Annotated in this window: 61 protein-coding genes (2 of these 61 running past the window's edge); 19 read left to right on the forward strand and 42 right to left on the reverse strand. The window is 65.8% G+C overall.

Going from position 1 to position 53,175, the window contains the following annotated elements:
* The 7 genes from rpsG to AC1RDS_RS08375 all read right to left on the reverse strand — a co-directional run.
* Window positions 1–254, reverse strand: partial view of a 30S ribosomal protein S7 gene (rpsG, locus tag AC1RDS_RS08345; protein WP_092700195.1) — the 5' portion only. 220 nt of this gene lie to the left of the window's left edge; 254 of the gene's 474 nt are visible here — the first part of the coding sequence; it begins with the start codon at window positions 252–254; its stop codon lies off the left edge, out of view.
* 164 nt (window positions 255–418) lie between these two features.
* Entirely contained in the window at window positions 419–796 is a 378-nt protein-coding gene (gene rpsL, locus AC1RDS_RS08350; protein ID WP_024813771.1) for a 30S ribosomal protein S12, read from the reverse strand.
* Between the two features lie 237 nt (window positions 797–1,033).
* Entirely contained in the window at window positions 1,034–2,203 is a 1,170-nt protein-coding gene (locus AC1RDS_RS08355) for a D-alanyl-D-alanine carboxypeptidase family protein (RefSeq protein WP_303837640.1), read from the reverse strand.
* Between the two features lie 93 nt (window positions 2,204–2,296).
* Window positions 2,297–2,935 carry an alpha/beta hydrolase gene (locus AC1RDS_RS08360; RefSeq protein WP_303837638.1) on the reverse strand — a complete coding sequence of 213 codons (639 nt, stop codon included), beginning with the start codon at window positions 2,933–2,935 and terminating at the stop codon, window positions 2,297–2,299.
* 84 nt (window positions 2,936–3,019) lie between these two features.
* Window positions 3,020–3,379 carry a (2Fe-2S) ferredoxin domain-containing protein gene (locus AC1RDS_RS08365; protein ID WP_026435011.1) on the reverse strand — a complete coding sequence of 120 codons (360 nt, stop codon included), beginning with the start codon at window positions 3,377–3,379 and terminating at the stop codon, window positions 3,020–3,022.
* A gap of 9 nt (window positions 3,380–3,388) precedes the next feature.
* Window positions 3,389–4,486 (reverse strand): VanZ family protein, encoded by a 1,098-nt coding sequence (locus tag AC1RDS_RS08370; protein ID WP_492226763.1) that lies wholly within the window; start codon window positions 4,484–4,486, stop codon window positions 3,389–3,391.
* A gap of 18 nt (window positions 4,487–4,504) precedes the next feature.
* Window positions 4,505–4,933 (reverse strand): CopD family protein, encoded by a 429-nt coding sequence (locus AC1RDS_RS08375; protein WP_303837633.1) that lies wholly within the window; start codon window positions 4,931–4,933, stop codon window positions 4,505–4,507.
* Between the two features lie 186 nt (window positions 4,934–5,119).
* On the opposite strand from AC1RDS_RS08375, the gene hemB reads away from it, so the two are divergent.
* Both hemB and AC1RDS_RS08385 read left to right on the forward strand, forming a co-directional pair.
* Window positions 5,120–6,127 (forward strand): porphobilinogen synthase, encoded by a 1,008-nt coding sequence (gene hemB / locus AC1RDS_RS08380; protein WP_492226764.1) that lies wholly within the window; start codon window positions 5,120–5,122, stop codon window positions 6,125–6,127.
* A 59-nt stretch (window positions 6,128–6,186) separates the two neighbouring features.
* A complete protein-coding gene (locus AC1RDS_RS08385; protein ID WP_422205670.1) occupies window positions 6,187–7,323 on the forward strand; it encodes a magnesium transporter CorA family protein in 1,137 nt (378 codons plus the stop codon).
* Between the two features lie 36 nt (window positions 7,324–7,359).
* Here AC1RDS_RS08385 and AC1RDS_RS08390 read toward each other — a convergent pair whose 3' ends face one another.
* Window positions 7,360–8,049 (reverse strand): dienelactone hydrolase family protein, encoded by a 690-nt coding sequence (locus tag AC1RDS_RS08390; RefSeq protein WP_492226765.1) that lies wholly within the window; start codon window positions 8,047–8,049, stop codon window positions 7,360–7,362.
* 190 nt (window positions 8,050–8,239) lie between these two features.
* Between AC1RDS_RS08390 and AC1RDS_RS08395 the strand changes: the two genes are divergently transcribed.
* Window positions 8,240–8,875 (forward strand): MarC family protein, encoded by a 636-nt coding sequence (locus tag AC1RDS_RS08395; protein ID WP_492226766.1) that lies wholly within the window; start codon window positions 8,240–8,242, stop codon window positions 8,873–8,875.
* Window position 8,876: 1 nt separating this feature from the next.
* On the opposite strand, the gene trhA is transcribed toward AC1RDS_RS08395, so the two are convergent.
* From trhA to AC1RDS_RS08410, 3 genes are read right to left on the reverse strand one after another with little or no spacing between them, the layout of a single operon-like run.
* Window positions 8,877–9,527 carry a PAQR family membrane homeostasis protein TrhA gene (gene trhA / locus AC1RDS_RS08400; protein ID WP_492226767.1) on the reverse strand — a complete coding sequence of 217 codons (651 nt, stop codon included), beginning with the start codon at window positions 9,525–9,527 and terminating at the stop codon, window positions 8,877–8,879.
* Window positions 9,528–9,537: 10 nt separating this feature from the next.
* Window positions 9,538–9,666, reverse strand: coding sequence for a hypothetical protein (locus AC1RDS_RS08405; protein ID WP_255346453.1), 129 nt, complete (start codon window positions 9,664–9,666; stop codon window positions 9,538–9,540).
* 4 nt (window positions 9,667–9,670) lie between these two features.
* Complete coding sequence (locus AC1RDS_RS08410) at window positions 9,671–9,805, reverse strand: hypothetical protein (protein ID WP_255346452.1); 135 nt, start codon at window positions 9,803–9,805, stop codon at window positions 9,671–9,673.
* A 166-nt stretch (window positions 9,806–9,971) separates the two neighbouring features.
* On the opposite strand from AC1RDS_RS08410, the gene AC1RDS_RS08415 reads away from it, so the two are divergent.
* Window positions 9,972–10,985: a M14 family zinc carboxypeptidase gene (locus AC1RDS_RS08415; protein ID WP_303835450.1), complete on the forward strand. Its 1,014-nt coding sequence runs from the start codon at window positions 9,972–9,974 to the stop codon at window positions 10,983–10,985.
* A 2-nt stretch (window positions 10,986–10,987) separates the two neighbouring features.
* Window positions 10,988–11,746, forward strand: a complete 759-nt coding sequence (locus AC1RDS_RS08420) for an alpha/beta fold hydrolase (protein WP_422205661.1) — start codon at window positions 10,988–10,990, stop codon at window positions 11,744–11,746.
* 130 nt (window positions 11,747–11,876) lie between these two features.
* Here the strand turns inward: AC1RDS_RS08420 and AC1RDS_RS08425 are convergent, their stop codons facing one another.
* The 7 genes from AC1RDS_RS08425 to AC1RDS_RS08455 all read right to left on the reverse strand — a co-directional run bounded on the left by AC1RDS_RS08425 (window position 11,877) and on the right by AC1RDS_RS08455 (window position 17,308).
* Window positions 11,877–12,392, reverse strand: coding sequence for a hemerythrin domain-containing protein (locus AC1RDS_RS08425; protein WP_492226768.1), 516 nt, complete (start codon window positions 12,390–12,392; stop codon window positions 11,877–11,879).
* 172 nt (window positions 12,393–12,564) lie between these two features.
* Window positions 12,565–13,143: a hypothetical protein gene (locus AC1RDS_RS08430; protein WP_303835457.1), complete on the reverse strand. Its 579-nt coding sequence runs from the start codon at window positions 13,141–13,143 to the stop codon at window positions 12,565–12,567.
* 97 nt (window positions 13,144–13,240) lie between these two features.
* Window positions 13,241–13,459 carry a CsbD family protein gene (locus AC1RDS_RS08435; RefSeq protein ID WP_026434999.1) on the reverse strand — a complete coding sequence of 73 codons (219 nt, stop codon included), beginning with the start codon at window positions 13,457–13,459 and terminating at the stop codon, window positions 13,241–13,243.
* A gap of 245 nt (window positions 13,460–13,704) precedes the next feature.
* Window positions 13,705–14,373 carry an ABC-type transport auxiliary lipoprotein family protein gene (locus AC1RDS_RS08440; RefSeq protein WP_492226769.1) on the reverse strand — a complete coding sequence of 223 codons (669 nt, stop codon included), beginning with the start codon at window positions 14,371–14,373 and terminating at the stop codon, window positions 13,705–13,707.
* 11 nt (window positions 14,374–14,384) lie between these two features.
* On the reverse strand, window positions 14,385–15,362 hold the full coding sequence (locus tag AC1RDS_RS08445; protein WP_492226770.1) for an MlaD family protein: 978 nt from the start codon (window positions 15,360–15,362) through the stop codon (window positions 14,385–14,387).
* A complete protein-coding gene (locus tag AC1RDS_RS08450; RefSeq protein WP_492226771.1) occupies window positions 15,362–16,183 on the reverse strand; it encodes an ABC transporter ATP-binding protein in 822 nt (273 codons plus the stop codon). The genes AC1RDS_RS08445 and AC1RDS_RS08450 overlap by 1 nt, the downstream gene beginning before the upstream one ends.
* Window positions 16,184–16,186: 3 nt before the next feature.
* Window positions 16,187–17,308 carry an MlaE family ABC transporter permease gene (locus AC1RDS_RS08455; RefSeq protein WP_492226772.1) on the reverse strand — a complete coding sequence of 374 codons (1,122 nt, stop codon included), beginning with the start codon at window positions 17,306–17,308 and terminating at the stop codon, window positions 16,187–16,189.
* A 279-nt stretch (window positions 17,309–17,587) separates the two neighbouring features.
* On the opposite strand from AC1RDS_RS08455, the gene AC1RDS_RS08460 reads away from it, so the two are divergent.
* The 6 genes from AC1RDS_RS08460 (at window position 17,588) to AC1RDS_RS08485 (ending at window position 23,976) form a co-directional block, all read left to right on the forward strand.
* Window positions 17,588–19,264, forward strand: a complete 1,677-nt coding sequence (locus AC1RDS_RS08460; protein ID WP_303835467.1) for a GMC family oxidoreductase — start codon at window positions 17,588–17,590, stop codon at window positions 19,262–19,264.
* Between the two features lie 394 nt (window positions 19,265–19,658).
* A complete protein-coding gene (locus AC1RDS_RS08465; RefSeq protein ID WP_303835469.1) occupies window positions 19,659–20,417 on the forward strand; it encodes a sulfite exporter TauE/SafE family protein in 759 nt (252 codons plus the stop codon).
* A gap of 206 nt (window positions 20,418–20,623) precedes the next feature.
* The gene (locus AC1RDS_RS08470; RefSeq protein WP_348682523.1) at window positions 20,624–21,385 is read left to right on the forward strand and encodes an ABC transporter substrate-binding protein; all 762 of its coding nucleotides are present in this window, start codon (window positions 20,624–20,626) and stop codon (window positions 21,383–21,385) included.
* 28 nt (window positions 21,386–21,413) lie between these two features.
* A complete protein-coding gene (locus tag AC1RDS_RS08475) occupies window positions 21,414–22,196 on the forward strand; it encodes an amino acid ABC transporter permease (protein WP_303835472.1) in 783 nt (260 codons plus the stop codon).
* Window positions 22,193–22,936, forward strand: a complete 744-nt coding sequence (locus AC1RDS_RS08480) for an amino acid ABC transporter ATP-binding protein (RefSeq protein WP_492226773.1) — start codon at window positions 22,193–22,195, stop codon at window positions 22,934–22,936. Before AC1RDS_RS08475 ends, AC1RDS_RS08480 begins: the two co-directional genes overlap by 4 nt.
* A 143-nt stretch (window positions 22,937–23,079) precedes the next feature.
* Window positions 23,080–23,976, forward strand: coding sequence for a DMT family transporter (locus AC1RDS_RS08485; RefSeq protein ID WP_492226774.1), 897 nt, complete (start codon window positions 23,080–23,082; stop codon window positions 23,974–23,976).
* A gap of 81 nt (window positions 23,977–24,057) precedes the next feature.
* Here AC1RDS_RS08485 and mrdA read toward each other — a convergent pair whose 3' ends face one another.
* The 4 genes from mrdA to AC1RDS_RS08505 all read right to left on the reverse strand — a co-directional run bounded on the left by mrdA (window position 24,058) and on the right by AC1RDS_RS08505 (window position 28,760).
* The gene (gene mrdA, locus AC1RDS_RS08490) at window positions 24,058–25,998 is read right to left on the reverse strand and encodes a penicillin-binding protein 2 (RefSeq protein ID WP_492226861.1); all 1,941 of its coding nucleotides are present in this window, start codon (window positions 25,996–25,998) and stop codon (window positions 24,058–24,060) included.
* 100 nt (window positions 25,999–26,098) lie between these two features.
* Window positions 26,099–26,617, reverse strand: a complete 519-nt coding sequence (mreD, locus tag AC1RDS_RS08495; RefSeq protein ID WP_303835480.1) for a rod shape-determining protein MreD — start codon at window positions 26,615–26,617, stop codon at window positions 26,099–26,101.
* Window positions 26,618–26,654: 37 nt separating this feature from the next.
* Entirely contained in the window at window positions 26,655–27,575 is a 921-nt protein-coding gene (gene mreC, locus AC1RDS_RS08500; protein WP_303835481.1) for a rod shape-determining protein MreC, read from the reverse strand.
* Between the two features lie 141 nt (window positions 27,576–27,716).
* Window positions 27,717–28,760, reverse strand: a complete 1,044-nt coding sequence (locus AC1RDS_RS08505) for a rod shape-determining protein (RefSeq protein ID WP_005798130.1) — start codon at window positions 28,758–28,760, stop codon at window positions 27,717–27,719.
* A 217-nt stretch (window positions 28,761–28,977) separates the two neighbouring features.
* Between AC1RDS_RS08505 and gatC the strand changes: the two genes are divergently transcribed.
* From gatC to gatB, 3 genes are read left to right on the forward strand one after another with little or no spacing between them, the layout of a single operon-like run.
* The gene (gatC, locus tag AC1RDS_RS08510) at window positions 28,978–29,277 is read left to right on the forward strand and encodes an Asp-tRNA(Asn)/Glu-tRNA(Gln) amidotransferase subunit GatC (RefSeq protein WP_303835508.1); all 300 of its coding nucleotides are present in this window, start codon (window positions 28,978–28,980) and stop codon (window positions 29,275–29,277) included.
* Window positions 29,278–29,289: 12 nt separating this feature from the next.
* The gene (gatA, locus tag AC1RDS_RS08515; RefSeq protein WP_492226775.1) at window positions 29,290–30,783 is read left to right on the forward strand and encodes an Asp-tRNA(Asn)/Glu-tRNA(Gln) amidotransferase subunit GatA; all 1,494 of its coding nucleotides are present in this window, start codon (window positions 29,290–29,292) and stop codon (window positions 30,781–30,783) included.
* Between the two features lies 1 nt (window position 30,784).
* Complete coding sequence (gene gatB, locus AC1RDS_RS08520) at window positions 30,785–32,233, forward strand: Asp-tRNA(Asn)/Glu-tRNA(Gln) amidotransferase subunit GatB (protein ID WP_492226776.1); 1,449 nt, start codon at window positions 30,785–30,787, stop codon at window positions 32,231–32,233.
* A 39-nt stretch (window positions 32,234–32,272) separates the two neighbouring features.
* Here gatB and AC1RDS_RS08525 read toward each other — a convergent pair whose 3' ends face one another.
* Both AC1RDS_RS08525 and pyrE read right to left on the reverse strand, forming a co-directional pair.
* Entirely contained in the window at window positions 32,273–32,938 is a 666-nt protein-coding gene (locus tag AC1RDS_RS08525; RefSeq protein WP_492226777.1) for a DUF4124 domain-containing protein, read from the reverse strand.
* Between the two features lie 17 nt (window positions 32,939–32,955).
* Complete coding sequence (gene pyrE, locus AC1RDS_RS08530; protein ID WP_492226778.1) at window positions 32,956–33,663, reverse strand: orotate phosphoribosyltransferase; 708 nt, start codon at window positions 33,661–33,663, stop codon at window positions 32,956–32,958.
* A gap of 9 nt (window positions 33,664–33,672) precedes the next feature.
* On the opposite strand from pyrE, the gene AC1RDS_RS08535 reads away from it, so the two are divergent.
* Window positions 33,673–34,476: an exodeoxyribonuclease III gene (locus AC1RDS_RS08535; RefSeq protein WP_303835494.1), complete on the forward strand. Its 804-nt coding sequence runs from the start codon at window positions 33,673–33,675 to the stop codon at window positions 34,474–34,476.
* Between the two features lie 221 nt (window positions 34,477–34,697).
* Window positions 34,698–34,925 carry a hypothetical protein gene (locus AC1RDS_RS08540; protein ID WP_303835495.1) on the forward strand — a complete coding sequence of 76 codons (228 nt, stop codon included), beginning with the start codon at window positions 34,698–34,700 and terminating at the stop codon, window positions 34,923–34,925.
* A gap of 96 nt (window positions 34,926–35,021) precedes the next feature.
* Here the strand turns inward: AC1RDS_RS08540 and AC1RDS_RS08545 are convergent, their stop codons facing one another.
* Window positions 35,022–36,506, reverse strand: coding sequence for an ArnT family glycosyltransferase (locus tag AC1RDS_RS08545; protein WP_492226779.1), 1,485 nt, complete (start codon window positions 36,504–36,506; stop codon window positions 35,022–35,024).
* Between the two features lie 152 nt (window positions 36,507–36,658).
* Between AC1RDS_RS08545 and AC1RDS_RS08550 the strand changes: the two genes are divergently transcribed.
* Both AC1RDS_RS08550 and AC1RDS_RS08555 read left to right on the forward strand, forming a co-directional pair.
* Complete coding sequence (locus tag AC1RDS_RS08550; protein WP_303835498.1) at window positions 36,659–37,678, forward strand: glycosyltransferase family 2 protein; 1,020 nt, start codon at window positions 36,659–36,661, stop codon at window positions 37,676–37,678.
* Window positions 37,675–38,640, forward strand: a complete 966-nt coding sequence (locus tag AC1RDS_RS08555) for a lysylphosphatidylglycerol synthase transmembrane domain-containing protein (RefSeq protein WP_422205633.1) — start codon at window positions 37,675–37,677, stop codon at window positions 38,638–38,640. Before AC1RDS_RS08550 ends, AC1RDS_RS08555 begins: the two co-directional genes overlap by 4 nt.
* A gap of 15 nt (window positions 38,641–38,655) precedes the next feature.
* On the opposite strand, the gene thmT is transcribed toward AC1RDS_RS08555, so the two are convergent.
* The 8 genes from thmT to AC1RDS_RS08595 all read right to left on the reverse strand — a co-directional run bounded on the left by thmT (window position 38,656) and on the right by AC1RDS_RS08595 (window position 45,882).
* Window positions 38,656–38,847: a 2-hydroxymuconate tautomerase gene (gene thmT / locus AC1RDS_RS08560; RefSeq protein ID WP_026434975.1), complete on the reverse strand. Its 192-nt coding sequence runs from the start codon at window positions 38,845–38,847 to the stop codon at window positions 38,656–38,658.
* Between the two features lie 54 nt (window positions 38,848–38,901).
* The gene (locus AC1RDS_RS08565) at window positions 38,902–39,894 is read right to left on the reverse strand and encodes a Bug family tripartite tricarboxylate transporter substrate binding protein (RefSeq protein ID WP_303835504.1); all 993 of its coding nucleotides are present in this window, start codon (window positions 39,892–39,894) and stop codon (window positions 38,902–38,904) included.
* A gap of 18 nt (window positions 39,895–39,912) precedes the next feature.
* On the reverse strand, window positions 39,913–40,701 hold the full coding sequence (gene dmpH, locus AC1RDS_RS08570) for a 2-oxo-3-hexenedioate decarboxylase (RefSeq protein WP_303835506.1): 789 nt from the start codon (window positions 40,699–40,701) through the stop codon (window positions 39,913–39,915).
* A gap of 11 nt (window positions 40,702–40,712) precedes the next feature.
* Entirely contained in the window at window positions 40,713–41,753 is a 1,041-nt protein-coding gene (gene dmpG, locus AC1RDS_RS08575) for a 4-hydroxy-2-oxovalerate aldolase (protein WP_492226780.1), read from the reverse strand.
* Between the two features lie 13 nt (window positions 41,754–41,766).
* Window positions 41,767–42,681, reverse strand: coding sequence for an acetaldehyde dehydrogenase (acetylating) (locus AC1RDS_RS08580; RefSeq protein ID WP_492226781.1), 915 nt, complete (start codon window positions 42,679–42,681; stop codon window positions 41,767–41,769).
* A 14-nt stretch (window positions 42,682–42,695) separates the two neighbouring features.
* Window positions 42,696–43,478, reverse strand: coding sequence for a 2-oxopent-4-enoate hydratase (gene dmpE, locus AC1RDS_RS08585; protein WP_492226782.1), 783 nt, complete (start codon window positions 43,476–43,478; stop codon window positions 42,696–42,698).
* A 13-nt stretch (window positions 43,479–43,491) separates the two neighbouring features.
* Complete coding sequence (locus AC1RDS_RS08590; RefSeq protein WP_492226783.1) at window positions 43,492–44,349, reverse strand: alpha/beta fold hydrolase; 858 nt, start codon at window positions 44,347–44,349, stop codon at window positions 43,492–43,494.
* 72 nt (window positions 44,350–44,421) lie between these two features.
* Window positions 44,422–45,882: a 2-hydroxymuconic semialdehyde dehydrogenase gene (locus AC1RDS_RS08595; RefSeq protein ID WP_492226784.1), complete on the reverse strand. Its 1,461-nt coding sequence runs from the start codon at window positions 45,880–45,882 to the stop codon at window positions 44,422–44,424.
* A gap of 121 nt (window positions 45,883–46,003) precedes the next feature.
* Here AC1RDS_RS08595 and AC1RDS_RS08600 point away from each other — a divergent pair, with 121 nt between their 5' ends.
* Window positions 46,004–46,927 (forward strand): LysR family transcriptional regulator, encoded by a 924-nt coding sequence (locus tag AC1RDS_RS08600; RefSeq protein ID WP_303832940.1) that lies wholly within the window; start codon window positions 46,004–46,006, stop codon window positions 46,925–46,927.
* Between the two features lie 43 nt (window positions 46,928–46,970).
* Here AC1RDS_RS08600 and AC1RDS_RS08605 read toward each other — a convergent pair whose 3' ends face one another.
* The 9 genes from AC1RDS_RS08605 to AC1RDS_RS08645 all read right to left on the reverse strand — a co-directional run.
* Window positions 46,971–47,441 carry a GlcG/HbpS family heme-binding protein gene (locus AC1RDS_RS08605; RefSeq protein WP_422205618.1) on the reverse strand — a complete coding sequence of 157 codons (471 nt, stop codon included), beginning with the start codon at window positions 47,439–47,441 and terminating at the stop codon, window positions 46,971–46,973.
* Between the two features lie 11 nt (window positions 47,442–47,452).
* The gene (locus tag AC1RDS_RS08610; RefSeq protein WP_492226785.1) at window positions 47,453–48,346 is read right to left on the reverse strand and encodes a SphA family protein; all 894 of its coding nucleotides are present in this window, start codon (window positions 48,344–48,346) and stop codon (window positions 47,453–47,455) included.
* 53 nt (window positions 48,347–48,399) lie between these two features.
* A complete protein-coding gene (locus AC1RDS_RS08615) occupies window positions 48,400–49,344 on the reverse strand; it encodes a catechol 2,3-dioxygenase (protein ID WP_026434964.1) in 945 nt (314 codons plus the stop codon).
* A gap of 35 nt (window positions 49,345–49,379) precedes the next feature.
* The gene (locus AC1RDS_RS08620) at window positions 49,380–49,736 is read right to left on the reverse strand and encodes a 2Fe-2S iron-sulfur cluster-binding protein (protein ID WP_492226786.1); all 357 of its coding nucleotides are present in this window, start codon (window positions 49,734–49,736) and stop codon (window positions 49,380–49,382) included.
* An 8-nt stretch (window positions 49,737–49,744) separates the two neighbouring features.
* Complete coding sequence (locus tag AC1RDS_RS08625; protein ID WP_026434963.1) at window positions 49,745–50,809, reverse strand: NADH:ubiquinone reductase (Na(+)-transporting) subunit F; 1,065 nt, start codon at window positions 50,807–50,809, stop codon at window positions 49,745–49,747.
* Between the two features lie 63 nt (window positions 50,810–50,872).
* The gene (locus AC1RDS_RS08630; protein ID WP_026434962.1) at window positions 50,873–51,229 is read right to left on the reverse strand and encodes a phenol hydroxylase subunit P4; all 357 of its coding nucleotides are present in this window, start codon (window positions 51,227–51,229) and stop codon (window positions 50,873–50,875) included.
* Window positions 51,226–52,809 (reverse strand): aromatic/alkene/methane monooxygenase hydroxylase/oxygenase subunit alpha, encoded by a 1,584-nt coding sequence (locus AC1RDS_RS08635; RefSeq protein WP_026434961.1) that lies wholly within the window; start codon window positions 52,807–52,809, stop codon window positions 51,226–51,228. Before AC1RDS_RS08635 ends, AC1RDS_RS08630 begins: the two co-directional genes overlap by 4 nt.
* 39 nt (window positions 52,810–52,848) lie before the next feature.
* Window positions 52,849–53,142 (reverse strand): MmoB/DmpM family protein, encoded by a 294-nt coding sequence (locus AC1RDS_RS08640; RefSeq protein WP_026434960.1) that lies wholly within the window; start codon window positions 53,140–53,142, stop codon window positions 52,849–52,851.
* Between the two features lie 14 nt (window positions 53,143–53,156).
* Window positions 53,157–53,175, reverse strand: partial view of an aromatic/alkene monooxygenase hydroxylase subunit beta gene (locus tag AC1RDS_RS08645; RefSeq protein ID WP_026434959.1) — the end only. Its footprint extends 974 nt past the window's final position; 19 of the gene's 993 nt are visible here — the last part of the coding sequence; the start codon falls outside the window, past its right edge; its stop codon occupies window positions 53,157–53,159.

The following is a 53,175-nucleotide window of genomic DNA, read 5'->3' on the forward strand; positions in this document are numbered from 1 at the left end:
TTGGCACCACCCACACGGCGGGACTTGACTTCGACCATGGGCTTGACGTTGTTGATGGCAACAACGAAAGCTTCCAGCGGGTCCTTGTCGGGGTGCTTCTTCTCGATCAGCTCCAGGGCACCGTAAATGATGCGCTCTGCAACTGCCTTCTTGCCGCCTTCCATGATCACGTTCATGAATTTGGACAGCTCTACATTGCCGAACTTGGGATCCGGCAGGATTTCACGTTTGGGGACTTCGCGACGACGTGGCATTTTTCACCTCATTCTTGCTTCAGTTGGCATCTTTTCAGACACCGCGAGAGCCATTCAGGACTCCCACTTACTCGACCCACGCAAGACATTTGCGCTTGGGGTCACTACGCTGCATCACCGCGCCACGCGGGAAACAGCACCTTTTATCTTGGTCAACCGCAGGCTTATTTGGCCTTTGGCTTCTTCGCACCGTACTTGGAGCGCGACTGCTTGCGGTCTTTCACGCCCTGCAAGTCGAGCGAACCGCGCACGATGTGGTAACGCACACCGGGCAAGTCCTTGACACGACCGCCGCGAACCAGCACGACGCTGTGTTCCTGCAGGTTGTGGCCTTCACCGCCGATGTAGGAAATGACTTCGAAACCGTTGGTCAGGCGCACCTTGGCGACCTTCCGCAGAGCGGAGTTAGGCTTCTTTGGCGTCGTGGTGTACACACGGGTGCACACGCCACGGCGCTGTGGAGAGTTTTGCATCGCGGGGCTCTTGGAGTTGGTCGTTTCGACCTGACGCCCCTGACGCACGAGCTGGTTAATGGTTGGCATGAATACGTCCCTAAACGTGAAATGCTTCGTGAAAGCGAAAACGTGAATCCCTTCGGAAATTCCGAAAAGCCTTCTAATGTATCAGCTTGGCCCAAGATAGGCAACTGACCATCGATTTGGCGGTTCCCCGGCCAGGGCAGCCATGCAAGGGCCGCCCCGCCGCACCGGCTGCCCCCCCCTTCCCGCGCTCAGCGCGAGAGAAGGGGGAAGGCGCACAGCGCCTCCGGAGGTGGCTCCTTATTTAATCCACAACCGGATGGCATCCCAGGCACGGCCCAGAATGCCGGCCTGCTCGACGCCGTCCAGCGCCACCAGCGGCACCTCGACCAGCGGTTGCTCACCCAGCACCACCTTGAGCGAGCCAATCGCCTGGCCCTTGGTGAACGGGGCCACCAGGGGATCCTGGCGCACGATCTGCGTCGTGACCTTGCCGGCGCTGCCCGAGGGCACAGCCACGACGATGGCCTCGGAGCGACCGATCCGGATGGTGCTTTCCGTGCCTTTCCATACGGCGGGCGTGGCAACGGGCTGGCCGGCATCGAACAGCTTGACGGCATCAAAGGCGGTGTAGCCCCAGTTCAGCAGCTTCTGGCTCTCGTTGGCGCGGGCATTCTCGCTGGCGGCACCCAGCACGATGGACAGCAAGCGGCGCTGGCCCACATTGGGAAACTCGCGCTTGGAAGTGGCCACCAGGCAGTAACCGGCGGCTGCGGTGTGCCCGGTCTTGAGGCCGTCCACGGTGGGGTCTCGGAACAGCAGCGAATTGCGGTTGTTGCCATTGGAGGCGGGCGTGCCGGGGTAGCTGTACTGCTTGGTGGCGTAATAGTGCATGTACTCCGGGAAGTCCTTCATGAGCCGGGTGGCCAGGGTGGCCAGGTCGCGCGCCGTGGTGGTGTGGCCGGGCTCCGTCAGCCCCTCGGGGTTTTTGTAGGCCGTGCCCTTCATGCCCAGGGCCTGGGCCTGGTCGTTCATGAGCTTGACGAAATTTTCAGCGGTTCCGCCCACGCCCTCGGCCAGCGCCATGGTGGCGTCGTTGCCCGACTGCACGATCATGCCCTTGAGCAAATCGTCCACTGGCACCTGCATCTTGGGGTCGATGAACATGCGCGAACCGGGCATCTTCCAGGCACGCACGCTCACGGGCAGCTTTTGCTCCAGCGTGATCTTCTTGGCGCGCAGGGCGTCAAATACCAGGTAGCCCGTCATGAGCTTGGTGAGAGAGGCCTGCTCCACCGGCGCATCGATGTCTTTGGCCGCCAGCACCTGGTTGGCCGTCACGTCCACCAGCATGTAGGTGCGAGCGGCGATCTCGGGGGGCTGGGGCGCCTGGGCGTGGACGCCGAAGGCGGCAGGGGCAAGCACAGCAAGGACGGCCAGGGATCGCAACGCGGACAGGATTCGTTTCATGGGGCAACAAAGGGCTGGAAAGGCTCGAAAAAGGGTTGAAAAAAGACCAGGAGGGAGGACGGTGACCAGCCGGGGCCGGCTCGGACGCGCCTCTCAGGCGCCCGATTGAAGGTGGCGGGCCACCAGATTCTTCAAAAGCGTCAATTGTCCGTGAAAGAAATGGCCGCCACCGGGAACGACTGTGACAGGCAGTATCTGCGGCCGCGCCCAGTCGAGCACGGCCGACAGCGGCACGGTGTCATCGCGTTCGCCATGCAGCACCAGCGTACGCAGATGGGCCTCGGGCGGCACAGGCGCCACCGTGAAGCGGCTCGCGGCGGTGCCGACCAGCACCGCCTGCGCGACCTCGCGCTCGCTCCACAGGGCGGCCAGGGCATGGCTGGTGACGAAGGCGCCAAACGAGAAACCGGCCAGCGCAATGGGCCCCTCGGGCGCCACCTGCTGGACCACGGCCAGCAGATCCTGCAGCTCGCCGCGCCCTTCGTCATAGGCTCCGGCACTGGCGCCCACGCCCCGGAAATTGAAGCGCACCGTGGTCCAGCCGCATTGGGTGAACGCGCGCGCCAGGGTCTGTACCACCTTGTTGTCCATGGTGCCGCCAAACAGCGGATGGGGATGGGCAATGACGGCCACACCGCGCGAGACCGCGCCATCGTGCAGAGCCACATCGCGCGCCGCCTCGATGGCACCGGCAGCGCCGTTCAGCGCCAAGCGTTCGGTTTGTGCATTCACAGATTGCTACCTATTCAATAGCATCTAGCGTTTACCAAACAAGCGCCAGATGCCAAAAACACTCAAGGATTAGTTGAGCGGCGCTCAGCGCCCAAGTTCCGGCGGCGTGAGCAGGCGTTCGACGATCTGGCCGTTTTTCAGGTGCGACTCCACGATTTCGTCCACATCGCTGGCGTCCACATACGAATACCAGGTGCCCTCGGGGTACACCACGGCCACGGGGCCGGCGGCGCAGCGGTCCATGCAGCCCGCCTTGTTCACCCGCACCTTGCCGGGGCCCGCCAGGCCTGCCGCCTTGACCTGCGCCTTGCACCGGTCGAAGGCCTCCTGGGCGCCATGGTGGGCACAGCTGTTTTCGCCATTGGCCCGGTCGTTCAGGCAAAAGAAGATGTGGCGGGCGAAATAGCCGGTCGCTGCGGCGGGGGTGGAGGGGGTGTCGCTCATCGGAGCATTCTAGTTTTTCGACTCCCGGCGCGACACCCGAATGAGCACATAGGCCAGTGCGGCATAGGGCCACAGCCAGCCCAGCCACTGCCCCAGGCCAAAAAAGCGGATGAAACGCCCCTGCTCCCAGGTTTGCAGCGTATGGGCAAAATAGGCACTGGCGGGGGCCTGGTTGAGCAGCCCCAGATACCAGGCCAGCGCCAGCAGCAACACCGCCGCGCTGGCGCGTCGCGGCAAGGCCAGAAGCAGCGCCGCCAGCCCCAGCGCCGCCCCCACCCCGACGCGCGTGGGCAGCTCCAGCCAGCTCCAGGCGTGCGATGGCCCCCAGCTCAGCGCCGCCGACAGGGCCGTGACCCCGATCCCCACCACCGCCACTGCGATGGCAAACAGGACGCGGCGCCCCACATGGCGGATGACGCAATAGCCCAGCAGACACGGGATCAGCAGCCCCAGCGTGACGCACAGCAGCTCGCCGCCGGGGGACAGGGGCTCCAGCGGCGCATCGCGCACCGGCAGCCATTCAAGGAAGGGCGTGTCGGCCAGCAGGTCTTCGAGGCCCTGCTCCAGCCGCTCCAGCACCTGGCCCAGGCCAAAAGGCACGGCTGCCGGAAACAGCAGCGCCGCAGGCCACAGCGCCAGCAGCACCAGCGCACCGCGCGCATCGCGCACGAACCAGCGGGCGCGGAAATCGCTCCAGCGATCGATGGCCCCCCAGCGCTCCAGCAGCGCCGCCGTGAACGCCCCCGCCAGCGTTCCAAGGGCGTTGAGCAACAGGTCCAGGTTGGAAGGCACGCGCCGGGGCAGGTAGATCTGCAGATACTCCATCAGCAGCGACAGCAGCGAACCCGCCAGCGTGGCCAGCAGCACCGCCCCGCGCTCGCGGCCCGAACGCAGCAGCGCCAGCACCAGCAAAAAGCCAAGGGGGGCATAACCCGCCATGTTGATGGCGACATCAAACCCCGTCCAGTACGGCGGCGGCAACGGTGCCGACAGGAACACCCAGGGATCGATCCCCTGATCGCGCCAGCCATCAAACGGGAACAGGCTGGCAAAGACAATCAGCGCTGCATGGATCAGCGCCAGCGGCCAGGCAGAGGTCTTGTGCACCGGCGCAGGCCCCGTGTGTCAGAACGGCTTGACCACCACCAGCACCACGGCCATCAGCAGCAGCAGCACGGGCACTTCATTGAACCAGCGGAACCAGACATGGCTCTTGCGGCTGGTTTCGGCGATGAGCTTGCGCAGCAGCACGGCGCAGGCGTGGTGGTAGCCGATCACCAGCACCACCACGACCAGCTTGGCGTGCATCCAGCCATTGCCCGGACCGCGTCCGATGCCATAGCCCAGCCAGAGCCACAGGCCCAGCGCCACGGCAGGCACGGCCAAGATGGTGGTGAAGCGCAGCAGCTTGCGCGCCATCAGCACCAGGCGCTCGCGCTCGGCCACCGAGCCGGGCGCCACCATCGCCAGATTGACGAAGATGCGCGGCAGATAGAACAGGCCAGCAAACCAGCTGGCCACGAAGACAATGTGAAGGGCTTTGATCCAGAGCATGGCTGCAGTTTAAGGGCCGGCGGGTTCGACGGCCGCCCCTGGTTCAGTACCGCACTCCAGCGCGCGGTCTGTGCACAAGCGCAGCCAGCCAGCAGGCGCCGGGAAACCGGCTTTGCCGGGCCCCTGGCGGCGTCCCCTCGGGGGGAAGGCGCCGAAGGCAACTCCGGGAGCTTCATAATCACTTTCATGCACCTCTCCAGCCCCACCCCCTTCCCGCAAAGCCGCCCACGCCGCCTGCGCCGTGACAGCTTCACCCGCGACCTGGTGCGCGAGCATGCCGTCACGCCCCACGACCTGATCTACCCCGTGTTCGTGCACGAGGGCCAGAACCAGCGCGAGACCGTGCCCTCCATGCCCGGCGTGGACCGTCTGAGCCTGGACCTGCTGCTGCCGGTGGCCGAAGACTGCGTGAAGCTCGGCATCCCCGTGCTGGCGCTGTTTCCGGCCATCGATCCAGCCCTCAAGGCGCCCGACGGCAAAGAAGCGCTGAACCCCGAGGGCCTGATCCCGCGCGTGGTCCGCGCCCTGAAGAAAGAGTTTCCCGACCTGGGCGTGATGACCGACGTGGCGCTGGACCCCTACACCAGCCACGGCCAGGACGGTGTGCTCGACGACACCGGCTACATCATCAATGACGAAACGGTGGAGATCCTCACCGGCCAGGCCCTCACCCATGCCGAAGCCGGCGTGGACATCGTGGCGCCCAGCGACATGATGGACGGGCGCATCGGCGCCATCCGCGAGGCCTTCGAGGTGCAGGGCCACATCCACACCCGCATCATGGCCTACAGCGCCAAATACGCCAGCGCCTTCTATGGCCCCTTCCGCGATGCCGTGGGCACGCGCGGTGCCCTGGGCAAGAGCAACAAGTTCGTCTACCAGATGGACCCGGGCAACAGCGACGAGGCGCTGCGCGAAGTGGCGCTGGACATCGCCGAGGGTGCCGACATGGTGATGGTCAAGCCTGGCATGCCCTACCTGGACATCGTGCGGCGGGTGAAGGACGAGTTCCACGTGCCCACCTTTGCCTACCAGGTCAGCGGCGAATACGCCATGATCAAGGCCGCCGCCGCCAATGGCTGGCTTGACCACGATGCCGTGATGATGGAGAGCCTGCTGGCCTTCAAGCGCGCGGGCGCCGACGGCGTGCTGACCTACTTCGCGCGCGATGCGGCCCGTTTGCTTCAGAAATAATAGCTGTTCGCACTTATTGGAAAAGCACCAGCGGCCATTTTCATACCAAGCGGTACGGCATGCGCATCTTCCACATCCACTCCGGCGGCGCGATCGAACTGTCCGCTCTGCCGAGCCAGCCGCCCAGCCAGGGCTTTTTCTGGGTGGCCTGCGCACGCACGACCTTTGGCGCGCAGCTCGGGCAGATCCAGGCCGCGCTGCAGGCCAGCACCGGCCAGCAGCTGGTGGATCTGCATGTCTCGGACCTGCTGAATGCGCAACTGCCCTCGCGCTACGACTACACCTCGCAATACGATCTGATGGTGTTTCGCCGCCTGGCCACCTTGCACAGCGACGCGCCGGGCCCTGCGGCGCAAAGCGACGCCCCCACCAATGCAGCGCGCAAACGCAGTGGCCCGCCGGTGCTGCGCCGCATCGACACCAGCCCCGTGGGCTTTGCCCTGTTTGACCAGGTGCTGCTGTCGGTGCACCCCACCGACTGCGCCGTGCGCGACGCCTATGCCGCGCGCCTGATGGCCGCCGCCCCCAGCGACCCGCGCGAAGGCCGCGCCAGCCCAGCGCCCGGCGCGCGCCAGCCGTCCAGCCCGCCAGACCTGATGCTGCGCGTGGTCAACCTGATGGTGGACGGCTACCTGGATCTGCGCCGCGAACTCACGCGCCAGCTCGACCACTGGCAGACCGAGCTGCTCAAACCCCGGTCGCGCTATGTGAACTGGAACTCGCTGCTTGAAGCGCGCCTGTCGCTGCACCAGCTGGACGACATCTGCGAGGACCAGCGCACCGCCGTGCAGAACTGGATCGACGCCCTGGAAACCTGGGCCGTGCCCGAAAGCAGCGCCGGCCAGCGCGACCTGGACCTGCTCAAGGTGCGCAGCCGCGACGTGCTCGAACACATCGAACGCGTGGTGCACCATGTGCGCCGACTGGAGCAGAGCACCGAAACCGCCGTGCAGATGCACTTTTCGGTGCAAAGCAACCGCACCAACGACATCATGCGCACGCTCACCGCGCTGACTGCGGTGTTCCTGCCGCTGAACCTGATCGCAGGCATCTTCGGCATGAACTTCGAATTCATTCCGCTGGTGCACAAGGCCGACGGCTTCTGGTGGGCCATGGGCTCGATGGTGTTCATTGCCGTGGCGCTGGTAGCGCTGTTCTGGCGCAAACGCTACCTGGCGCGCACCAGCGGGCAGTGAACGGCGCCACGCCCGCGCCCTCTGGAAGACGCCGGCCTACCCGATGTGCCTGGCAAAAAAAGCCAGGGTGCGGTCGCGTGCCACCAGGGCTGCGGCTTCGTCATACGAGCCGCGCTGGTCGCAGTTGAAGCCATGGTCGGCTTCGTACACATGCACCTGCACTTCGGGATGCGCGCCTGCAAAGGCCTGCACGCTGTCCACCGAAATCCAGTGGTCGCGCTGGCCAAAATGCGCCAGCACCGGCACCAGGGGCTGGCGCGCCACTTCGTCGGGCGTGGTCATGCCGCCGCCGTAGTAGCACACCGCCGCGGTCAGGCCCTGGAGGCTGCAGGCCGCGCGCCAGGTCAGCAGGCCGCCCCAGCAAAAGCCCACGATGCCCACCTTGCCGCCACCGTGCTGGGCGGCGTAGTCGATGGCGGCTTGGATGTCAGGCATGACACCGTCGCCGGGCAGCGCATCCACCGCCGTCTTGTAGCCAAAGCCCACGCCCATGTCGGCTTCGCTGTAGCCCAGGTCCACCTGCGGCTGCACGCGCGCAAAGGTGGCGGGTGCCACCGCCAGATAGCCGCGCGCAGCCAGGCGGTCGGTCACTGCCCGGATGTGCGAATTGACCCCGAAGATCTCCTGCAACACCACGATGGCGCCGCGCGGTGCCCCGTCGGGCTGCGCCACCCAGGCGGGCACCACAAAACCATCCTGCGACGTCAGATTGACAAACTGGCCCATGCAATTGCTCCTTGAGAAGAAAAAGGGCTGTGGCACAAAGGCACCACCGCCGCCCACCAAAGCATTCCGGCCCCGTGCCGGGATGCTGTAATGCACTGCATTCTTGCAGGAGACCGGTTTTGGACCAAGTGCAAACCACCGCCTGCACCGACCGCACCACCACCGCTTTGTGCCTTTCAGGAAACCGCCGATGGATCTGAAACCCCTCATCACCTTGCTGGCCATCGTGAACCCACTGGCCATCGTGCCGTTTTTCATCCACTACACGCAGGGGTTTTCGAGCGAACAGCGCCGGCGCACCATCCGCACGGCGGCCCTGGCGTCGTTTTGCGTGATTGCCGCCTGCGCCCTGCTGGGCCTGCAGATCCTGGAGTTCTTCAATATCTCGCTGCAGAGCTTTCAGGTGGGCGGCGGCATGCTGCTGCTGATCAGCGCCATGAACATGCTCAACGCCCAGCCGGCAGAGGCCAAGCCCCACACGCATGAACTGGAGGAAGGCGCCGAGAAGGCGGCGGCGGGCAGCAGCATTGCCGTGGTGCCCCTCACCATTCCCCTGCTCACCGGACCTGCCAGCATGTCCACCGTGGTGATCTATGCCGACCGTGCGCAGACCTTCTGGCAGCACGCGGCGCTGGTGGGCTACGGCGTGGTGATCGGGCTGGCCACGGCCCTGTGCTTTTCGCTGGCCGATCCGATTGCCCGCGTGCTGGGCAAGACCGGCATCAACGTGATGACGCGGCTGATGGGCCTGATCCTGGCGGCCCTGGCCGTGGAAGTGATGGCCGACGGCCTGGGCAAGATGTTCCCCATTCTCGGGGCGCGATAGCTCAACCAAGCACCGCCCAGGTGTGGCACGCGGTGCCCGCCGCAACGAAGCCATGCCATACCGCATGGGCGTAGCGGATGCGGGCGTCCAGCACAAAAAAGACCACGCCCAGGGTATAGGAGCAGCCCCCGGCCACCAGCCATTGCGCCCCGGCCGTCGACGCACGCTCCAGGATGGGCACTGCCGCCAGCAGCACCAGCCACCCCATGGCGAGATACCCGCCCGTGGACAACCAGGGCGATGACAGCCGGCCCATGGCCTTGAGCGCCGTGCCTGCAGCAGCTACCAGCCACACCAGGGCCAGAATGAAGCGACCCCCAGGTTCCCCCAGATGCCCCGCCGCAAAAGCCGTGTAGCTGCCCGCAATGAACAGGAACACCGCACCGTGGTCCAGCCTCAGGAAAACACGCTTGGCCCGGCCATCCGGCAAGGCGTGGTACACGGTGGACGCCAGGTACAGCCACACCATCGTTGCCACAAAAACGCAGATGCCGGCAAAGCCCTCGGCGCTCAGGCTGCGCCCCCACGACACCAGCCAGCAACCGGCGCCCAGGGCGGCGATCAACGCCACGGCGTGGCTGGCCGCATTGGCGGTTTCCTCGTCCCGGCTTTGCGCACGCCCGGCGCTGCCCGTGAGGAGAGACCGGCCCATCGCCGCGCACCTAGTGCGGCAGCGCGGTCTGCTGGCGATCGCGCCAGGCGTGGTAGCGCGCCCGCTGCAGGGCAAAAAGCTCCACCACGCCCCACGCCATGCCGCAGCCCACCAGGCCGCACAGCATCAGCCAGCGCAAGGCGTCAATCCTGTGCGGGCGATGGGGTGGTGAATTCTTCATAAGAGAAGCAGTCGTTGCCCGGCAAATCCAGCCAACGCCAGCGTTCGTCGAACAGGTCGTCGAAGAGTCTCTGCAATCCGAGCAGTTTCCACAGCATGCGAGGCCTTTGAAAGAGGTGGTTGGCTGTTGCAAGTTACCTGCGCTGTGTGACAGTTTGGCGTCCGTCGGCACATTTGCCACACCCACCCCCTGGATTCACACGGCAGGCCAAGCGAGCGGTATGCTGCGGCGTCTTCCCCCCTGCCACACCGCCCTCCACCACCGTGCCCGAAAACGTTCTGCCCGAACTGCTGGCCCTGGAAAAGATCATCGAGCAGGGCGGCCCCGACCTGCAGGTGCGCGTGGTGCGCGAGGTCAGCGTGGCATCGGGCCAGCGCTTTCCCATCTATTCGATCGGCATTGGCAACACCAGCCCGCACATCCCTGCCGTGGGATTTTTTGGGGGAGTGCATGGCCTGGAACGCATCGGCGCCGAGGTGGTGCTGGCCTATCTGCAGAACATCGCCATGCGACTGCGCTGGGACACCACGCTGCACCAGCAGCTCGAACAGGTGCGCCTGGTGTTCATGCCCATCGTCAACCCCGGCGGCATGTGGGCGGCCACCCGCGCCAACCCGAACGGGGTGGATCTGATGCGCAATGCGCCGGTGCAGGCCCTGGACCGCGTGCCTTTTCTGATGGGTGGACAGCGGCTGAGCGCCGGCCTGCCCTGGTACCGGGGCCACCCGGGCGCGCCCATGGAAGTCGAAAGCCAGGCCTTGTGCGAGGTGGTGGGCGCCGAGCTGCTGCCCCGCCCCTTCAGCCTTGCGCTGGACTGCCATTCGGGCTTCGGGGTGCGCGACCGCCTGTGGTTTCCGTTTGCCCACACCCGCAAGCCCATTGCGCACCTGAACGAACTGCATGCACTGAAGGACATCTTCCTGCAGGCCCACAGCAACCACCAGTACATCATCGAACCCCAGAGCGCGCAGTACCTGGCCCATGGTGACCTGTGGGACTACCTGTACCTGCAGTCCTGCGAGCAAGCGGGGCGCATCTTCCTGCCGCTGACGCTGGAGATGGGCTCGTGGATCTGGATCAAGAAGAACCCGCGCCAGCTGTTCTCCCGCCTGGGCATCTTCAATCCGCTGATCGACCACCGCCAGCAGCGGGTGCTGCGCCGGCATCTGGCGCTGCTCGATTTTCTGTCGCGCGCAGCCTGCAGCCACCAGCGGTGGGTGCCCGGCGCCGAACATTACGCGCAACGCCGCGTCAACGCGCTGGCCGAGTGGTATTGAACATGGACACCTGGGTTCTGCTGCGCGGCCTGACCCGCGAGACCGCCCACTGGGGCCGCTTTGCTGGCGATTTCCAGAGCGCATGGCCCGGGACCCGTGTCGTGTCGATCGACCTGCCGGGCAACGGCCTGTTCCATGCACGGCAAAGCCCGGCCACCGTGCAGGGCATGGTGGCGGCCTGCCGCGCCGAGCTGGCAAGGCAAGGGGTGCACCCGCCGTTGCATCTGTTTGCGATGTCGCTGGGCGCCATGGTGGCCACCGAATGGGCCCGCACGATACCGCAAGAAATCAGCGGCTGCGTGCTGGTGAACACCAGCTTTCGCCCGTTCAGCCCCTTTTTTCACCGGCTGCGCCCCCGCAACTATGCGGCGTTGCTGGAACTGGCGCTGCTTCCCCGCTCGGCCGCAGCCATCGAACGCACGGTGTGGCGGCTCACGAGCAACGCGCCCGATCCGCGCAGCGCCGTCATCGGTGACTGGGTGGCCGCCCGCACCCTGCGCCCGGTGTCGGCCGCCAACGCCCTGCGCCAGCTGGTGGCGGCGGCCCGCTACCGCGCGCCCGCCTTGGCGCCCACCCCCCGCATCCTGCTGCTGGCCAGCCAGAACGACCAGCTGGTGGACAGCCGCTGCTCGCAAGCCATTGCCCATGGCTGGCACTGCGCCCTGGCGCTGCATGCCGATGCGGGGCACGATCTGCCGCTGGATGCGCCCCAGTGGGTGATAGAACAGGTGCAGCAATGGCGGGCGGCCACGGCCCCATGACCCGGGCAGGTCGAACGGGAATCGAGACAAAAAGCACAGAGAGCGCCCCTCCATAAAGCGCCAGTAGCCATCAAAACAGCGCAAACATCAGAAGTGCCCGGCCGCAGCCCAGGCACCCAGCCACCGCCGTTCAGGCCACGGCTGCGGCCACAGCGGTAGGCGCGGCGCCCTCGTCCGAGCAGCTGGCGCCACCGCAGCCATGGAGCAAACCATCTGGCAGCGCATCGGGCGCATGCACCACCCCCGTGGTCGCATCAAAGCCCACCCGGCGCAGATGCAGGGCGAGAGCGGCGTCCATGCTCTGCGCATGCTGGGGAAACCACAGCGCCAGCTCGGCCGCCATGGCACGCACCACATGCAGCTCGCCCTTGTCCACCGCACGCGCGGCGCCGTCGCGCATGACCTGCAACACCACCTTGTGCTGCATGGCATGGCAGTTGCCCGCGGCAAAGCCGGTGGAAGCCATCCAGGCATCCTCCTGGCCAAAATGCTGCTCGGTGTGCTCCACCAGTGCCTGCCACGTGGCTACCAGGGTGGCGTTGTCGGCGGCTTCCACCGCCGCCAGCAGATCGACAAACTCGCGGTGGGTGTCATCCATGGGCGGCAGGTCCAGCGCCAGCGCCTCCGACCATTGCAGTGCAGCCATCTTTGCTTCCTTGCGTTCAAAAAAAGCGCCAGCTTAGGGGGGCAGGCTGACCGGAGTATTGACGCAAGTCATGTGCGCGGCGCATGGCCGCCCGCATGCAAAAACCCCGCGCAGGGCGGGGCTCGTGGGCATCGCCAGCAGGGGCATCCGCCAGGATGTTCCCTGCTGCCGTTCATTGGCCGTACATGCGCTTGGCCTCGTCCACGCATTTGGACTTCACATCGCCCTGCAGGGTGTCGCAACGCTCTTTGGCGGCCTTGTAGTTGGCCTCGTTCTTCTCGGCGGCGGCGTCCTTGCGCGCCTCGGCCACGGCAGCACCCTTGGCGGCGGGTGTGTCGGCGGGCTGGGCCCGCGCTTCGCTCACCTTGGCGTTTTCCTTGGCGGTCACATGGGCGGCCTTGGCGTCCTTCATGCAGACGTCCTTGGCGTTGCCGCTGAGGTCGTCGCATTTTTCCTTGGCGACGGCGTAGTCGGCGTCGGCACGGGCCACGCGGGCCTTGTACTCCGCCTTGGCGCTGGGCTTGTACCTGGCATCCAGTTCGGCCATGGCAACGTCTTCGTGGCCCTTGGCTTCCTTGGCACAAATGTCCTTGGCATTGCCCGTCAGGGCATTGCACTTGTCTTTGCTGGCCTTGTATTCGGCCGAGATGGTGTCCTTCGCCGCCTTGTACTCCGGCTGGGTCATTGCGAAGGCGCTCGTGGCCAGCAGGCCGGCGGTGATGGTGGCAATCAGGGTGCGTGCGATTTTCATGGCTTGGTCCTCAGGGTAGTCTGCTGCGCAGTTGCCGCGGCACCTGTGCGCAGACAAAAGTGGTTCAACGGTTTTGGGGGCTGGTGCGCAAGAAGCGTCAGTCCCTGAAGCGGAATTCAGGATGGCGTCCCTGCCATTCCTTGAGCTGCTTTTCCGCCACATCGCGGGCGATGCCATGGCGTTCCTGCAGCTTGCCCAGCAACTGATCGCGACGGCCTGCGATCACATCGAAATCGTCATCGGTGAGCTTGCCCCACTGTTCGACCAGCTGGCCTTTGAACTGCTTCCAGTTGCCTTGAAGGGTGTCTTCGTTCATGGTGCGCTTCCTCGGAAATTTCGCCTCTGCCATCCACCCGGAATGCGTGGAACATCTGCGTGATGCGATGGAGTCCACTGTAGAAACGATGCCCGTCGCACCGCGTAGGCCACGCCGCGAAACACGCGTCAGCGCAGGCCTACGGACATGGCAGGCAAGGACGCGGGTTGCAGCTTTGCACGGACGGCGCCACACCCCACACAGCGCCGCCCTCTCCCCGGGGGCACACCCGGTTCAGGGGCTGATCAGCGCCCCAGCTGCTCCAGCCACTGCACCAGTTCCTGGGCCAGCTGGTCGGTGGCTTCTACCAGGGCCCGCGTGCCGCCGGCGGCATCCGCGCTGGTGGCCGGTCGCTGCACGATGAACACGCGCTGACCCAGCAGCGTTTCACCAGTCGCAGCGGGTTCTGCCAGCGTGGCACGCAGGCGCACCAGACCGGCGCTTTCGGTGGCGCTGGTGAAGACCTGGCTGAACTCCTCCAGCTCCACCCGCAACACGGTGGGCAGCTTCCCAGCGGAGCGCGCCTGGGCCGCACCGCTCTCGGCCGTGAGCACGGCGCGGCGCTGGCCCAGCTGATCGCGCAGGCGCTGCTGCACCAGTTGCGCGGGCGGCTGGCTCCAGCGGGCCTGGCGGTAGGGGCGCAGCTGCCGGGCGTCGGCGTAGGCCAGGCGGTACAGCACGGCGGTGCTGCCTTCGACCAGGCCCGGTGCCTCCAGATCGGCCAGCGCCAGGGGCGGCAGGGGCGCGCGCCGGTCGGCGGGCACGGGTGCCATGGCGCCCGGGCCAAAGTCGTAGTGCACGGGGCGTGACGGCGGTGAAGGCAAGGCCGAGCATCCCGCCAGAAAAGCAGCAGCAAATACGGCTGCAGCGCTTTTTTTACAAGCGCCAGCAGCTATGGTTTTGGTAGTTTTCATGGCGAATTGCATCAGGGTTGGACCACGGGCGCCTCGAAACCGGGCTCGCCCGGGCCGGCGCCGGCTCGGCCGGGGCCGTAAATGAAAACCTGCGGGTTTTCGTTGACTCCCCCGGCCGTGCGTCCCAACTGGCGCGCCGCACGCGAGGTGTCGTCTGCAGCGCGGTTGATGCGCGGCAGGGTGCTGTTGCCAAACTGGTCGGCCACCCGCGCCAGGGCCCGGGTGCCCTGGGTGAGCTGGTCCAGGGCGCCCCCCTCGGCGCTCAGGCGCTTGGTGGTCTGACCGATGTCGGCGGCCAGCGTGGACACCTGGGTGCCGGCCTGCTGCAAGGCCTGCAGGGTCTGGCGTGCGTCGCCCGCCAGCGGCGGCAAGGCCGCCAGGGTAGGGTCCAGGCGTTCTTTCACAGTGGTGTCCAGCCGCTGGCTCAGAGCCGCCACGCTGCTGGCCGCCTGCCCCATGCTGTCGAGCACCGTGCTGAAACGTTTCTGGTTGTCGTCCCCCAGCAGCTGGTTGATGCGGTGCGTGGCTTCCTCCACCTGCCCCAGGATGGCGGGGCCCTGATCGGCCAGGCGCGACAGGGGCGAGCTGCGCAGCGGCAACCGGGGCAGGCCGCTCGGGCCGGGGGGCTCGACCGGCTGCGCCACCCCTTCATCATCGAGCTGCACATGGGCCAGGCCGGTGACCCCCTGGTAGCCCAGCACGGCGAAGGTACTGGGGGTGATGGGCGCCTGGTCGTTGACCGCGATGCGGATCAGCACATTGCCCGGCACCTGCGGATCGAAGCCGATGCGCGTGACCTTGCCGACCGCCACGCCCTTGTAGCGCACGGCGGCCTGGGGCTGCAGGCCGGTGACGCCGTCCTTGCTGGTCAGCTCGAATTGCTGGTAACTGGTGTTGTCGCGGGTGAGCCAGATGGCCAGGCCCGCCAGCATGGCGGCCACCACCAGCACGAAAACTCCGGCGGCGAGGGCGTGGGATTTGTTTTCCATCAGGATTCCTTGGCAGTGACGGCGGTGTGCACAGGCGCCATGGCGCGCTGGCCGCGTTCACCCAGAAAAAAGTGCTCGATGAACGGATGAGGGTAGCGCGCCACCTCGGCGGGCGCGCCGGTGACGATCACTTTCTTGTCGGCCAGCACGGCCACACGGGTGCTCAGGGCAAACAGCGTATCGAGGTCGTGCGTGACCATCACCACGGTCAGGCACAGCGCCGCGTGCAGCTCGCGCAGCAGGTCCACGAAATCGTCCGAGGCGCTGGGGTCCAGCCCCGCCGTCGGCTCATCGAGCAGCAGCAGCGGGGGGTCCATGATGAGCGCCCGCGCCAGCGCCACGCGCTTGACCATGCCGCCCGACAGATCGGCCGGCATGCGGCTGGCGTGCTCGGGCTTCAGGCCCACCATCTGCAGCTTGACCAGCGCCGCGTCACGCACCACATCCGGCGGCAAGGTGCCCTGCTCGCGCAGCGCAAACGCCACGTTGTCGAGCACATTGAAGGCCGAAAACAGCGCGCCGTGCTGGAACAGCATGCCCACCCGGCTGGCCGCACCCTCGCGGCCCATTTCCGAGGCCGGCTGGCCCAGCACCGTGACGCGCCCGCGCGTGGGCCGGGCCAGGCCCAGCATCTGGCGCAGCAGCACGGTCTTGCCGGTGCCCGAGCCCCCCACCAGGGCCAGGATCTCGCCACGCCGCACCGACAGCTGCAGATCCTGGTGCACGGTGAAGGCCGCGTCACCCTTGCCGAAGACGGTACACAGCCCGGAAATGTCCACCACCGGTTCGGCTGGATGGGACTGGGGGGATGGCGCAGCCATGGGTCAGATACCGATGTTCTTGAACGCCACCGCAAACAGCGCGTCCACGATGATGACCATGGTGATGGAGGTGACCACCGAGGCCGTGGTGCCCTCGCCCAGGCTCTGCGTGTTGGGCTTGACGCGCAGACCCCAGTGGCAACCGATCAGGGCAATCAGGGCGCCAAACACCACCGACTTGGCCATCGCCAGCCCGAGGTTGCCAATCTTCACCGCCGCCGGCAGCGCCTGGGCAAAGTAGGCCGGCGAAATGCCCATGGCGACATCGGCCGCCAGCATGCCGCCGGCCAGCGCCGCCAGCGTGGTCCAGACGCTGATCAGCGGCATGGCCAGCGCCAGCGCCAGCGTGCGCGGCAACACCAGGCGAAAGCCGTGGGGAATGCCCATCACGCGCATGGCATCGAGTTCTTCGGTCACGCGCATCACACCGATCTGCGCCGTGATGGCAGAACCCGACCGGCCCGCCACCAAAATGGCCGCCAGCATGGGACCGAGCTCGCGGATCAGCGAAATGCCCAGAATATTGACGATGAACGACTCGGCCCCGAACTGGCGCAGCTGCAGGCTCATCAGGTAGGCCAGCACCACGCCAATCAGAAAACCCACCAGCGCCGTGATGGGCAGCGCCGTGGCGCCCATGCGGTACACATGGCCCGACATGTCGCGCCAAGGCCCACGGTGCGGGGCCCGTGCCAGCCGCACCAGGTCGAGCGACAGCTGGCCCACCAGTTGCACCAGGTGCCTGGCGTGGTCCACGCCGTGCAGCACCAGCACACCGAGGTGATCGACCTGCTCGGACAGGCGCCAGGGCTCTGGCGGCGGCGGCGCCACCGTCAGGCCCGCCACGCGTTCGAGCATGGCGCGCTGGAGGTCGCTCAGCAGCACGCGCTCGGGCCACTGCTGGCCCCAGTGGTTCCAGAGCAATTGCGCGCCCACATGGTCCAGCCACTGCAGGCTGAGCAGATCCCAGCCGCCCGCGGGCGCGGTATGCTCGCGCAACTGCGCCGCCAGCGCCCGCCAGCTGGCGCGCTGGCCCAGCTCGGCCGCACCCCAGCGCCCCAGCAGCTGCGCCTGGGGTCCCTGGGGCGATTCGACACGGACGATATGGGGCGAAAGGTCGCTCATGGAGGGGGCGGCATGGGCCGCCATGGTTGAATAAATTCGGGGCGCGGCGCCGGCGGAGCGCGCCAGGACCGGACTGCACACGCAAGCACAGCCGTCGGCCCCGTGCATGCAATTATTATCAAATTGACTTCCGGCGCAATATCAACAAGCACCATTAGCTACAAATAGCGTAGCAATCCGCATTTCCCCCCTCGACAGCGGGCCGCCCCACCGCACAATGGCACCCAGCCTCTCAGCCCCTTTTTTCTTCCGCGCGACACTGCAGCCAGCTTTCATTCCATGAGCGACACCACGTTTGACTACATCATCATCGGCGGCGGAACGGCCGGCGCCCTGCTCTGCAACCGCCTGAGCGCGGACGGCCGCAACCGCGTGCTGCTCATCGAGGCCGGTCGCAAGGACGACTACCACTGGATCCACATCCCCGTGGGCTACCTGTACTGCATCGGCAACCCGCGCACCGACTGGCTCTACCATACCGAGCCCGACGCCGGCCTGAACGGCCGCACCCTGCGCTACCCGCGCGGCAAGACGCTGGGCGGCTGCAGCAGCATCAACGGCATGATCTACATGCGCGGCCAGGCCCGTGACTACGACCACTGGGCCGAACTGACGGGCGACGCGAGCTGGCGCTGGGACAACGCACTGCCCTACTTTCGCCGCCACGAGGACCATTGGCGCCTGGACCAGCCGGATGGTGTGAACGAAAATTTCAAACGCCTGCATGGCAACAAGGCCACGGGCAGCCAGGGCGAGTGGCGCGTGGAAAAGCAGCGCCTGCGCTGGGACGTGCTCGATGCCTTCGCCCAGGCGGCGCAGCAGGCAGGCATTCCGGCCACCGATGATTTCAATGGCGGCACCAACGAAGGCGTGGGCTATTTCGAGGTCAACCAGAAGAATGGCTGGCGCTGGAACACCGCCAAGGCCTTTTTGCGCCCCACCTGCTATGGCCGCCCCAACTTCGAGATGTGGACCGCCGCGCAGGCCTCCAAGCTCCTCATCGAGACGCAGCCCGACGGCAGCCAGCGCTGCACCGGCGTGCAGGTGTGGGACGGCCACGAAATGGTCACGGCCCGCGCCACGCAGGAGGTCATCCTGAGCGCCGGCGCGGTGAATTCCCCCCAGCTGCTGCAGCTGTCGGGCATCGGTCCGGCCGCACTGCTGCGCCAGCATGGCATCGAAGTGGTGCACGACCTGCCCGGCGTGGGCGCCAACCTGCAGGACCATCTGCAGATCCGTGCGGTGTTCAAGGTGCAGGGTGTGCAAACGCTCAACACCATGGCCACCTCGCTGCTGGGCAAAGCCAAGATCGGGCTCGAATATGCACTCAAGCGCAGCGGCCCCATGAGCATGGCACCCTCGCAGCTGGGTGCCTTCACGCGCAGCAGTGCCGACCAACCCTGGCCCAACATCGAGTACCACGTGCAGCCGCTGTCGCTCGACGCGTTTGGCGAACCGCTGCACAGCTTTCCGGCCTTCACGGCCAGCGTGTGCAACCTCAACCCCACCAGCCGGGGGACGGTGAACATCAAGAGCGCCGACTTCAAGGCCGCCCCGGCCATCGCGCCCAACTACCTGAGCACCGCCGAAGACCGCCAGGTGGCCGCCGACAGCCTGCGCGTCACGCGCCGCATCGTGGCCCAGCCCGCGCTGGCTCCCTACAAGCCGGAAGAGTGGAAACCGGGCGTGCAGTTTGAAAGCGACGAAGACCTGGCCCGTCTGGCCGGAGACATCGCCACCACCATCTTCCACCCCGTGGGCACCACCAAGATGGGGCGCAACGATGACCCGATGGCCGTGCTGGATTCCCAACTGCGCGTGCGCGGCATTGCGGGCCTGCGGGTGGTGGATGCGGGCGCCATGCCCACCATCACCAGCGGCAACACCAACTCGCCCACGCTGATGCTGGCCGAGAAGGCAGCCGAGTGGATCCTGCAGGCGCGCAAGACGGCGTAATCGACCGCCAGCCACCAGTGCATGGACGCCCACATAGACGCGCTCCCTCGGACATTGTTACCAACACGTTCACAAGCCATGCCAGCCGGCGCAGCCCGATTCCGGCCACAACAACGCCGGACGCGCTGCAACGGGGGTGGGAAATCCCCAATGCACCACCGATAGCCAGCCGTTAAAGTCACGCCACTCGAAAGCGCGCTTCGGTGTGCCAAGCGAGGGGCCCGAGGAGACATTTCTACCAATAATCCAATTCCAAGCACCCAACGAGGTGCATGCTTTTTTCAGGCGCTGGTGATCCCAGCGCCTTTTTCTTGCCCGTTTTTCGCGCAAGCCCCCCCGACGATTGCGCCGACTCTTACCAAATTGATAGCAAACAAGGTGCGAAAATCCTGCGATGGAATGGATTTTTATCACGCTGGCCTCGTTGCTCGCAGGCTTTGTGGATGCGATTGTGGGCGGTGGAGGACTGGTGATGGTGCCGGCGCTGTTTGCGGCCTTTCCCAGCGCACCACCGGCCACGCTGCTGGGCACCAACAAGGCGGCATCGGTATGGGGAACCGCCATGGCCACCTGGCAGTACAGCCGGCGTGTGCAGATCCGCTGGTCGGCCATGCTGCCCGCTGCAGCCGTCGGATTCATGGCGGCGCTCGCCGGTGCCTGGGCGGTCACGGTGATGTCCGCAGACTTCCTGCGCAAGTTGCTGCCACTCGTGCTGCTGGGCGTGCTGGCCTACACACTGGCCAAGAAGGAGCTGGGCCAGCACCACCTGCCCCGCCATGAGGGGCGGGCCGAAGCACTGGTGGCCTGCCTGATCGGCGGGCTCATCGGTTTCTACGACGGATTCTTCGGCCCCGGCACCGGCAGCTTTTTCGTCTTCCTGTTCGTGCGCCTGCTGGGCTACGATTTCCTCAACGCCTCGGCGTCGGCCAAGCTGCTCAATTGCGCCACCAACATTGCGGCCATTGCACTGTTTGCCGCCAAGGGCCATGTGTGGTGGCACTTTGCCGTGACGCTGGCCATTGCCAACGTCGTGGGCAGCCTGCTGGGAACGCACCTGGCGCTCAAGCACGGCACCGGCTTTGTGCGCGGCATTTTCATCGTGGTGGTGGGCACGCTGATCCTCAAGACCGGCTACGACGCCTTCCTGCGCTGAACCGATCCACCGCCAGCCCCACACGCCACCCAGCACGCGATCCAGGGGCTGGCGGAAACAGGCTGTGCCGCATGGACTGCCCTCTATAATCGATTGCGTCAGTTTTATGACGCCCATTACCTTTGGGCGCTATCATTTTCCAGGCTCCGGTTGCGCGACCCGCAAGCCGGATTTTTTGTATCTGTACCACCCCGACAGGATTCTCCATGAAGTTTTTCAAGTTCATCGCCTCCACCCTGGCACTGTGCGCTGTCTTTTCCGTACAGGCCCGCTCCCTCGATGAGATCAAGAAGGGTGGCAAGATCATGGTGGCCACCGAAGGGCAGTTTGCGCCCTTCAATTACTTCAAGGGCACCACGCTGACGGGCTTTGAGGTGGAGGTGGCAGAACTCGCAGCCAAGAAGATGGGCCTGAAGATCGAATGGAAAACCATCGGTTTTGACGCCCTGCTGACCGGCCTGAAGCAGGACCGCTGGGATCTGGTGATCGCATCGCATGGCGTGACCGAAGAGCGCGCCAAGGCCGTCACCTTCACCGCGCCACACTACTGCTCTGGCGGCATGGTGATCGCCATGGACCCCGCGATCCGCAGCGCCAAGGATCTGGGGGGCAAGATCGTCGCCGTGCAGACCGGCACCAGTTACCTGGAAAATGTCCAGAAGGTCACGACCATCAAGGAAATGAAGAACTTCCCCACCGATGTGGATGCGCGCAGCGCACTCACCTCGCGCCGGGTGGACGCCTGGGTGACCGACCGTTTCGTGGCCAAGGAAGTCGTGGCCAAGAACCCCAAGGCAGGCCTGCAACTGGGTGAAATGGTCTTCATCGAGCGCATCGCCTCGGCGGTTGCCAAGGGCAACCAGCCCCTGGCGGATGCCTGGTCGAAGGCACTGGCCGAAACCATGGCCGATGGCAGCTACGCCGCCCTGTCGAAAAAGTACTTCAACGAAGACGTACGCTGCAACTGAAAACGGGGGCTTCGGCCCTCTCTGATCCATGCTCATAGCCCTTTGGCCACGCCACTGGAGCCGCCCGCAGCGTAGCAACGCCACGCTGGTTGCGGCGCTGGTCCTCATGGTGTTCATGCTGGCCCTGCTGGGCCAGATCCTTTCCTTTTTCCCCGAACCCATCGGCTCCAACGCCCAGGCGTTTTCCGATGGTGCGCGCACCACGCTGTGGCTGACGCTGGTCAGCGGCACCGTGGGCCTGGTGCTGGGCACGGCCGCGGCACTGGCACGCACGGCCCGCTGGATCGGTTTGCGCTGGCTGGCGGGTTTTTACATCTGGGCCATTCGCGGAACGCCGCTGCTGGTGCAGATCCTGTTTGTCTACTTCGCGCTGCCGGTGCTGGTGCCGGGGCTGAACCTGCCCGACTTTGCCGCCGCCGTGGTGGCGCTGGGGCTGAACGTGGGCGCCTACAACGCCGAAGCGATCCGCGCGGGTCTGCTGGCCGTGCCCCGGGGCCAGACGGAAGCCGCACGCGCACTGGGCCTCGGGCGTGGCCATGTATTTTTCGATGTGGTGTTTCCGCAGGCCTTCAAGATCTCGCTGCCGCCCCTGGTGAGCAACTTCGTGGCGCTGCTCAAGGACTCCTCGCTGGCGTACGCGATCGGCGTGGTGGAACTGACCAATGTGGGCAACCGCATCCAGTCGGCAACGTTCCAGCCCATTGCCACCTTGACCACCGTGGCCCTGACCTACCTGCTGCTGACCACGCTGGTGACCCAGCTCTCCAACGCCATCGAACACCGCTTCGATGTGGAAGGGCGCATCCAATGAACGCCCCGACGCCCTACATCGTGGCGGAAAACGTCTGCAAGTCCTTTGGCACGAACCAGGTGCTCAAGGACGTATCCACGCATTTCAACACCGGCGAGGTGACCGTCATCATCGGTGCCTCCGGTTCGGGCAAGAGCACCTTGCTGCGCGCCATCAACCGGCTGGAGCCCCACGACAGCGGCACCATCCGCATCGGTGGCGTGTCCGTCACGGACGATCCCCGCACCCTGCAGCAGCAGCGTTGCGAAGTGGGCATGGTGTTTCAGCAGTTCAACCTGTTTGGCCACATGAACGCGCTCGACAACGTGGCATTGGCCCCACGGCGCCTGCGCCATCTTGCAAGGGCCCAGGCCAACGCGCAGGCGATGACCCTGCTGCGCCGCGTTGGCATGCAGGACCATGCCCAAAAGTACCCGTGGCAGCTGTCCGGCGGACAGCAGCAGCGCGTGGCCATCGCCCGCGCATTGGCCATGGCGCCGAAGGTCATGCTCTTTGACGAGCCCACTTCGGCGCTCGACCCCGAAATGGTGCAGGAAGTGCTCGACGTCATGCGCGAACTGGCGCGCGGCGGCATGACCATGATCGTGGTGACCCACGAGATGGGCTTCGCGCGCGAGGTGGCGGACCGTGTGCTGTTCTTCGACAAGGGACGCATTGCGCACGATGCACCCCCCGCGGAGTTCTTCAACAATCCCGGCAATGACCGTATCCGCGCCTTCATCGGCCGGATGGGTGCCTGAATCGCCAGCGCCCCGTCGCGGCCGACCGCAAGGCACCCGAGCCCCGTCCCGTGGCTGCCGCGCGAACCTCGGACCGGCCTTCCCCTTGAACCCCCAGTGCCGCGGTGCGGCAAGCACACGCGCTGAGCACCCGTTTCTTTTGTATGCGCTCTGAACGTTTTGGCCTGCTGGCGCTGCTGGTGGTCACCACCGTGTGGGGAACCACGTTCCCCGCGATGAAGCTGCTGTCGGAGCACCTCGATGCCCTGCAGATCATCTGGTTGCGTTTTGCACTGGCGCTGCTGGTGCTGGCACCGCTGTGGGTGGGCATGCGGCCCAAGGAACGCCTGTGGGGTTGCGCGCTGGGGCTGTTGCTGTTCCTGGCCTTCTGGCTGCAGATCGAAGGCCTGGCGCGCACCACCAGCAATCGCAACGCCTTCGTCACCGGGCTCAACGTGCTGGTGGTGCCCTTGATCGCCATGGTGGCTCTGGGCCGTCGCCATGGCTGGCGCCTTTGGGCCGCGTGCGCCATGGCGTTCGCAGGCATGGCCTTGATGTTCCATGAGGACGATCCCTGGAATCCGGGCGACTCGCTCACGCTGGCCAGTACGGTGTTCTACGCGGTCTATATCCTGGTGCTGGAAGAGTGCTCGCGCCGCACCGTGGCGCACCCGTTGCGTGCCACACGCATGGCCGCGGCACAGGCGACCGTGATGTGCGCCTGCGCCACCGCGCTGCTGCTGGCCCGCGATGGCAGCATGGACTGGCTGCCATCGCTGGGCAAGCTGCAGACATCGAGCTGGCTGGCGCTCGTGTACCTGGGCTTTGTGGCCAGCGTGGTGGTGGTGACGCTGCAGGCCTGGGGCCAGCAGCGCGTGGATGCCATGCGCAGTGCCATCGTGTTCGGACTGGAGCCGGTTTTCGCCGCTCTGACCGCCTGGGTGCTGCTGGGCGAACGGCTGGGCTGGTCCGGACTGGGCGGCGCGACGCTGATTGTGGCGGCTCTGGTTTTCAGCCAGATGGGGCCACCCCGGCGGATCACGGCACCCTCGGTCGCGTAAAGCCGGTGCGCCACGTTTTATTGGCAAAATCAGGCTCAGCGCTTCTGCAGAAAGCGCCAACAGCCCTGATGCTTGATAAGGCTAAGGCGCTGACAGCGGAATATCGGCCACGGCACGCGGCTTGCCGATAGGTGCCGAGGCCTGTCCCTTCTGCACGGCGGCGATGTCTGCCTCGCTCGGGTACTCCCCCAGCAGCCAGTAGTCGAACACCCGGCGGGCAATGGGCGCAGCGTGCGCGGCGCCAAATCCGGCGTTTTCAACGATCAGGGCCAGCGCAATCCTCGGATCTTTGGCGGGCGCGAACGCCGTGAACAGGGAATGGTCACGCTGGTGCTCCTCCAGCGCCCTGGCGTTGTAGCGCACGTTCTGCCCCAGACTGACCGCCTGGGCCGTTCCGGTTTTGCCGCCCGAGGTGTAGGGAGCCCCCGCAAACACGCGCGTTCCGGTCCCTCCCGTGTTCACGGCCACCATCGCGTTGCGCACGATGTCCACGTTCCTGGGTTGGTAGCCCAGGTTTTCACCCGGTGGCTGCACGATCTCCGTCACCGCCCCCGTGACTGCATTCTTCACGGCCTTGGCCATGTGCGGGCGGTAGCGGGTTCCGCCGTTGACCACGGTGGCTTGCGCCTGCGCCAGCTGCAGCATGGTGAAGTTGTTGTAGCCCTGGCCGATGCCCAGCGAGACGGTTTCGCCCGGGAACCAGCGCTTCATCTCGGGGCGTTTGTAGGCGTTGCGTTTCCACTCGGTGCTGGGCAGGGTGCCGCGCACTTCGCCGTTGAGGTCAATGCCGGTGGACTGGCCGAAGCTCAAGGGTTTCATGAAATCGTGGATGGTGTCCACGCCCATCTCCACGGCCAGCGAGTAGAAGTAGGTGTTGCTGGAGAACTGGATGGCGCGGTGCATGTCCAGCGCGCCCAAACCCCCTTCGTGGCTGCGGAAGGTGCGGCCACCGAACGTGTAGAAGCCCGGGTCGTTCACGATCATGCTGGCCGAGCGCTTGTTCAGCTCCAGCGCCGCCAGTGCCATGAAGGGTTTGTAGGTCGAACCCGGCGGGTACAGCCCCCGCAGGGCGCGGTTGAGCAGCGGCTTGTCGATGGACTCATTGAGCGCGGTCCAGTTTTCGACATCGATGCCCTCCACGAACAGGTTGGGATCGAACGTGGGCATGCTCACCAGCGCCAGGATCTCGCCGTTGCGCGGGTCGATGGCCACCAGCGCGCCGCGGCGGGACCCATACAACTCTTCCACCAGTTTTTGCAGCTTGACGTCGATCGACAGCATCACGCTGTCGCCGGGCGTGGCCGCACGGCTCGACAGCTTGCGCACGGCACGGCCGCCCGCGGAAGTCTCCATCTGTTCCACGCCCGTAGCGCCATGCAATGCCGCTTCGTAACTCTGCTCGATGCCCAGCTTGCCGATGTACTCGGTGCCACGGTAGTTGGCCTCTTCATCGGAGTCCTGTATCCGGGCTTTCTCCGCCTGGTTGATGCGCCCGATGTAGCCAATCGCATGGCTTGCCACCTCGCCCAGGGGGTAGTTGCGAAAGAGCCGCGCCTTGATGTCCACCCCGGGAAACCGGTAGCGTTGCGCCGCAAAGCGTGCGACTTCCTCATCCGTCAGGCGGGTGCGGATGGGCAGCGATTCAAAATTGCGCGACTCCTCCATCAAACGCTTGAAGCGGCGGCGATCCCGGGCTTGAATCTCCACCACCTTCGACAATCCATCAATGGTGTCGTCCAGCGACCCCGCCCGGGAGGGCGTTATTTCGAGGGTATAGGCCGCATAGTTGGTTGCCAGCACCACACCATTGCGATCCAGGATCAGGCCTCGGTTGGGAACAATCGGAACGATCGCGGTGCGGTTGCTCTCTGCCTGCGCCGCAAGGTCTTCGTGTCGCACCACCTGCAGAAAGAGCAGACGGGCCACGATCAGGCAGAACGCCAAAAAAACCACCGCACCGATCACCATGACCCGTGTACGAAACCGCGATGCGTCGGCCTCGACATTGCGCAGCTCCGTCATGTCCGCCATCCCTGGGTCGCCTGCGAACGGCGCTCGCGCCAGGTGGTACGCAGCGCTTCAGCAGGTGAATGGACACGCTTCATCATGCGCAAGAAAGGCCTCATAGCGGCCGGTTCTCATCGCGATCCGGTGGACGGCGCTGCGGTGCCAGCAGCACCCAGCTGGCTGGGAGCCAGAGCAAAGCCTCCAGCACGGGCGCGAGCAGCCCCCAGAAGCCTGGAAAAATGCCTCCGCCCGCCATGCGCAGCAACAGCTCCACCGCGTGGGCCAGCACCAACAGCGGCAAGACCTGCAGCGCCTGGGACGGCACACTGAACCACAGCAACCGGCGATGCATCGCCATGGCGCCAAACGCCATCACGGTATAGGCCAGGGCATGCTGCCCCAGCCAGGCTGACTGGTGCACATCCATGCACAGGCCCAGCACGAACGCCACACCCATGCCGATGCGCTGGGGCTGGTGCACCACCCAGAACGCCAGCAGCAGCATCAGGATATCGGGCGTCCAGACCACGCGCCCGAGCGGCAAAAAATTGATCGCCAGGCCCGCCACCAGACTGGCGGCAATGAAGGCCGGATTGACTGGCAGCAGCAAGGGCTGCCCGCGCGGCATGATCATGGCGCGCGCCCCTGCGACGGGACATTCCTGCAGCACATCACTGGCGATCTCCCTTCTTGCCGGGAGACACCGCAACAGGTTCGTGCCGCTCCGGCATGGGTTCTGCCACCGGCTTGAGCAGCATCACATGGCGGGCTCCCTGCACCCCGGCGATGGGGGCGCAATAAATGCGGGCGAATGCCGAGTCGGCCCGCCGTTCCACGCGCACCACCTTGGCGACGGGCAGCCCCGGTGGATACACCCCATCGACCCCGCTGGTCGTGAGCAGGTCCCCCTCGAGGACGTCGGCGTTCGCCGGCATGAAGCGCAACTCCATGCCACCGGCATGGCCCGCCACCGGGTCCCCGTAGGCAACGCCGCGGGTACCGGTGCGTATATTCAGCACCGCAATGGCCTGATCGCGGTCGATCAGCAATGTGACCTCGCTCACGAACGGATGCACCCGCGTGACCTGGCCCAGCACACCCTTCTCGTCGAGCACCGGAGCACCCAGCTCCACGCCGGCCGTCCGGCCCTGGTCCACCACCACCCGCCGGGTGTAGGGATCTGCCGTGTCGTAGAGCACCTGTGCCGCCTGGGCAGGGGTTTCCAGCCGGGTCCGAAGGTCCAGCAATTGCCGCAGATGCAAGTTTTCCTGCATCAACTGCTCCGACTGGAGCGCGCGCTGCGACATCAGGACCATCTGCTTGCGGGCCGCATCGGCGTCTTCCTGGGCCGTTTTCAGGGACTGGAAATAGCCACTGCCCTGCGCAATGAACTCGACCGGCTGCAGCATCAGCCATTGCACCGGGTAAATGACGGTGGCCACCGCCTGGCGCAAGGCGCCCGTGAGGTGAAAGCGCGCATCCGCCACCATCAAAAACAGCGCCAATGCGCTGTAGAGGGCCAGCTTGGAAAGGGACGATGGCCCTTGCTTGAAAAACGGCGGCGCACTGCGCTCAAGGGTTCCGAGCGACATGGCACATGATCGTAGTCAGGCGGGATGGCACGAGCACGACCACCGGGCCGCGGATGCGTGTCCACAAGGCATGGGGGCGAACGCAATCAGTCATGCAATGGAGAACAGGGTGCGACCTGCGCCGGCACAGGCAGCCCCGCTTTACTCGCTGGTAAAAATGCTGCCCAGGCGGTCCATGCGCTCCAGCGCAATGCCGCAACCCCGCACCACGCAGGTCAGCGGGTCTTCGGCCACCAGCACGGGCAGGCCGGTTTCCTCGGCCAGCAGGCGGTCAAGGTCACGCAGCAACGCGCCGCCGCCGGTGAGCATCATGCCGCGGTCGGCAATGTCGGCACCCAGCTCGGGCGGGGTCTGCTCCAGCGCGTTCTTGACGGCCGAGACGATCTGGTTGAGCGGGTCGGTCAACGCTTCCAGCACTTCGTTGCTGGAGATGGTGAAGCTGCGCGGCACGCCTTCGCTGAGGTTCCGGCCTTTGACCTCCATCTCGCGCACTTCGGAACCCGGAAAGGCCGAGCCGATGTTCTTCTTGATGGCTTCGGCCGTGGGCTCGCCGATCAGCATGCCGTAGTTGCGGCGGATGTAGCTGATGATGGCCTCGTCGAACTTGTCGCCACCCACACGCACGCTGCCCTTGTAGACCATGCCGCCCAAGGAGATCACGCCGACTTCGGTGGTGCCGCCGCCGATGTCCACCACCATCGAGCCACTCGCTTCCGAAACTGGCAGCCCGGCGCCGATGCCGGCGGCCATGGGTTCTTCGATCAGGTAAACAGCGGTGGCGCCCGCGGCCTCCGCCGCATCCTTGATGGCGCGGCGCTCGACCTGGGTGGAGCCACAGGGCACGCAGATGATGATGCGCGGGCTGGGGGTGAACAGCGTGCGCGGGTGCACCATCTTGATGAACTGCTTGATCATCTGCTCGGTGATCACGAAGTCGGCGATCACGCCGTCTTTCATGGGCCGGATGGCCTCGATATTGCCGGGCACCTTGCCCAGCATGGCCTTGGCCTCACGGCCGACAGCCTGAATCACTTTCTTGCCATGGGGCCCACCTTCGTGGCGAATGGCAACGACAGAAGGCTCATCCAGCACAATGCCTTTGTCGCGTGCAAAGATGAGGGTGTTGGCAGTGCCAAGGTCAATGGCAAGGTCGGTGGAGAAATACCGACGGAAAGCTCCGAACATTCAAAAATCCTCTCAGGCACGGCATGCACTTCGGCCTGCCGTCGCGGGGTGTGTCAGGGAGTGGGTGGGGTGGTCAGATTTTGCTTTTTTCGCACAATGACCGTCAGGCAGGGGGTCTTGCGGCAAAGCCGGGATAATACCCCATCCCCTGTGAATAACTTCGTTCAGTTTGACCGACATCACGGCTTTACATCTGGTTTCCCTCCTTTTTCCCGCTATGGCACTAACACCCCAGGACATCGCTCGCATCGCCAATCTGGCGCGGCTGGAATTGACCCCTTCTGAGAGTGAGCGCATGCTGACTCAACTGAATGGCTTCTTTGGCATCGTAGAAAAGATGCGGGCGGTGGACACCTCGGGACTCACCCCCCTGGCGCATCCCGTCGCGGCCATCCAGGACGTGGCCCTGCGGCTGCGCGAGGACGTGGCCAGCGAACCCAACCAGCGCGAAGCCAACCAGCAAAGCGCCCCCGCTGTCGAACGAGGCCTGTTCCTCGTGCCCAAAGTGATCGAGTAAGAGCCCCGCCGCATGACTTCCACCGCATTGCATGACCTGGGCGTGGCCCAGCTGGCCACCGAACTGCGCGAGCGCCGCGTTTCCGCCGTCGAAGCCGCCCAGCATTTCCTGGCCCGCGCCAAGGCGCACCAGAACCTGGGCGCATTTGTGGCCCTGAACGAAGACGCCACCCTCACCCAGGCCCAGGCCGCCGATGCCCGCATTGCCGCAGGCACGGCGGGCGCGCTGGAAGGCGTGCCGATTGCGCACAAGGACATCTTCGTCACCAAGGGCTTCCCCAGCACCGCCGGCTCCAAGATGCTGGCGGGCTACCAGTCCCCGTTTGACGCCACCGTGGTCACCAAGCTGGCCGATGCGGGCGCGGTGACGCTGGGCAAGCTCAACTGCGACGAGTTCGCCATGGGCTCGGCCAACGAAAACTCGGCCGTGGCCCCCGTGGGCTTCGACGTCCCCGCCCCCGTACGCAACCCGTGGGACACCCATCGCATTCCCGGCGGCTCCTCGGGCGGCAGCGCCGTGGCCGTGGCCGCGCGCCTGGCCCCGGCTGTCACGGGCACCGACACCGGCGGCTCCATCCGCCAGCCCGCCTCGTTTTGCGGCATCACCGGCATCAAGCCGACCTATGGCCGCGCCAGCCGCTACGGCATGATCGCCTTCGCTTCCAGCCTGGACCAGGCCGGCCCCATGGCCCGCTCGGCCGAGGACTGCGCGCTGCTGCTGTCGGCCATGTGCGGCCCCGACCCGGACCGTGACTCCACCTCGCTGGATGTGCCGGCCGAAAACTTCAGCGCCAAGCTCAACGACAGCATCGAGGGCCTGCGCATCGGCATCCCCGCCGAGTTCTTTGGCGACGGCCTGGCGCCCGATGTGCGCGCTGCCGTCGATGCCGCCTTGAAGGAATACGAAAAGCTCGGCGCCAAGCCCGTGCCCATCAGCCTGCCGCGCACCGAGTTGTCGATTCCGGTGTACTACATCATTGCCCCGGCCGAAGCCTCGTCCAACCTCTCCCGCTTTGACGGCGTGAAGTTCGGCCACCGCGCCAAGGACTACACCGATCTGGTCGACATGTACAAGAAGACCCGCGCCGAAGGCTTTGGCGACGAGGTCAAGCGCCGCATCATGATTGGCACCTATGTGCTCTCGCACGGTTACTACGACGCCTACTACCTGCAGGCGCAGAAGATCCGCCGCATGATCGCCGACGATTTCCAGAACGCATTCAAGCACTGCGACCTGATCGCCGGCCCCGTGGCGCCCACCGTGGCCTGGAAGCTCGGCGAACATGGCAACGACCCGCTGGCCGACTACCTGGCCGACATCTTCACGCTGCCCGCATCGCTGGCGGGCCTGCCCGGTATGAGCGTGCCAGCGGGTTTTGGCGAGGGCGGCATGCCCGTGGGCCTGCAGCTCATTGGCAACTACTTCCAGGAAGCCCGCCTTCTGAACGCTGCGCACCGCCTGCAGCAAGCCACTGACTTCCACCTCCGTCAACCCGGAGGTCTGTGATATGACCAGCAAATTGATCCACGGCTATGAAGTCGTCATCGGCTTCGAGACCCACACCCAGCTCGCCACGCAGAGCAAGATCTTCAGCCGCGCGCCCACCGCCTTTGGCGCCGAGCCCAACACGCAGGCCTGCGCGGTGGACCTGGCCCTGCCCGGCACTTTGCCCGTGATGAACCGTGAAGCGGTGGCCTGCGCTATCAAACTGGGACTGGCACTTGGCTCCCACATTGCGCCCGTGAGCATTTTTGCACGCAAGAACTACTTCTACCCCGATCTGCCCAAGGGCTACCAGATCAGCCAGTTCGAGATCCCGGTCGTGCAAGGCGGCGAGGTCGCGTTCTTCCTGGGCGACGAGAAGAAGACCGTGCGCCTGGTGCGCGCCCACCTGGAAGAAGACGCGGGCAAATCGCTGCATGAGGACTTCATCGGCCAGTCGGGCATCGACCTGAACCGTGCCGGCACGCCGCTGCTGGAGATCGTGACCGAGCCCGACATGCGCTCGTCCGAAGAGGCCGTGGCCTATGCCAAGGAACTGCACAAGATCGTCACCTGGATCGGCATCTGCGACGGCAACATGCAGGAAGGCAGCTTCCGCTGCGACGCCAACGTTTCCGTGCGCAAGCCCGGCGCCGCTTTAGGCACGCGCCGCGAGATCAAGAACCTGAATTCTTTCAAGTTCATGCAACAGGCCATCGACTACGAAATCCGCTGGCAGATCGAGCAGATCGAGGACGGCCACGCCATCCAGCAGGCCACCGTGCTGTTCGACCCCGACACCGGCGAAACCCGCGCCATGCGCACCAAGGAAGACGCGGCGGACTACCGCTACTTTCCTGACCCCGACCTGCCGCCGCTCCACATTTCAGCGCAATGGGTGCAGGAACAGCGTGCACTGATGGCCGAGTTGCCCCGCGCCATGGCTGCGCGCTTCGTGGCGGACCATGGCCTGCCCGAATACGATGCCACCACGCTCACGCAAAGCAAGGCCATGGCCGCCTACTTCGAAGCTGCGGCCACGGCCTGCGGGCAGTCGAAGCTGGCCAGCAACTGGATCATGGGCGAGATGTCGCGCCGCCTGAACGCGGGCGAGATCGGCATCGAGCAGGCACCGGTATCGTCTGCGCAACTGGCTGCACTGATCGCGCGCATTGCCGACGGCACGATTTCCAACAACGCTGCCAGGCAGGTGTTTGATGCGCTGTGGAACGGTGAATCGGCCGACGTGGACGCAGTCATCGAATCCAAGGGCCTCAAGCAGATGAATGACAGTAGCGCACTGGAGAAGATCATCGACGAGGTGATCGTTGCCAACGCCGACAACGTGGCGCAGTTCCGCGCAGGCAAGGACAAGGCCTTCAATGCGCTGGTGGGTCAGATCATGAAGGCCAGCAAGGGCAAGGCCAATCCGACGCAGGTCAACGAGTTGCTGCGCGCACGGCTCGCAGCCTGATTTCACGGGGCACGGCGCACTGGCCTGCCGGTGCCGCCTTCAGCGCTTGGAGGCAGGCAGCAACACGTCGGAGGCTGCGGCTGCAGGCGCTATTTGCGCAGCCCACAGCCTGCGCAGCTGCGCCAGCTCTGCGTCGTAGCGCTGGTGGATGCGGCGTTTTTCCTCTTTCTGGTTGAGCACGAAGCGCCGCTGCTCCTCCATGCCTGCATCGTTTTCGGCAATCTTGCTGCGCAGCGCCATGGGGGCCTTGGCAGGATCCCGCTGGTAAAACTCCATTTCGTTTTCCAGGGCCTTGCGCTGCTGCTGCAGTTCCACCACACGTTTCTCGGCAACGGCGGTGACGTCCTCCAGCAGCTGAATGGCTGAGGCACGTTCCATATCATGGGCCGCCTTGTCCGGGTAGCGGGCGGTGAGAACCCGCTCGCGGCGGCGTTCTTCCTGCTGGCGGGCGCGCTCCTCCGCCTCCTTGCGGCGCTGCACTTCCAGGGCGGCCCGCTCCTTCTCGGTGAGGGAAGGGCCAATCTGGCGCCGCACGGTGCCCATGGGACCCAGTTCACGCTGCTCGCGGTCCAGGCATTCGGCAATGGGACGGTCCGCCGTCAGGCGGCGCCCCTGGCGATCGACACAGGTGTAGATGCTGCCGCCATTGGTCTGCTGCGCCCACGCGCACTGCGCTGCCACGCTGGCCACCACACCTACTCCCATGATCCACGCCAATTTGCTCAACTGAATGACCCTTGGTTGACTCCGTACCGCTGCCGATAGGCCAGCACCCGCTGGTGGTGCGTGCCCATCTCCCCCCCCTCTTTTTCGGAAAGATAGAGCAATAAGTCTGCCAGGGTTGCAATGGCGCACACCTGCATGCCCAACTGGTGGCGCACATACTGCACGGCGCTGTGCTCGACGTCCTGGCCATTCTCGGTGGCTTTTTCCTGGCGGTCCAGTGCAATGGCAACCGCGTGGGGTACTGCGCCAGCGGCGCGGATGATGGCGATGGACTCGCGTGCGGCGGTGCCTGCCGACATCACGTCGTCAATGATCAGCACCCGCCCCTGGAGGGATGCGCCCACCAGGGTGCCGCCTTCTCCATGGTCCTTGGCTTCCTTGCGGTTGTAGGCGAAGGGCACATTGCGCCCCCGCCGCGCCAACTCCACGGCCACGGTTGCGGCCAGGGGAATGCCCTTGTAGGCTGGACCGAACACCATGTCGAACTCGATCCCGCTGGCCAACAGGGCTTTTGCATAGAATTCCGCAAGGCGGCCCAGCTTGTCCCCGTCGTCGAAAAGGCCGGCGTTGAAGAAGTAGGGACTCAGGCGCCCCGCCTTGGTCTTGAATTCCCCGAACCGCAGCACCCCTGCCTCAACGGCAAAACGGACAAAATCCTGCGCCAGACGACCCTGCTCAGGGGTTGGCGCGCCAACATTCACCATGGAAATTCCTTGTTCAAGTTAACCAGCCTCAATCTCAACGGCATCCGTTCCGCCACCAGCAAGGGCGTGGAACCCTGGATCGCAAGCATGCGGCCGGATTGTATTTGCGTGCAGGAAGTGAAGGCCCAGGCCGCCGATATCGCCACGCGTTTCGAACAGCTTGCCGAGATGAACGGCCATTTCCACTTTGCCCAGAAAAAAGGCTACTCGGGCGTCGGCATCTACACGCGCCATGAGCCCAGCGAGGTCATCGCCGGCTATGGCTCGCCCGAGTTCGATGCCGAGGGCCGCTATATCGAACTGCGCTTTGACACGCCCGCGCGCAAGCTGTCCATCATCAGCGCGTACTTTCCCAGCGGCTCGTCGGGCGAAGAGCGACAGCAGGCCAAATTCCGCTTCCTGGGAGAGTTCCATCCGCATCTGATGGCCGCCAAGGGCCAGCGGGAGTTCATCCTGTGCGGCGACATCAACATCGCGCACCAGCAGATCGATCTGAAAAACTGGCGCGGCAACCAGAAAAACAGCGGCTTCCTGCCCGAAGAACGCGCCTGGATGACAAAACTGTTGCACACAACTGATGCCGGCGGCGGCCTGGTGGACGTTTACCGTCAGTTACAACCCACGGCCACCGACACCGCCTACACCTGGTGGAGCAACCGGGGGCAGGCCTATGCCAACAACGTGGGGTGGCGCCTGGATTACCACCTGGCCACCCCCGCACTGGCGGCTCTCGCACGCACCGAGCACATCTACAAGAACGAAAAATTCTCGGACCATGCGCCCATCACCGTGGATTACGACTTCACGCTCTGACGGCCGCCCTCGCCCCCTCTCCCTGCGGACCACCCATGACCGCAACGCCCGCAGCGATTGTCACCGTGCCCACCCCGTGCTTTACCCCTCCGGATACGGATGCTCTGTGGAAACGGGTCACCACCCCCCATCCGGGGGCTGGAAAGGCGCATCATCATCTGGGTGAAGCCCTTTGGCGACCGGCATCATCAGCGAGCAGACGCTACTGAAAGGCCTGCAGCGTGCACCTGCAGACTCAGCGGGGTTCGCCCACCGGGGCGGGTGCGCACCACAGCCCTGCCGTTGCCGCTCGCGCCACGGCCCAGGAACTGGCTGCCAACCTCCCGTCCACGGCCCCCGACAGCGAGGCCGAGGCGGCCGGCATGCTCACCCTGCGCCAGGACGGCTTCGAAAAGGTGCCGCAGGGCCTGACCGATATGGCCGAAGTGGTGGCGGCCACCAACCTGTAACAGGATCAATGCCTAATTAGCGGCCAGCGCTTATGCAGAAAGCGCTACAAGCTATATATGCAATAGCATACACCTCACACCCGACCCGGGTCGGCGCTACGGGTCCCTGGTGCTGGCCCCGGCAGTTCCGGCAGGTTGCCAGACAAACTGGTAATGCGCCGGCGGCACGCCCGGCCGCACCTTGTGGAACGGCAGGCGGATCGACTGCATGGCCAGCGCCGGCCTGCCCGTGCTCGCGCTGGCCCACCAGCCTGGTTCCAGACGGTCTTCGCGCGAAATCAGCAACCAGCCCTGTCCTGCCGTGCGCGCGCGCGCCAGGTGGCTGGCGACACAGGTGGCGACGTCCTTGCCCGACATGCAGGCATTCACAGGGGCTCGGGGGAATCGGGTGAGCAGCGCGCCCGCCAACATGTGGTCGGCAGCGATGATGGGGCTGACACCGTCGTAGCCCGCCTGCCGCAGCGCGTGGCCCAGTTCCACCACTGGATGGTTGAGTTCGTCCGGGTGGCCGCGCAGGCCGGTGATCCAGGGACGCAGCCCCGCAGCCAACAGAAAGAGGAGCGCGATGCAGACGACGGCAGCGCTGTAGCGGCCAGCACGCGGGTGGTGCTGCAGCTCCGGCCGCGCTGTGAACACCGCCAGCGGTACCATGCACAACAGCGGCAGCACCCAGCGGCCCTTGAAATGGGTCACGCCTGCCGCCAGTACCATGCCCAGCAGGGCCAGCAGGGCCAAAAGGACGTAGCGCACAAAGATCTGCTGCGCCCAGGGCGCGGCGGGCGCCAGCGGCCAGCGCCACCAGGCCGAGCGAAACACCGCCAGCGCGACCAGCACCCACAGCGCCAGCATGCCGGTCAGGTTGCCCAGCAAGGCCAGCAGTCCCTTGCCCAACGCCCGCTCGGGCTGGATTTCCATCTTGGCCAGGGTGCCCGCTGTGGCCTCCTGCAGGTGCGAGGCCAGCCAGACCGCATGCGGCAAGACCACCAGTCCGCCCACGATCAGCACCCACCACCAGCCGCGCGCCAGCAATGCCCCCCTGGCCTGCGGCACCGACAGCGCCGCCACCAGCATGACACCGATGACCAGCGCAAAACTGTATTTCGCCAGCAGGCCCACCCCGCACACCAGCCCCAGCAAGGCAAAGTCCACCGGCCTGGGCCGCTTGACGATGCGCAGCAGCAGCCACCAGGCACCACAGGCCATGGCGGTCACCAGGATGGAGTGCGTCTGGTCGCGGACCGAATCCCAGCCCAGGGCGGGAAACAGCAGCATGCTGGCCGAAGCCCACCACGCGCCGCGCTGACAGAGCAATTCGCGCCCGGCCAGCCACATCAGCGTGTAGGTCAGCGCGAGCAGCATGTGCTTGAGCAGCGACAGCGCCAGCACAGAAGGGCCGAACACCTGGTTGGTCAGCCATTGCAGCCAGGTATAGAGCGGCGGCTGGGCGCCATAGCCCAGGGCCAGCTCCTGCGACCACAGCATCTGTTCGGCCTCGTCCCATTTCAATGCGGGCGACACCGCCACCCGCACCACGACATGCGCCAGTGCAATCGCCAGCAGCCAGGCCAGTGGATGCGCCATCAGGGATCGAAAAGACAACGGGGTGCGGGGCGCTGCAGAAACGTTCATGTTCTCGGGGGCTGGACGTTGCGCCGCCAAGACCGGCTGCCGGCGCGGGTGGCGGCAGTGCAGGGCACAATCGCGGCATTATCCCTCTCCCGCCGCAGTTGCCCATGAATACCGCCCGCACCGTGACACCCGATGTCTCCATCGTGGTGCCGATCTACAACGAGTTCGATAACCTGACCGACCTGGTGGAGCGCATCGCCCAGGCCATGGCGCAGCAGGCGCTCACGTTCGAACTGTTGACGGTGGACGATGGCTCCTCGGACGGCAGCGTGGACAAATTGCGCGAGCTGGCCGCCACGCGCGCCTGGCTGCGGCCCGTTTTTCTGGCCCGCAACTATGGCCAGTCCAGCGCGCTGCAGGCCGGCTTTGACCGCGTGCGCGGCCGCTATGTGGTCACGCTGGACGCCGACCTGCAAAACGAGCCCGACGACATCCCGCTGCTGCTGCAGCGGCTGGAGACCGACCCCCGCGTGGACATGGTGTCCGGCTGGCGCAAGGACCGGCAAGACGCCGAGCTTTCGCGCAAGCTGCCCTCGCGCATCGCCAACTGGCTGATCTCGCGCTCCACCGGCGTGTACCTGCACGACTATGGCTGCGCGCTCAAGGCCTACCGCCGCCCCTTCATCGACCGCATCCGTTTGTACGGGGAACTGCACCGTTTCATCCCGTCGCTGGCCAAGGAAGCCGGTGCGCGCATCACCGAAGTACCGGTGCGCCACCATGCGCGCACCCGCGGCGTGTCCAAGTACGGCATCGACCGCACCTTCCGCGTCATCCTGGACCTGATCCTGATCGTGTTCTTCATGCGCTACCGCCAGCGGCCGCTGCACGCGTTCGGCGGGCTGGGCCTGTGGCTGATCGCGCCGGGTTCGCTGATCCTGCTGTGGCTGCTGGTGGAAAAGCTCATGGGCGAGGCCATCGGCGGCCGGCCGCTGTTGCTGGCCGGCATGATGCTGGTGCTGATGGGCGCGCAGCTGGTCGCCGCCGGGCTGATCGGCGAGATGCTGATGCGCATCTACCACGAGGCCGGCAACAGGCCGCAGTTCCACGCCGAAGAGCATCATTCAGAGACAACTGAAGCGCCCGTACAGCAAGCGCCAGCAGCTACCAAGATAGTCGCTTGAAACCGTCCCGAAAAATCCTGCTGCGCGCCCTTCTGGGGCTGGCGCTGCTGGGCGCGGTGCTGGCGCTGGCCGACCCGCGCCGGGTGCTGGCGAGCCTGGGGCAGGCCCATCCGGGCTGGCTGCTGGCAGGGCTCGCCGCCGCGATCGCCTCCAACCTCGTGTCAGCGTTGCGCTGGCGGGCGCTGGCGCGCTGGTTGGGGGCGGACATGGGCGTGCGCGACGCCGTTCGGTGGTACTTCCAGGCCATCGGCCTCAATGCGCTGCTGCCGGGCGCGGTGGTGGGTGGCGACCTGTACCGCGCCGTGGTGCTGCGCCGCACCGGGCAGGACGCAGGGGCCTCCAGCTGGTCGGTGGTGCTCGATCGCGTGAGCGGCCTGTGGATGCTGTGCGCCATTGGCGGGCTGGGCGCAGCCGCCAGCGCCGATGCGCTGGGCGCGGCACTGGGACTTTCACCCGCACTGCTGCGGGGCGTGGCACTGTGCGGCACGGCGCTCTGGCTGGTGCTGCCCTGGTGCCTGCCGGCACTGCTGCGGCGTGGCGCCAGCTGGAGATGGCTGGCGCCATTGCGGACAGCGGCGGTGCGGCCGGATTTTCAACGCCAGCTCGGCTGGCAGGCCTTGGCTTCGGGAGCCGTCCAGGGGCTTTCGGCGGCGGCACTGGCGGCGGGGGGGCTGGCGCTCGGCATACAGCTGCCGCCTGCTGCATGGGCCTGGGCCATTGCCCCCGTGTTCCTGATGGCGGCGCTCCCCGTCAGCGTGGGCGGCTGGGGCACCCGCGAGGCGGCGGCGGTCGCCGCGCTGGCGCCGTTTGGTGTTGCGGTGCCTGCCGCCGTGGGCGCCGCGATGCTGTACGGTGTTTATGGCCTGGTGCAAGGTGCGCTGGGGGCGCTGGCGTTCGGCCTGCCGTCGCGCGGCAAGGCGGTTGCAGCGATCGACCCGGCGCAAGACGGCCACGAACACTGAGGCACTGCCACCGCCTCAGCGCCCCAGCGCCTTGGCGCTGACGCCGGCAATGCCCCAGTTTTCCTTGGGAACATCGTGAATCCACACGCGCACGTTGGCCGGCGGCGCACCCACGGCATCGACGAGGGCCTGGGTCACCTTCTCGATGACGGCCTTCTTCTGCTCTTCGGTGCGGCCTTCGATCATGTAAATCTGGGCAAATGGCATGGGGATGTCCTTGGGTTTCTCAAAGCATGGGCGGGATTCAGTGCCGACGGGCGATCAGTCGAGCTTGATGCCCAGTTTCTGGATCAGGCTGCCCCAGCGCGTGTTTTCAGCGCGAATGAACTCGGCAAACTGCTGCGGCGTGTTGACCTTGATGTCGGCGCCGATGTTCTCGAAAGCCGCCAGGGCGGGCGCGGTGGCTGCGCCGGTTTTCCAGGCATCGGCCAGCTTGTTGACGATGTCGCGCGGCGTGGACGCCGGCGCAATCAGGCCGAACCAGGTCACCACATCGAAGCCGGCAACGCCCTGCTCGGCCACCGTGGGCACGTTGGGCAAGGCACGCGAGCGCTGGGCCGAGGTCACGGCAATCACCTTGAGCTTGCCCGACTTCACGTTGGGCAGGGTGGTGGTCAGCGAGCTCTCGAAGCTCAGGGGAATCGTGCCGGCCAGCAGGTCCTGGGCGATCTGGCTGGTGCCCTTGTAGGGGATGTGGGTGAGTGCGATGCCGGTGGTGGATTGCAGCAGCTCGGCCGCCAGGTGGGTGCTGGTACCGATGCCCGAGGTGCCGTAGCTGAGCTTGCCGGGGTTGGCCTTGGCATAGGCGATCAGCCCCTTGAGGTCATCGAACGGCGCGCTCGGGTGCGCCACGATGGCGCAGGGCGTGAACCCCACCAGCGACACCGGCGCCAGGTCTTTTTCCACGGAGAACGACAGCTTGGGATAGAGCGTGGGCGCAATGGCCAGGCTGCTGATGGCCGACAGGCCGATGGTGTAGCCGTCGCCCGCCGCCTTGGCCACGGCGTCGGTGCCGATGTTGCCGCCGGCCCCGGCCTTGTTCTCCACCACCAACTGCTGGCCCAGCTTGTCGCCCATCACCTTGGCCGCCGTGCGGCCCATGATGTCGGTCGGACCACCCGGCGGGAACGGCACGATCAGCTTGATCGGCTTGGCGGGCCAGGTGTCCTGCGCCCAGCTGGCCAGTGGGAACGCTGCCAGGGATGCCGACAGGGCGGTGCCCATGCCGGTGGCGATGAAATGTCTCCGTTGCATTTTTTCTTCCCTCTTTTGTCACACAAAACGAACCGACACGCTGCCCAGGTTCTGGATGCGCAGCGTGACGTTGTCACCGGCCTGCACCGCCACGGCCTCGGTGATCCCCCCCGACAGCACCAGGCTGCCGGCCGGCAGCGACTGGCCGCGCCGGCCCAGGTGGTTGACCAGCATGGCCACGGCGGCCGCCGGGTGCCCCAGCACCGCGGCGCCGGCGCCCAGGGCCACGGGCTGGCCGTTCTTTTCGAGCACCACGCCGAGCGTGCGCAAATCCACGCCGCGGGCCGAGGCAATGCGCCCGCCGACCACGAAGCGCGCGGCCGAGGTGTTGTCGGCCACCACGCTCTTGAGGTCGAACTTGAAGTCGCGGTAGCGGCTGTCGATGACTTCGATGCCGGGCAGCACGACATCGCTGGCGGCCAGCACGGCGCCGATGTGGCAGCCGGGGCCCTGGAGTTCGGTGCGGGTGATGAAGCAGATCTCGGGTTCGACCTTGGGGTGGATCAGGTCACCGACCTGGATCTCTGCGCCTTCGGGCACGACGAACTCGTCCACCAGGAAGCCGAAGACCGGGTCGGTCACGCCCATCTGCTTCATCTTGGCGTGCGAGGTCAGGCCCGCCTTGTAGCCCACCACGCGGGCGCCGCGCGCCAGCTTGCGCGCCAGGATGCGGTCCTGGATGGCGTAGGCGTCGTCCCAGTCCATGTCGGGATGGGACTCGGTGATCTTGAGGGTGTCCTGGGCCTTCAGTTGGCAGTTTTCCAGGTGATCGGCCAGTTGGTCGAGGGTGGATGCGTTCAGTGCCATGTTCTTGTCCTTCAAGCTGCCCGCAAGCCCTGCGCCTTGGCGAGGGTGAGCGCGGTGTCTTCGATCATGTCTTCCTGGCCGCCAACCATGCCGCGGCGGCCCATTTCAACGAGGATTTCGCGCGCCGGCACGCCGTACTTCTGGCTGGCGCGCTTGGCGAACAGCAGGAAGGAGCCGTACACGCCGGCATAGCCCAGCGTGAGCGCGTCGCGGTCGATGCGGATGGGAAAGTCCATGATGGGCACCACCAGGTCTTCGGCCACGTCCTGGATCTTGAACACGTCCACGCCGGTCTCGATGCCCATCAGGTCGCACACCGCCACCAGCACTTCCATGGGCGTGTTGCCGGCGCCGGCGCCCAGGCCGGCGGCAGCGGCGTCGATGCGGCTGCAACCCACCTCGATGGCGGCCAGGCTGTTGGCCACGCCCATGGCCAGGTTGTGGTGGCCGTGGAAGCCCAGCTCGGTCTCGGGCTTCAAGGCCTGGCGCACGGCGCCGAGCTTTTCCTTCACGTCGTGCGGGAGCATGTGGCCGGCCGAGTCGGTGATGTAGATGCAGTTGGCGCCGTAGCCCTCCATCAACTTCGCCTGCGTGACCAGGCCTTCGGCACTGTTCATGTGGCTCATCATCAAAAAGCCCACGGTGTCCATGCCCATCTTGCGGGCCAGGGTGATGTGCTGCTCGCTCACGTCGGCCTCGGTGCAGTGCGTGGCCACGCGGATGGTGCTGACGCCCAGTTCATGCGCCATCTTCAGGTGGTCCACGGTGCCGATGCCGGGAATCAGCAGCGCCGAGACCTTGGCCTGTTGCATCAGGGGCACCACGGCGCCCAGGTATTCCTCGTCGGTGTGGGCGGGAAAGCCGTAGTTGACCGAGCTGCCGCCCAGGCCGTCGCCATGGGTGACCTCGATCAGGGCCATGCCGGCGGCGTCCAGACCGGTGGCGATGGTCTTCATCTGCGTGAGCGTCATCAGGTGGCGCTTGGGGTGCATGCCGTCGCGCAGCGTCATGTCGTGCAGGCGGACTTTCTTGCCTTGGAGGGTGTTGGTCATGTGCGGTTTCTCCTTACGCAGCCACGGGTTCGAGCGTGAGCGAACCGGACAGGATTTCTTCGGCAAACATCTCCGCCGTGCGGGCGGCGGCAGCGGTCATGATGTCCAGGTTGCCGGCGTATTTGGGCAGGTAGTCGCCCAGGCCCTCGACTTCGAGGAACACGCTCACGCGCTTGCCGTCGAACACCGGACCATTGACCAGGCGGTAGCCGGGCACGTATTTCTGCACTTCCTTGAGCATCGCGTGGATGGACTCGGTGATCCTGGCTTGGTCGGGCTCGTCTTCAGTGAGGCAGTGCACGGTGTCGCGCATGATCAGCGGAGGCTCGGCCGGGTTGATGATGATGATGGCCTTGCCCTTCCTGGCACCGCCCACCTGCTCGACCGCGCCGGCCGTGGTGCGGGTGAACTCGTCGATGTTCTTGCGCGTGCCGGGGCCTACCGACTTGGACGACACGGTGGCCACGATCTCGCCGTAGGCCACGGGCTGCACACGCGAGACTGCCGCGACCATGGGGATGGTGGCCTGGCCGCCGCAGGTGACCATGTTGACATTCATCTCGGCCTTGCCAACATGCTCCTTCAGGTTCACAGGCGGCACGCAGAACGGGCCGATGGCGGCCGGCGTGAGATCGATCATCAGCGCGCCCTGGGCGTTGACCTTGCGGCTGTTTTCGGCATGCACATAGGCGCTGGTGGCGTCAAAGACGATCTGCACGCCGTCCTGCCGCATGTGGGGAATCAGGCCGTCCACCCCTTCGGCGGTGGTCTTGATGCCCATCGCGCGGGCGCGCTTCAAGCCGTCGGACTCGGGGTCGATGCCCACCATCCAGACGGGCTCCAGTACCGGACTGCGCTGGAGCTTGGCCAGCAGGTCGGTGCCGATGTTGCCGGGCCCGATCAGGGCGCATTTGATCTTCTTGCTCATGGAAATTCCTTGTGTCAGACGAAGCGGACGGAGCAGCCACCGATGCCGCCCATGGTCACGCGCAGGTTGTCGCCCGCGGCGACCGGCACCATGATGCCGAGCGAACCCGACAGCACGACCTCGCCCGCCTCCAGCGCGATGCCGTGCTGGCCCAGCGTGTTGGCCAGCCAGGCGACGGCATTGGCCGGGTGGCCCAGCGCAGCGGCTCCGGCGCCGGTGGCGACGATGTCTCCGTTCTTCTCCAGCACCATGCCGACGGTGGCCAGATCAACATCGCGCGGATCGACCAGGCGGTCACCCAGCACGAACACGCCGCACGAAGCGTTGTCGGCCACGGTGTCCTGGATCTTGATCTTCCAGTCCTGGATGCGCGAGTCGACGATCTCGAAGCAGGCCATCACGCCCTCGGTGGCGGCCAGCACGTCGGCGACCGTGATGCCGGGGCCCTTCAGCGTCTTTTTCAGCACGAAGGCGATCTCGCCCTCGGCCTTGGGCTGGATCAGCGTGCTGGCGGGGATGGCCTGGCCTTCGTTGTAGACCATGCCGTCGGTGAGCCAGCCAAAGTCGGGCTGGAACACGCCCAGCATGTCCATCACCGCCTGGCTGGTCACGCCGATCTTCTTGCCCACCACGCGCTCGCCGGCGGCCAGGCGGCGCGCCAGCATGCGTTGCTGGATGGCGTAGGCGTCGTTGATGGTGATATCGGCATGGCGCGCGGTCAGCGGCGCCACGGTGCGGCAGCCCTTCAAGGCGTCGTAGAGCTCGTCGCCGAGCTGCTCAATCAGTGGTGCTTGCATGAAGTCCTCGATCTCAAAGGGAATGGGGTTCGTCGGTTGCAGCCTCGGCCAGGAAATCGCCCACCAGGCGGGTAAAGCGCGCGGCGTGTTCGATCTGCGTCCAGTGCCCGCACTGGCCGTACACGTGCAGCTGCGAGCGCGGGATCCAGTTGGACAGCGTCAGCGAGGTGGACAGCGGGATCACCTGGTCGTCGCGCCCATGCACCACCAGGGTCTGGTGCGGCAGGGCGCGGATGTCTTCTTCGCGACTGGCCATGGCGTCCACCCAGCGCTGGCGGGGCGCGGGGAACATGGCCGAGAACGACTCCTGGAAGCCCGGGCGGATGCTGGCTTCGTAGCGCATGCGGGCGAGGTCGTCGCTCATCAGCCCCTGGTTGAAGGCAAAGTAACCCATGATGGCGCGCATGTTCTGCACCGACGGGGTATAGCCCCACACGGCGTCCAGCCCCTGCGTGATGGGAAAGTGCACGCCCACGCTCCCCATCAGCACCAGGCGGCGCACGCGTTGCGGGTGGCGGATGGCCAGCGCCAGGGCCAGTGCACCGCCAAAGGAGTTGCCGACCAGGTCGGTTTTCTCGATGCCCAGCGCGTCCAGCAGGCCCACGGCCTGGCGTACCCAGCTGTCCATGTCATAGCGCTGGCCTGCCGGGCGGTCGGTGAAGCCGAAGCCGACCATGTCGGGCGCGATCACGCGCGCCTGCTTGGCCAGCTCGGGCATCACCAGGCGCCAGTTGGCCCATGCCGACACGCCGGGGCCGGAGCCGTGGATCATGAGCAGCGGATGACCGCCGCCCAGGTCGTGGTAGTTGGTGCGGATGCCCGCTGCTTCGATGCGGTGCCCGATCTCGGGGTGGGAGGCGGTGGCGCTCATCAGAAATGTCTCTTTGCTACTTTTATAGGAGCTTCTAGCGCTTGCCGAGCAATCTCTAGAAGCCGATTCAACTTAAAACTTCACCATCACGTTGCGCAGATCGGTGTAGAACTCCAGCGAGTGCACGCCGCCTTCGCGGCCGATGCCCGACTGCTTGGAGCCGCCGAACGGCGTGCGCAGGTCGCGCAGGAACCAGGCGTTGATCCAGCACAGGCCCACCTCGATCTGCTGCGCCAGGCGGTTGGCGCGCGCAAGGTCCTGCGTGAAGACGGCGGTGGCCAGGCCGTAGCGGTTGGCGTTGACCTTGCCCAGCACTTCTTCTTCGCTGTCGAAGGGACTGATGTGGCAGCAGGGGCCGAAGATTTCTTCGGTCACCACGGTGGCGGTCTCGGGCAGGCCAGTCCAGATGGTGGGCTGGATCCACGAGCCGTTCTTCAGGTCGCCGGGCATGTCGGGGATGCCGCCACCGGTGACGATGGTGGCGCCCTGCTCCTTGGCCGTCTGGTACAGGCCCAGCACCTTGGCCTGGTGCTTCTTGCTGATCAGCGGGCCGATCTTGGTGTCCTTGTCGAAGGGCAGGCCGGGTTTCATGCTCTCGGCGCGGTCCTTCAGTGCGGCCACGACCTTCTCGAAGATCGGGCGCTCCACGTACACGCGCTCGGTGCCCAGGCAGACCTGGCCGGCGTTCTCGAAGCACGAGCGCGTCAGCGTGTCGATGGTGGTCTGGAAGTCGCAGTCGGCAAACACCACGGCGGCGTTCTTGCCGCCCATCTCCAGCGACACCGGGCGCACGCCATTGGCGGCCGCCTTCATGATGATGCTGCCGGTGCGCGTTTCGCCGGTGAAGGTGATGCCGTTGACGTCGGGGTGTTCGGTCAGGAAGGCGCCGGCGGAATGGGCGCCAAAGCCGTGTACCACGTTGTACACGCCCTTGGGCATGCCCACCGCGTTCATCACCTCGCCCAGCAGCGTGGCGGTGGCGGGGGTTTCCTCGCTCGGCTTGACGACCACGGTGTTGCCGCAGGCCAGCGCCGGGCCGACCTTCCAGGTCATCAGCAAGAGCGGCAGGTTCCACGGGCAGACCACGGCGATGACGCCACGCGGCACGCGCACGCCGTAGCTCAGCGCGGTCTTGCCGTCGGGCGTGCGCATGTTGAACGACTCGGTGGCCGTGCTCTTGATGGTGTCGATGAAGATCTGGAAGTTGGCGGCGCCGCGCGGAATGTCCACATGCGAAGCCAGGTGGTGCGGCTTGCCGGTGTCGGCAATCTCGGCCTGCAGGAAGTCGTCGAAGCGGCGGTTGATCTCGATCGCCACGGCGTCCAGCAGCTTGCAGCGCTCGGCCACCGACAGTCGGCCCCAATCGCCCTTGAGCGCCGCTTTGGCCGCGGCGACAGCGGCATTGACTTCCACCTGGCCGGCTTCGTAAATATCGCCGATGACGCTGCCGTTGACCGGGTTGATGTCCTGGAACGTCTTGCCGCTGGTGTTGCGAACATATTCGCCGTTGATGAAATTCAGAATCTGTTGCATGGTGACTTTCTTATCTCGCAAGCACTGACTGGCTGTAACGATAGGGTGGGAGGCTCATACTGTCCAATACCAAATTTTCCAAATCTGATACCTTCGAGGTATTAAAAAAAGGAGATGCACAGTGGATTTGCGCCAGATGAAATACTTTCTTGCGCTCGCCCAGGAGCTGCACTTCGGCCGGGCAGCAGCGCGGCTGCACATGGCGCAGCCGCCCCTGACACGGCAGATCCGGGGGTTGGAGGACGAACTGGGAACCCCTTTGTTCCTGCGTACCGCCAAGGGCGTGGAGCTGACCGCCGCCGGCCAGGCACTGCTGGACGAGGTGCCCAACATCCTGTCGCTGACGCAACGCGCGCGCGACCGCACGCAGCAGGCCGGGCAGGGGCTGATCGGCCTGCTCGACGTGGGCATCTTCGGCTCGGGGGTGCTGGACGTGATCCCCCGGCTGCTGGCCACCTTCCACCAGGCACGTCCCGAGGTGCGCATCGAACTGCACAACCTGACCAAGGGCGAACAGTTGCAGGCGCTGCGCGAGCGCCGCATCACCATCGGCTTCAACCGGCTGGTGCCCCCCGAACCCGGCTTGGAGGTACTGAACGTGCTCCAGGAAACACTGGTCGTCGGCCTGCCGGAGACCCATCCCCTGTGCGCACGCCCGGAGATCACGCTGCGCGACCTGGACGGCGAGCCGATGATCGTCTACCCCAACGCCCCCCTGCCCGGGCTGGCCCAGGAGGTAGCCAGCGCCTTCCACCGCGAGGGCATTCGCCTGAACGTGGTGCAGGCGGTGGAAGATGTACTGACCTGCGTGGCCCTGGTGGCGGGCGGTTTTGGCGCCTGCATCACCACCCATTCGGCCACCAGCCTGCGCCTGCCGGGTGTGGTGTACCGGCCGCTGCGCTCGCGCCACCTGCGCGACATCGAGCTCAGCTGCCTGTACCGCACCGACGACATGTCGCCGGTGCTGGCGGCATTTCTGGAGGTGGTGGGTGCGTTTTCCAACGCCCAGAGCAAGAAGGGCCAGGACGCGGGCGGGCGGGATTGACCCTGCCGGGGCCATGGATGGTAGGTCGGCCATGGTCTTCCCGTCACGCCCCGGAAGGCGCAAGCCCCAGCGCCTGCAAGCCGGCGACCGCGATGGCTTCGTCCTGCGCTTCGCTGCCACCCGAGACGCCGATGGCGCCGATGCGCATGCCGCCCTCCACGATGGGCAGTCCGCCCCCAAAGGCGACAAAGCGCGGGCGCAACACCAGCCCCTCCCGCACCGCGGGTGAATGCTGTTGCAGGACCGCATGCCACTGGGAAGTCGGCAGACCAAAGCCCGTGGCGGTGTAGGCCTTGTCGATGGCGATATCGACCGAATGCAGCGGCGCACCGGGCATGCGCACGAACGCCGCCAGAATCCCGGCGGCATCGACCACCGCCACGTTGACCTGCACGCCCAGGGTGGTGGCGGCCTGCACCGCTGCCGCCACGGCGCGCAGGGCCGCAGTGGCATCGATCACGCGCTGCTCCCGGCTGAGAGAGACAACACCGGATCCAATGCTGGGATCTGGCATGGACATGGCGTTCAGAAGGCCTTGACCATCGTCAGCCGCACCAGGTTCCCCTTGGGCTGCGGGCCGGTGCCGGCTTCGGCGCGAAACTCCTTGTAGATCGCGCCCTTGAGGAACACCCCGGCGGACGCGATCGGATACACCAGCTCGGCGCCCAGCGCGTGCCGCGAGGACTGGTCGGCGCTGGCGCCCGGACCGCTGTCGTTGCTGGTCTGCCACTGGCTGTAGCCCACCACCCCCGCCTGCACCGTGCCAAACACCTTGGCCAGCCCCCACTCCACCGTGGCCTGGTCGCCATGGCGAAAGCCCCTGTCGTTCTTGCCATGGCGCTCGAAGCGCATCAGGGCCGAACCCGAAATCGTCTTGGCGGCATCGAAGTAGTAGGTCGCACCGCCGGTCAGCATCGTGCTCTTGAAGCCCTTGCCCGCCGATGCCGGATGGTCGGTGCTGCCCGAATCCAGCCACATGCCGGCGGCAGCCACGGCATCCCACTGCGCGCCGTGCCATCCCAGCACCAGGGGGCCGACGTAAACGTCGCCCACACCCGAACGGCTGTCCGCGATGCCCGCGGCATTGAGGGTGAGCGAGGTGCGCACCAGCGGCACGATGGCCTCGACACCGTAATCGGCACCCAGCACCTTGTGGCCCGTCATCCAGACAAAGCGATTGGCCAGCGCGGTCACGGTGCCGCTGTTGTGCCCCGGCAGGTCGGTACTGGAGCCCGGTGCGCGAAAGCTGTTGATGTTGTAGTTCACCACATAGCCCAGGTAATAGAAGCCGGGCGGCGGCACGCTGGCGGCCTGGGCGCCTTCCACACCGGGAACGTAATGGCCTTCCGCCTGGGCGGCCAGGGGCGCCAGGCTGCCCAGACCCGCCAGCAGGGCGGTCGCTGCAAATGTTTTCTTCATGGGTTTTCTCGTACAACGAAGCAAAGAGGAAATAACGGAGCCGGGGCGCCGCTTCAGGTGTACACGTCCGTGAAGGACGCCACCAGCTCACCGGTGTGGAAGAAGATCCCGCTGCCCAGCTTGTCTTCGCTCCAGGTGGTCACGGGGCGGTCGGGCTGCGCCAGGTAACCGAGGCCGGCAAAGGTTTCGTTGCGGTTGCCGCTGGGGTCGAAGAAGTAGATGGTCTCGCCGCGCGTGATGCCGTGGCGCGTGGGAGCCACGTCGATCTTGACCTTCTTCTTGGCCATGACATCGGCGGCCTTGAGCACGTCGTGCCACGAATCCAGGAAGAACGCGATGTGGTGCAGGCCGCTGACCGGGCCGCCCACAAAGGCGATGTCGTGCGGCGTGGTGGTGCGCGCCATCCAGGTGGCGGCCTGCATGTCACCCTGGGGGCCGACCAGCACCTGCTCGGTCAGGAAGAAGTCCAGGCATTCCTTCATGAAACGCGTGTTGTCCTGCACTTTGTTGATGCCCGCCTCGGGGTTCATCTCGCACATCAGCAGCAGGTGGTCGAGCCAGTGCGCGCCCGCGCCCCGGATGCCGTCGGGCCAGGGATCGGGATTGACGGTGCCCACGTCGGTGCCCACGTATTCCTTCATGGCATACAGGCGCATTTCGTGGCCGCTGGGCAGGTGGAACTGCAGCATGCGGCCGGTGGAGGGCAGCGTGCCTTCCGGCAGCAGCGTGGTCTGGATGCCCCAGGCCTCGATGCGGGCCTGCAGCGCCTCCAGGTCCTCGTCTTTCTCCACCTTGTAGGCGACGTGGTTCAGGCCCGCACGGTCGCTGGGCGTCAGGATGATCGAGTATTTGTCCCACTCGTCCCAGCACTTCAAATAGACGTTGCCGGCGTTGTCCTTCATGACCGTCTTGAGGCCCAGGACCTCTTCGTAGTGCTTGACGGCAGCGGCGATATCCATGACCCGCAGGCTCGCGTGGCCGATTCTCAGTACACCCATTTCATGTCTCCTTTGGTTGGTAAATCTTCATTGGTTCAAGTGGCAGGGCGTTGCGCCACCGAGGTGGCGCTGCCCAGAAAAGGTTTGCGCAATCGGGCGGCCACTTCCAGGCACACCGACTGGGTGGGCGCCACGCGGCAGGCCAGCGTGTAGCCGTTGGCTTCTTCTTCGGTGCTGACATGCGCCCGGCTGACGGGCCCGAGCGACTGCACCGCCCCTTCCACAATGCGCACCTTGCAGACCCCGCAGCCGCCGTTGACGCAGCCGGCCGGGATGCCCTTGCGGCCCAGCCGCAACATGCCGGCCAGCAGGCTTTCGTTGGTGGCACAGTCAAAACAGTCGCCGGTCTGCGACACGCTGACGCGCACTTGCGAACAGGGGTTGGCTCCCATGGCGGCTCCTAGATGGTTTTGAACAAGGGGCTGCGCGCCTGCTGCGCATCGGCGGCCGAGAGGAATTTCTCGGTGTAGATGTCGCGCTCGAACAGGCGCCCCTGCATCAGGGCGCCGATACAGGCTTCGATCATGGGCGGGGGGCCGCACAGGTAGGCCTTGTGGCCGGCGAAGCTGCCACCAAAGTGCGCCTTGGCCGCTTCGTGAACAAAGCCGCGCGCGCCGTTCCAGCCATCGCTCCCGGCGGCGTCCGAAAGTGCCGGCACGTAGGTGAAATGGGGATGGCGCGCTGCGAGGGCGCGGAACTCGGCGTCGTAGTACAGCTCCTGCGCGCTGCGCTGCCCGTACACCAGCGTGATGGGCTGCGTGCAGCCGCTGGCCAGCAGCTCCAGAATCATGGCGCGCGGGCTCGACAGGCCCGAACCGCCCGCCATGAACACCATGGGCATGGCGGCCGAACGGCGCACGAAGAAACGGCCGTAGGGCCCGGTCAGTTGCAGCCGGTCGCCTTGTTTCAGCGACTCGTGCAGCCAGGTGGTTCCAGCGCCGCCGGGCACCTGGCGCACGTTCAGCTCGATCTCGCTGCTCTGGCCATCGGCACCGGGCGCATTGGCAATCGAGAAGGCGCGCCCCCCGTCAACGCCCGGAATCTGCACCTGCACATACTGCCCGGCCTGGTAATGGATGGACTGGTCCAGGCGCAGGTGCAGGGCCTTGATGGTCGGTGTGAGCTGCTCGATGCGCGCCACCGTGGCGGTGAAGTCACGCACCGGGATCACCTGGGCATCGGGGTCGTCGTCGAAGTCGGCCTCGATGGTGGCGTCCGACTGCAGCGTGGCGCAGCAGGCCAGTGTCTTGCCGTCGTCGCGCTCCATTTCCATCAGGGCGAACGGATTGGCCGCGCCATGGTCCACCTCGCCATCGGTCACCTGCACCTTGCAGGTGCCACACAGTCCGTGGCCGCAGGCGTGCGGAATGTAGATGCCCTGGCGCAGCGCGGCGTCCAGCAAAGTTTGGCCTTCTTCCACCTCGATGGTGGCGCCCAGGGGTTCGAGAGTCAGTTGGTAGCTCATGGCATGTCCTGGACGACGGGGCTGCCCGCGGGCTGCACCCATCGCCTGTGCGGGCTGGTACGGTTAACTGAAAGACCCCTGGATACCGGTCAGGCCTGGCGTGCGAAAGCGGATCGCGTCCTTGTGAACCAGGCCGTTGTCGGCCAGGCTCTTGGCCGGATCGGGCGTCCAGGGCTGGCCCGACTTGAACCACTGGACCTCGTTCCAGTCGATGCGGTCAAAGTCGGGGTGCACGCCATAGACACCGGGCAACACCGCCTGGGCCAGCGCGCCAAAAGGCATGTCGGCAGGCAGCGGCAGCGCCACCGGGCAGGGGAACATCAGATGCTCGTCCCAACCGATGAAGAGCAGGGGCGCCGGGAAGTTGGCGCGCACGTCCTTGGCGGGAAAATCGTAGGGCTTGAGGGCGGTAACGCTCATGGCCGGGCTCCTTGGTCTGCGGCGGCCGTTTCGCCCGGCATGGGATCGCCGCGCCAGGCCGCAAAGTTCTTCTGGTCTTCCGAACCCTCGAAGTCGAAGTTGTCGCGGCCCACGTTCAGACCGTACCAGTCGAGCACGGCCAGCAGCGGATCGAAGCCTTCGGCCGTGGGGTCCACACCGGGCTTGAAGCAGTGGCCCTGGTAGATCTGCTGCACCGGCAGCCAGGACTGCACGTACTTCTCGGGCTCGTGCTCGAACACGTGCTTGCAGCCGTCGCTGCAGAAGTGGTACTTGTCGCCCTGGTATTCGGTCTCGCGGTGGCAGATCTGGGTGGGATCGCCCGGTTCGGTGAAGAGCAGCGGAATCTGGCAGGTGTTGCACAGCATCGGCAGCGTCTTGCTGTAGATGCGCCGACCAGCCTTTTGCTCTTCGCGCAGGTACTCGAAGCGCGGGCGGTAGTACTTGTCGAAGGTATCGGGGTACTTCTCGCTGAGCCACTGCATCTCGTCTTCCTTGGGAATCCAGGTGTGGAAGGGGGCCGCAGCGCCGTAGTTGTAGAACGTGTTCCAGGCCTGGTGGCTGATGTGGTCCTTGCCCTCGCAGGCCTCTTTCCAGCCCTTGGGCTCGCGGATGCCGTAGCGCGCCAGGTCGCGGAACAGCGCACCGCCGTTCTCCTCGACATACATCTCCCAGCTCTCTTTCCAGCTCATCACGCGCTTGGGCAGCATGTAGTCCTGCATCATGGCCACCAGCGTGAGCAGGCGGTAGCCGCGCCAGAACCACTTGTTGATCCAGCGCTGCACGATGGGCACGTTGGCAGGGTCCTGCTCCAGCATGAACTTGATGCACTCGATGCCCAGGGTCATGTGGCGCGACTCGTCGGACTGGGCCGAGAAGCCGAACGTCACCGTGGACATGTCGCCGTTGTGCGCCGCACCCGACATGAAGGGCACGAACAGCAGGTTGGTCAGCACGTACTCGAACGAGAAGCTCACGGCGGTGAGAAACTCGAACGGCCCGCCCGACAGCGCATCCTCGAAGAACGACTTGGGCACCGACAGGTACCACACGCGGTCGAACCATTGCGTTGGCTGGTGCAGGCCGTTGAAGTACTTGTTGTAGTGCGACAGCGCGTGCGTCTCGGTCTGGTAGTGGCGCAACTCGTCAATGGACTGCATCTGCGCCGCCACGCGGGCCCCGGCGCCGGTGAAGTGCCGGCCCACATGTGCAAAGCCGCGGTGCGCGTAGTACTCCAGCGGCGTCACGCCCTGGATGAACAGCTTGAGCGCATTCACGTAGCGTGCATCCGAGATGCCGAGCTGCCCGTTGTTCTGCGCAAAGGCCTCGATCACGGCATAGAGCTTCTTCTCCTTCTCGCCCTGGTACTTCCAGTAGGCATCCATGGTCAGGCGAAACGGGTCTTCCCATTTGTCCCAATCGTGGATCTTGATGCCTTCGTACTGGTCGAACGGAAAGACCTTTTCCATTGGCTGGTAGGTGGTTTCCCAGGCCAGTCCGCGCGTCATGGCGGCGTAGCGTTCCTTGAGGCCCAGTTTCTTCTTGATGACAGGTGCGTCCATGGTTTGTCTCCTAATGGTTTCGTGCAACGGCCCGCAGGCTCAGTGTTCCCAGCTCAGCGAAAACTCGTCGTCGTCTTCGTCGATGTATCCGGACAGCGTCACCAGGTTGACGTGCAGCTGCTGCAGGTTGAAGCGCTGGCCGGTCTGCTCTTCGATGGTTTCGCGGCGGATCACGAGGCGACCGGGCGCGTTGATCTTCACGAGCCCCGGTGGATAGGTGGCGCTGGCCTGGGCGTTGTCCGCCAGGATGGCGTCCACGACCGGGCGGGATTCTTCGTTGTCCTGAAAGGCAATGAAGACGCTGGAGACGACGGGGGCGGCAGGGGTGTTCATGGGGGTGACTTCCTTCACAGGGCCAGGCCCGAC

This window comes from Acidovorax sp. GW823-FHT02H02, from assembly GCF_058797075.1.

Excerpts from the sequence above, each read along its gene's own strand:
- rpsL (WP_024813771.1), bottom strand. The coding sequence starts at position 796 with ATGCCAACCATTAACCAGCTCGTGCGTCAGGGGCGTCAGGTCGAAACG.
- AC1RDS_RS08355 (WP_303837640.1), bottom strand. The coding sequence starts at position 2,203 with ATGAAACGAATCCTGTCCGCGTTGCGATCCCTGGCCGTCCTTGCTGTG.
- AC1RDS_RS08365 (WP_026435011.1), bottom strand. The coding sequence starts at position 3,379 with ATGAGCGACACCCCCTCCACCCCCGCCGCAGCGACCGGCTATTTCGCC.
- AC1RDS_RS08375 (WP_303837633.1), bottom strand. The coding sequence starts at position 4,933 with ATGCTCTGGATCAAAGCCCTTCACATTGTCTTCGTGGCCAGCTGGTTT.
- hemB (WP_492226764.1), top strand. The coding sequence starts at position 5,120 with ATGCACCTCTCCAGCCCCACCCCCTTCCCGCAAAGCCGCCCACGCCGC.
- AC1RDS_RS08385 (WP_422205670.1), top strand. The coding sequence starts at position 6,187 with ATGCGCATCTTCCACATCCACTCCGGCGGCGCGATCGAACTGTCCGCT.
- AC1RDS_RS08390 (WP_492226765.1), bottom strand. The coding sequence starts at position 8,049 with ATGGGCCAGTTTGTCAATCTGACGTCGCAGGATGGTTTTGTGGTGCCC.
- AC1RDS_RS08395 (WP_492226766.1), top strand. The coding sequence starts at position 8,240 with ATGGATCTGAAACCCCTCATCACCTTGCTGGCCATCGTGAACCCACTG.
- trhA (WP_492226767.1), bottom strand. The coding sequence starts at position 9,527 with ATGGGCCGGTCTCTCCTCACGGGCAGCGCCGGGCGTGCGCAAAGCCGG.
- AC1RDS_RS08410 (WP_255346452.1), bottom strand. The coding sequence starts at position 9,805 with ATGCTGTGGAAACTGCTCGGATTGCAGAGACTCTTCGACGACCTGTTC.
- AC1RDS_RS08420 (WP_422205661.1), top strand. The coding sequence starts at position 10,988 with ATGGACACCTGGGTTCTGCTGCGCGGCCTGACCCGCGAGACCGCCCAC.
- AC1RDS_RS08425 (WP_492226768.1), bottom strand. The coding sequence starts at position 12,392 with ATGGCTGCACTGCAATGGTCGGAGGCGCTGGCGCTGGACCTGCCGCCC.
- AC1RDS_RS08430 (WP_303835457.1), bottom strand. The coding sequence starts at position 13,143 with ATGAAAATCGCACGCACCCTGATTGCCACCATCACCGCCGGCCTGCTG.
- AC1RDS_RS08435 (WP_026434999.1), bottom strand. The coding sequence starts at position 13,459 with ATGAACGAAGACACCCTTCAAGGCAACTGGAAGCAGTTCAAAGGCCAG.
- AC1RDS_RS08440 (WP_492226769.1), bottom strand. The coding sequence starts at position 14,373 with ATGAAAACTACCAAAACCATAGCTGCTGGCGCTTGTAAAAAAAGCGCT.
- AC1RDS_RS08445 (WP_492226770.1), bottom strand. The coding sequence starts at position 15,362 with ATGGAAAACAAATCCCACGCCCTCGCCGCCGGAGTTTTCGTGCTGGTG.
- AC1RDS_RS08450 (WP_492226771.1), bottom strand. The coding sequence starts at position 16,183 with ATGGCTGCGCCATCCCCCCAGTCCCATCCAGCCGAACCGGTGGTGGAC.
- AC1RDS_RS08455 (WP_492226772.1), bottom strand. The coding sequence starts at position 17,308 with ATGAGCGACCTTTCGCCCCATATCGTCCGTGTCGAATCGCCCCAGGGA.
- AC1RDS_RS08460 (WP_303835467.1), top strand. The coding sequence starts at position 17,588 with ATGAGCGACACCACGTTTGACTACATCATCATCGGCGGCGGAACGGCC.
- AC1RDS_RS08465 (WP_303835469.1), top strand. The coding sequence starts at position 19,659 with ATGGAATGGATTTTTATCACGCTGGCCTCGTTGCTCGCAGGCTTTGTG.
- AC1RDS_RS08470 (WP_348682523.1), top strand. The coding sequence starts at position 20,624 with ATGAAGTTTTTCAAGTTCATCGCCTCCACCCTGGCACTGTGCGCTGTC.
- AC1RDS_RS08475 (WP_303835472.1), top strand. The coding sequence starts at position 21,414 with ATGCTCATAGCCCTTTGGCCACGCCACTGGAGCCGCCCGCAGCGTAGC.
- AC1RDS_RS08480 (WP_492226773.1), top strand. The coding sequence starts at position 22,193 with ATGAACGCCCCGACGCCCTACATCGTGGCGGAAAACGTCTGCAAGTCC.
- AC1RDS_RS08485 (WP_492226774.1), top strand. The coding sequence starts at position 23,080 with ATGCGCTCTGAACGTTTTGGCCTGCTGGCGCTGCTGGTGGTCACCACC.
- mrdA (WP_492226861.1), bottom strand. The coding sequence starts at position 25,998 with ATGACGGAGCTGCGCAATGTCGAGGCCGACGCATCGCGGTTTCGTACA.
- mreD (WP_303835480.1), bottom strand. The coding sequence starts at position 26,617 with ATGATCATGCCGCGCGGGCAGCCCTTGCTGCTGCCAGTCAATCCGGCC.
- mreC (WP_303835481.1), bottom strand. The coding sequence starts at position 27,575 with ATGTCGCTCGGAACCCTTGAGCGCAGTGCGCCGCCGTTTTTCAAGCAA.
- AC1RDS_RS08505 (WP_005798130.1), bottom strand. The coding sequence starts at position 28,760 with ATGTTCGGAGCTTTCCGTCGGTATTTCTCCACCGACCTTGCCATTGAC.
- gatC (WP_303835508.1), top strand. The coding sequence starts at position 28,978 with ATGGCACTAACACCCCAGGACATCGCTCGCATCGCCAATCTGGCGCGG.
- gatA (WP_492226775.1), top strand. The coding sequence starts at position 29,290 with ATGACTTCCACCGCATTGCATGACCTGGGCGTGGCCCAGCTGGCCACC.
- gatB (WP_492226776.1), top strand. The coding sequence starts at position 30,785 with ATGACCAGCAAATTGATCCACGGCTATGAAGTCGTCATCGGCTTCGAG.
- AC1RDS_RS08525 (WP_492226777.1), bottom strand. The coding sequence starts at position 32,938 with ATGGGAGTAGGTGTGGTGGCCAGCGTGGCAGCGCAGTGCGCGTGGGCG.
- pyrE (WP_492226778.1), bottom strand. The coding sequence starts at position 33,663 with ATGGTGAATGTTGGCGCGCCAACCCCTGAGCAGGGTCGTCTGGCGCAG.
- AC1RDS_RS08545 (WP_492226779.1), bottom strand. The coding sequence starts at position 36,506 with ATGGCGCATCCACTGGCCTGGCTGCTGGCGATTGCACTGGCGCATGTC.
- AC1RDS_RS08550 (WP_303835498.1), top strand. The coding sequence starts at position 36,659 with ATGAATACCGCCCGCACCGTGACACCCGATGTCTCCATCGTGGTGCCG.
- thmT (WP_026434975.1), bottom strand. The coding sequence starts at position 38,847 with ATGCCATTTGCCCAGATTTACATGATCGAAGGCCGCACCGAAGAGCAG.
- AC1RDS_RS08565 (WP_303835504.1), bottom strand. The coding sequence starts at position 39,894 with ATGCAACGGAGACATTTCATCGCCACCGGCATGGGCACCGCCCTGTCG.
- dmpH (WP_303835506.1), bottom strand. The coding sequence starts at position 40,701 with ATGGCACTGAACGCATCCACCCTCGACCAACTGGCCGATCACCTGGAA.
- dmpG (WP_492226780.1), bottom strand. The coding sequence starts at position 41,753 with ATGACCAACACCCTCCAAGGCAAGAAAGTCCGCCTGCACGACATGACG.
- AC1RDS_RS08580 (WP_492226781.1), bottom strand. The coding sequence starts at position 42,681 with ATGAGCAAGAAGATCAAATGCGCCCTGATCGGGCCCGGCAACATCGGC.
- dmpE (WP_492226782.1), bottom strand. The coding sequence starts at position 43,478 with ATGCAAGCACCACTGATTGAGCAGCTCGGCGACGAGCTCTACGACGCC.
- AC1RDS_RS08590 (WP_492226783.1), bottom strand. The coding sequence starts at position 44,349 with ATGAGCGCCACCGCCTCCCACCCCGAGATCGGGCACCGCATCGAAGCA.
- AC1RDS_RS08595 (WP_492226784.1), bottom strand. The coding sequence starts at position 45,882 with ATGCAACAGATTCTGAATTTCATCAACGGCGAATATGTTCGCAACACC.
- AC1RDS_RS08605 (WP_422205618.1), bottom strand. The coding sequence starts at position 47,441 with ATGCCAGATCCCAGCATTGGATCCGGTGTTGTCTCTCTCAGCCGGGAG.
- AC1RDS_RS08610 (WP_492226785.1), bottom strand. The coding sequence starts at position 48,346 with ATGAAGAAAACATTTGCAGCGACCGCCCTGCTGGCGGGTCTGGGCAGC.
- AC1RDS_RS08615 (WP_026434964.1), bottom strand. The coding sequence starts at position 49,344 with ATGGGTGTACTGAGAATCGGCCACGCGAGCCTGCGGGTCATGGATATC.
- AC1RDS_RS08620 (WP_492226786.1), bottom strand. The coding sequence starts at position 49,736 with ATGGGAGCCAACCCCTGTTCGCAAGTGCGCGTCAGCGTGTCGCAGACC.
- AC1RDS_RS08625 (WP_026434963.1), bottom strand. The coding sequence starts at position 50,809 with ATGAGCTACCAACTGACTCTCGAACCCCTGGGCGCCACCATCGAGGTG.
- AC1RDS_RS08630 (WP_026434962.1), bottom strand. The coding sequence starts at position 51,229 with ATGAGCGTTACCGCCCTCAAGCCCTACGATTTTCCCGCCAAGGACGTG.
- AC1RDS_RS08635 (WP_026434961.1), bottom strand. The coding sequence starts at position 52,809 with ATGGACGCACCTGTCATCAAGAAGAAACTGGGCCTCAAGGAACGCTAC.
- AC1RDS_RS08640 (WP_026434960.1), bottom strand. The coding sequence starts at position 53,142 with ATGAACACCCCTGCCGCCCCCGTCGTCTCCAGCGTCTTCATTGCCTTT.